Annotated in this window: 56 protein-coding genes (1 of these 56 running past the window's edge); 21 read left to right on the plus strand and 35 right to left on the minus strand. The window is 68.6% G+C overall.

What is annotated here, in order from left to right:
• The coding region (locus tag VFU06_14515; GenBank protein HEU5210603.1) for a hypothetical protein at positions 1-497 on the minus strand (497 nt) is incomplete at its 3' end.
• A 198-nt stretch (positions 498-695) separates the two neighbouring features.
• Here VFU06_14515 and VFU06_14520 point away from each other — a divergent pair.
• The 8 genes from VFU06_14520 (at position 696) to gyrA (ending at position 12336) form a co-directional block, all read left to right on the plus strand.
• The gene (locus VFU06_14520; GenBank protein ID HEU5210604.1) at positions 696-2930 is read left to right on the plus strand and encodes an aconitase family protein; all 2235 of its coding nucleotides are present in this window, start codon (positions 696-698) and stop codon (positions 2928-2930) included.
• 99 nt (positions 2931-3029) lie between these two features.
• Positions 3030-4163, plus strand: a complete 1134-nt coding sequence (locus VFU06_14525; protein HEU5210605.1) for a M20/M25/M40 family metallo-hydrolase — start codon at positions 3030-3032, stop codon at positions 4161-4163.
• A 138-nt stretch (positions 4164-4301) separates the two neighbouring features.
• Positions 4302-5333, plus strand: coding sequence for an extracellular solute-binding protein (locus VFU06_14530; GenBank protein ID HEU5210606.1), 1032 nt, complete (start codon positions 4302-4304; stop codon positions 5331-5333).
• Positions 5334-5336: 3 nt separating this feature from the next.
• Positions 5337-6464: an ABC transporter ATP-binding protein gene (locus VFU06_14535; protein HEU5210607.1), complete on the plus strand. Its 1128-nt coding sequence runs from the start codon at positions 5337-5339 to the stop codon at positions 6462-6464.
• The gene (locus tag VFU06_14540) at positions 6464-8221 is read left to right on the plus strand and encodes an iron ABC transporter permease (GenBank protein ID HEU5210608.1); all 1758 of its coding nucleotides are present in this window, start codon (positions 6464-6466) and stop codon (positions 8219-8221) included. Before VFU06_14535 ends, VFU06_14540 begins: the two co-directional genes overlap by 1 nt.
• A gap of 271 nt (positions 8222-8492) precedes the next feature.
• On the plus strand, positions 8493-9392 hold the full coding sequence (locus VFU06_14545; protein HEU5210609.1) for a DUF72 domain-containing protein: 900 nt from the start codon (positions 8493-8495) through the stop codon (positions 9390-9392).
• On the plus strand, positions 9389-9709 hold the full coding sequence (locus VFU06_14550) for a tetratricopeptide repeat protein (GenBank protein HEU5210610.1): 321 nt from the start codon (positions 9389-9391) through the stop codon (positions 9707-9709). Before VFU06_14545 ends, VFU06_14550 begins: the two co-directional genes overlap by 4 nt.
• 101 nt (positions 9710-9810) lie before the next feature.
• On the plus strand, positions 9811-12336 hold the full coding sequence (gene gyrA / locus VFU06_14555) for a DNA gyrase subunit A (protein HEU5210611.1): 2526 nt from the start codon (positions 9811-9813) through the stop codon (positions 12334-12336).
• Between the two features lie 3 nt (positions 12337-12339).
• On the opposite strand, the gene VFU06_14560 is transcribed toward gyrA, so the two are convergent.
• Positions 12340-13131, minus strand: coding sequence for an alpha/beta fold hydrolase (locus VFU06_14560; GenBank protein HEU5210612.1), 792 nt, complete (start codon positions 13129-13131; stop codon positions 12340-12342).
• A gap of 28 nt (positions 13132-13159) precedes the next feature.
• Entirely contained in the window at positions 13160-13468 is a 309-nt protein-coding gene (locus VFU06_14565) for a metal-sulfur cluster assembly factor (GenBank protein HEU5210613.1), read from the minus strand.
• A 190-nt stretch (positions 13469-13658) separates the two neighbouring features.
• Here VFU06_14565 and VFU06_14570 point away from each other — a divergent pair, with 190 nt between their 5' ends.
• Together VFU06_14570 and VFU06_14575 are read left to right on the plus strand one after the other, a co-directional pair.
• Positions 13659-14759, plus strand: a complete 1101-nt coding sequence (locus VFU06_14570; GenBank protein HEU5210614.1) for an ATP-dependent 6-phosphofructokinase — start codon at positions 13659-13661, stop codon at positions 14757-14759.
• A gap of 151 nt (positions 14760-14910) precedes the next feature.
• On the plus strand, positions 14911-17298 hold the full coding sequence (locus tag VFU06_14575; protein HEU5210615.1) for an alpha/beta fold hydrolase: 2388 nt from the start codon (positions 14911-14913) through the stop codon (positions 17296-17298).
• Positions 17299-17438: 140 nt separating this feature from the next.
• Here VFU06_14575 and VFU06_14580 read toward each other — a convergent pair whose 3' ends face one another.
• The 12 genes from VFU06_14580 to VFU06_14635 all read right to left on the minus strand — a co-directional run bounded on the left by VFU06_14580 (position 17439) and on the right by VFU06_14635 (position 27210).
• Positions 17439-18116 carry a transglycosylase SLT domain-containing protein gene (locus VFU06_14580; GenBank protein ID HEU5210616.1) on the minus strand — a complete coding sequence of 226 codons (678 nt, stop codon included), beginning with the start codon at positions 18114-18116 and terminating at the stop codon, positions 17439-17441.
• A 240-nt stretch (positions 18117-18356) separates the two neighbouring features.
• Positions 18357-18692, minus strand: a complete 336-nt coding sequence (locus tag VFU06_14585; protein HEU5210617.1) for a hypothetical protein — start codon at positions 18690-18692, stop codon at positions 18357-18359.
• A 68-nt stretch (positions 18693-18760) separates the two neighbouring features.
• The gene (locus VFU06_14590) at positions 18761-19210 is read right to left on the minus strand and encodes a hypothetical protein (protein HEU5210618.1); all 450 of its coding nucleotides are present in this window, start codon (positions 19208-19210) and stop codon (positions 18761-18763) included.
• 182 nt (positions 19211-19392) lie between these two features.
• On the minus strand, positions 19393-19767 hold the full coding sequence (locus VFU06_14595; GenBank protein HEU5210619.1) for a hypothetical protein: 375 nt from the start codon (positions 19765-19767) through the stop codon (positions 19393-19395).
• Complete coding sequence (locus tag VFU06_14600) at positions 19764-20258, minus strand: phage holin family protein (protein ID HEU5210620.1); 495 nt, start codon at positions 20256-20258, stop codon at positions 19764-19766. Before VFU06_14600 ends, VFU06_14595 begins: the two co-directional genes overlap by 4 nt.
• Before the next feature lie 57 nt (positions 20259-20315).
• The gene (locus VFU06_14605; GenBank protein ID HEU5210621.1) at positions 20316-21050 is read right to left on the minus strand and encodes a CPBP family intramembrane glutamic endopeptidase; all 735 of its coding nucleotides are present in this window, start codon (positions 21048-21050) and stop codon (positions 20316-20318) included.
• Complete coding sequence (locus VFU06_14610) at positions 21050-21970, minus strand: phosphatase PAP2 family protein (protein HEU5210622.1); 921 nt, start codon at positions 21968-21970, stop codon at positions 21050-21052. Before VFU06_14610 ends, VFU06_14605 begins: the two co-directional genes overlap by 1 nt.
• A 13-nt stretch (positions 21971-21983) precedes the next feature.
• The gene (locus VFU06_14615) at positions 21984-23054 is read right to left on the minus strand and encodes a hypothetical protein (GenBank protein HEU5210623.1); all 1071 of its coding nucleotides are present in this window, start codon (positions 23052-23054) and stop codon (positions 21984-21986) included.
• A 98-nt stretch (positions 23055-23152) separates the two neighbouring features.
• Positions 23153-24334, minus strand: a complete 1182-nt coding sequence (locus VFU06_14620) for an aminotransferase class I/II-fold pyridoxal phosphate-dependent enzyme (GenBank protein ID HEU5210624.1) — start codon at positions 24332-24334, stop codon at positions 23153-23155.
• A gap of 31 nt (positions 24335-24365) precedes the next feature.
• A complete protein-coding gene (locus VFU06_14625) occupies positions 24366-25346 on the minus strand; it encodes an NAD-dependent epimerase/dehydratase family protein (protein ID HEU5210625.1) in 981 nt (326 codons plus the stop codon).
• Positions 25347-25409: 63 nt separating this feature from the next.
• Entirely contained in the window at positions 25410-26798 is a 1389-nt protein-coding gene (locus tag VFU06_14630; protein HEU5210626.1) for an aminotransferase class III-fold pyridoxal phosphate-dependent enzyme, read from the minus strand.
• Between the two features lie 4 nt (positions 26799-26802).
• Entirely contained in the window at positions 26803-27210 is a 408-nt protein-coding gene (locus VFU06_14635) for a hypothetical protein (GenBank protein HEU5210627.1), read from the minus strand.
• Between the two features lie 85 nt (positions 27211-27295).
• Between VFU06_14635 and VFU06_14640 the strand changes: the two genes are divergently transcribed.
• From VFU06_14640 to VFU06_14665, 6 genes are all read left to right on the plus strand, one after another.
• Positions 27296-27763 (plus strand): hypothetical protein, encoded by a 468-nt coding sequence (locus VFU06_14640; GenBank protein HEU5210628.1) that lies wholly within the window; start codon positions 27296-27298, stop codon positions 27761-27763.
• Between the two features lie 15 nt (positions 27764-27778).
• Positions 27779-28705 (plus strand): LD-carboxypeptidase, encoded by a 927-nt coding sequence (locus tag VFU06_14645; protein ID HEU5210629.1) that lies wholly within the window; start codon positions 27779-27781, stop codon positions 28703-28705.
• Positions 28702-29259: a cob(I)yrinic acid a,c-diamide adenosyltransferase gene (locus tag VFU06_14650; protein HEU5210630.1), complete on the plus strand. Its 558-nt coding sequence runs from the start codon at positions 28702-28704 to the stop codon at positions 29257-29259. Before VFU06_14645 ends, VFU06_14650 begins: the two co-directional genes overlap by 4 nt.
• A 205-nt stretch (positions 29260-29464) precedes the next feature.
• Entirely contained in the window at positions 29465-30118 is a 654-nt protein-coding gene (locus VFU06_14655) for a hypothetical protein (protein HEU5210631.1), read from the plus strand.
• Between the two features lie 85 nt (positions 30119-30203).
• Complete coding sequence (locus VFU06_14660) at positions 30204-30437, plus strand: ferredoxin (GenBank protein HEU5210632.1); 234 nt, start codon at positions 30204-30206, stop codon at positions 30435-30437.
• The gene (locus tag VFU06_14665; GenBank protein ID HEU5210633.1) at positions 30382-30897 is read left to right on the plus strand and encodes an SgcJ/EcaC family oxidoreductase; all 516 of its coding nucleotides are present in this window, start codon (positions 30382-30384) and stop codon (positions 30895-30897) included. The genes VFU06_14660 and VFU06_14665 overlap by 56 nt, the downstream gene beginning before the upstream one ends.
• A 130-nt stretch (positions 30898-31027) precedes the next feature.
• Here the strand turns inward: VFU06_14665 and VFU06_14670 are convergent, their stop codons facing one another.
• A complete protein-coding gene (locus tag VFU06_14670; GenBank protein HEU5210634.1) occupies positions 31028-31369 on the minus strand; it encodes a hypothetical protein in 342 nt (113 codons plus the stop codon).
• 66 nt (positions 31370-31435) lie between these two features.
• Here VFU06_14670 and VFU06_14675 point away from each other — a divergent pair, with 66 nt between their 5' ends.
• Entirely contained in the window at positions 31436-33112 is a 1677-nt protein-coding gene (locus VFU06_14675) for an amidohydrolase (GenBank protein HEU5210635.1), read from the plus strand.
• 58 nt (positions 33113-33170) lie between these two features.
• Here the strand turns inward: VFU06_14675 and VFU06_14680 are convergent, their stop codons facing one another.
• Genes VFU06_14680 through fadI form a run of 3 tightly spaced genes read right to left on the minus strand, consistent with a single transcriptional unit; the run spans position 33171 to position 36330 of the window.
• The gene (locus VFU06_14680; protein ID HEU5210636.1) at positions 33171-34637 is read right to left on the minus strand and encodes an SLC13 family permease; all 1467 of its coding nucleotides are present in this window, start codon (positions 34635-34637) and stop codon (positions 33171-33173) included.
• Positions 34634-35005, minus strand: coding sequence for a hypothetical protein (locus VFU06_14685; protein HEU5210637.1), 372 nt, complete (start codon positions 35003-35005; stop codon positions 34634-34636). Before VFU06_14685 ends, VFU06_14680 begins: the two co-directional genes overlap by 4 nt.
• A gap of 35 nt (positions 35006-35040) precedes the next feature.
• Positions 35041-36330: an acetyl-CoA C-acyltransferase FadI gene (fadI, locus tag VFU06_14690; protein HEU5210638.1), complete on the minus strand. Its 1290-nt coding sequence runs from the start codon at positions 36328-36330 to the stop codon at positions 35041-35043.
• 313 nt (positions 36331-36643) lie between these two features.
• Here fadI and VFU06_14695 point away from each other — a divergent pair, with 313 nt between their 5' ends.
• Positions 36644-37018, plus strand: coding sequence for a four helix bundle protein (locus tag VFU06_14695; GenBank protein ID HEU5210639.1), 375 nt, complete (start codon positions 36644-36646; stop codon positions 37016-37018).
• Positions 37019-37156: 138 nt separating this feature from the next.
• Here VFU06_14695 and VFU06_14700 read toward each other — a convergent pair whose 3' ends face one another.
• From VFU06_14700 to sufC, 6 genes are all read right to left on the minus strand, one after another.
• The gene (locus tag VFU06_14700) at positions 37157-37615 is read right to left on the minus strand and encodes an SUF system NifU family Fe-S cluster assembly protein (protein ID HEU5210640.1); all 459 of its coding nucleotides are present in this window, start codon (positions 37613-37615) and stop codon (positions 37157-37159) included.
• A gap of 26 nt (positions 37616-37641) precedes the next feature.
• Complete coding sequence (locus tag VFU06_14705; protein HEU5210641.1) at positions 37642-38871, minus strand: cysteine desulfurase; 1230 nt, start codon at positions 38869-38871, stop codon at positions 37642-37644.
• 108 nt (positions 38872-38979) lie between these two features.
• On the minus strand, positions 38980-39294 hold the full coding sequence (locus VFU06_14710; protein HEU5210642.1) for a non-heme iron oxygenase ferredoxin subunit: 315 nt from the start codon (positions 39292-39294) through the stop codon (positions 38980-38982).
• Position 39295: 1 nt separating this feature from the next.
• A complete protein-coding gene (gene sufD, locus VFU06_14715) occupies positions 39296-40612 on the minus strand; it encodes a Fe-S cluster assembly protein SufD (GenBank protein ID HEU5210643.1) in 1317 nt (438 codons plus the stop codon).
• A complete protein-coding gene (gene sufB, locus VFU06_14720) occupies positions 40605-42020 on the minus strand; it encodes a Fe-S cluster assembly protein SufB (protein HEU5210644.1) in 1416 nt (471 codons plus the stop codon). The genes sufD and sufB overlap by 8 nt, the downstream gene beginning before the upstream one ends.
• Positions 42021-42096: 76 nt before the next feature.
• On the minus strand, positions 42097-42873 hold the full coding sequence (gene sufC, locus VFU06_14725) for a Fe-S cluster assembly ATPase SufC (GenBank protein ID HEU5210645.1): 777 nt from the start codon (positions 42871-42873) through the stop codon (positions 42097-42099).
• Positions 42874-43106: 233 nt separating this feature from the next.
• Between sufC and VFU06_14730 the strand changes: the two genes are divergently transcribed.
• Entirely contained in the window at positions 43107-43949 is an 843-nt protein-coding gene (locus tag VFU06_14730) for a patatin-like phospholipase family protein (protein HEU5210646.1), read from the plus strand.
• Between the two features lie 135 nt (positions 43950-44084).
• Here VFU06_14730 and VFU06_14735 read toward each other — a convergent pair whose 3' ends face one another.
• Positions 44085-44582, minus strand: a complete 498-nt coding sequence (locus VFU06_14735; GenBank protein ID HEU5210647.1) for a hypothetical protein — start codon at positions 44580-44582, stop codon at positions 44085-44087.
• The gene (dacB, locus tag VFU06_14740; protein HEU5210648.1) at positions 44579-46033 is read right to left on the minus strand and encodes a D-alanyl-D-alanine carboxypeptidase/D-alanyl-D-alanine-endopeptidase; all 1455 of its coding nucleotides are present in this window, start codon (positions 46031-46033) and stop codon (positions 44579-44581) included. The genes VFU06_14735 and dacB overlap by 4 nt, the downstream gene beginning before the upstream one ends.
• 123 nt (positions 46034-46156) lie before the next feature.
• Between dacB and VFU06_14745 the strand changes: the two genes are divergently transcribed.
• On the plus strand, positions 46157-47614 hold the full coding sequence (locus VFU06_14745; protein HEU5210649.1) for a pyridoxal-dependent decarboxylase: 1458 nt from the start codon (positions 46157-46159) through the stop codon (positions 47612-47614).
• Between the two features lie 204 nt (positions 47615-47818).
• Positions 47819-49711 carry a sensor domain-containing diguanylate cyclase gene (locus tag VFU06_14750; GenBank protein ID HEU5210650.1) on the plus strand — a complete coding sequence of 631 codons (1893 nt, stop codon included), beginning with the start codon at positions 47819-47821 and terminating at the stop codon, positions 49709-49711.
• A 46-nt stretch (positions 49712-49757) separates the two neighbouring features.
• On the opposite strand, the gene VFU06_14755 is transcribed toward VFU06_14750, so the two are convergent.
• From VFU06_14755 to VFU06_14790, 8 genes are all read right to left on the minus strand, one after another.
• On the minus strand, positions 49758-50594 hold the full coding sequence (locus tag VFU06_14755) for a GNAT family N-acetyltransferase (protein HEU5210651.1): 837 nt from the start codon (positions 50592-50594) through the stop codon (positions 49758-49760).
• Positions 50570-51745, minus strand: a complete 1176-nt coding sequence (locus VFU06_14760) for a M20 family metallopeptidase (GenBank protein ID HEU5210652.1) — start codon at positions 51743-51745, stop codon at positions 50570-50572. The genes VFU06_14755 and VFU06_14760 overlap by 25 nt, the downstream gene beginning before the upstream one ends.
• Positions 51746-51749: 4 nt before the next feature.
• Positions 51750-53273: a heterodisulfide reductase-related iron-sulfur binding cluster gene (locus VFU06_14765; protein ID HEU5210653.1), complete on the minus strand. Its 1524-nt coding sequence runs from the start codon at positions 53271-53273 to the stop codon at positions 51750-51752.
• On the minus strand, positions 53270-54583 hold the full coding sequence (locus VFU06_14770; protein ID HEU5210654.1) for an FAD-binding protein: 1314 nt from the start codon (positions 54581-54583) through the stop codon (positions 53270-53272). The genes VFU06_14765 and VFU06_14770 overlap by 4 nt, the downstream gene beginning before the upstream one ends.
• Positions 54580-56079: an FAD-linked oxidase C-terminal domain-containing protein gene (locus tag VFU06_14775; GenBank protein ID HEU5210655.1), complete on the minus strand. Its 1500-nt coding sequence runs from the start codon at positions 56077-56079 to the stop codon at positions 54580-54582. The genes VFU06_14770 and VFU06_14775 overlap by 4 nt, the downstream gene beginning before the upstream one ends.
• Positions 56080-56086: 7 nt before the next feature.
• Positions 56087-56809: an MBL fold metallo-hydrolase gene (locus VFU06_14780; protein HEU5210656.1), complete on the minus strand. Its 723-nt coding sequence runs from the start codon at positions 56807-56809 to the stop codon at positions 56087-56089.
• Between the two features lie 123 nt (positions 56810-56932).
• Positions 56933-57403 (minus strand): GAF domain-containing protein, encoded by a 471-nt coding sequence (locus tag VFU06_14785; protein HEU5210657.1) that lies wholly within the window; start codon positions 57401-57403, stop codon positions 56933-56935.
• Positions 57404-57613: 210 nt separating this feature from the next.
• A protein-coding gene (locus VFU06_14790) for a cyclase family protein (protein ID HEU5210658.1) crosses the window boundary here: on the minus strand, positions 57614-57671 show its end. 602 nt of this gene lie beyond the right edge of the window; the window shows 58 of its 660 coding nt (coding positions 603-660); the start codon falls outside the window, past its right edge; its stop codon occupies positions 57614-57616.

Consider the following 57671-nt stretch of genomic DNA (forward strand, 5'->3'; position numbering starts at 1 on the left):
GGCTTGTACGGCGAGAGCTTGCCCTCGATCGGCCAGTTGTTGTTGGCCGGCACCAGCATCCGGAACGCGATCCACTTCCCGTCCGGCGACCAGGCCAGGTCGTTGGGCGAATCGGTCAGCCGCGTGACCTGTGTCGCCGCACCCTCCGCGTCCATCCACCGCACCCAGATCTGCGTCCCGCCAGGCTCACCGCGTGCGGTGTACGCGATCCGCGTCCCGTCCGGCGACCAGACCGGGCTCCCCCCCTCCACCAGCGCGCGCGGCTTCGTGCCGTCCGCGTTCATGATGTACAGCGACGACTCCCACGAGTCGTTCACCTTGTCGACCCAGCGCCGTGCGTAGACGATCTCGTCCCCGTCCGGAGAAAGCTGCGGCGAGGAAACGGTCTCGTACTCGAGGTAATCGGCAAGGGTCAGGCGATCGCTCTGCTGGGCGGCCGCGGCGACGGGCACCGCCAGTGCAAGGAGCAGCAGACGCGCAGGTGCGCCGACTCGCATCGGGACCTCCGGAGAATGTGGGTGGAGAGCTGCCGTCAGGGTGATGCCGCGATAATAGCACGGCGGCCCCGCAGATAGCCAGCGAGGCCGGTCGCGTGAACGTGGCCGCGCCGGCTTGCCGCCCCGCCGAACTGCCGTCACATTCCGGAAGCGATTCCGAACGCTCGTTCGAACGATCCTCCGTACCGGTAGCTCGCCATGAACGACCTCCGACACCTGAACGTCGAGAAGCGCCCGCCGCGCCTGCGTTTCGAGGGGCGCGTCCTGTACCTGGTCGATGACGCCGACCTGGTCCGGCGCCAGCTCCAGGGCGAGGACATCGACCTGGAGACCGCCCGGGCGGCCGGGCTGCGCGACCAGATTTCGACGGACGAGATCACGCCGGCCTACATCTGCTACTACTTCGACGAGACGCTCGGCCAGTTCCCGTACCTGGGGCTGCGCGCGGGGGGCGAGTTCCCGGTGACGCGCGGGAGCGTGAAGAACGGCGGCTTCGCCTGCTCGGTCAGCGGCAAGCGGCGCGGCAAGGGCAGCTCGCGCGAGCAGTCGCCGTACGCCGAGCTGATGGCGGGCATCCGCGTGGTGATCGCGGAGAACATCGAGCGCATCTACAACGAGAACTGCCAGAACCTCGGCGTCCTCACCTCCACCGACTTCTCGCTGATCGATCGCATCCGCAACGGCGAGGAGATCGAGCTGGCGGCGTTCACGAATGACGTCGATCCGATCACGCGCGAGATCATCGAGTATGGCGGCCTGTTCGAGTACAACGTCGCGCGCCTGCAGGGCAAGGTGACGCTGCCGCCCGTGCATTCGCAGCTCGCACCGGGTGGTGTCGACCCGGATCTCGACGACGCGGAGACGGTGCGCGAGGCGCGCGGCTCCGGTGAGGACGACGCCGGCGCAGCCACGTACGGCGCCGAGAACGCCGCTGCACAGCTTCATGCGACGTCGCGCCCGTCGCTCGACGCGACCAGCGATGCCAGGCACACGGCCGCTGCGCACGACGGTCGCCGACGCCCGATGACGATCGCCGAGAAGATCTTCGCGCGGCACTGGGTCGTGGACGCGTCGAAGCAGCAGTTCGGCGTGCCCTGGGTGCAGTCCGGGGACAGCGGCTTCGTGCTCACGGACCTGCGCTTCTCGCACGAGTACGTCTCGCCCATGGCCGCGATCTTCTTCGAGCAGAAGCTCGGCGCAGACGCAAAGGTGACGGACCCGTCGTCGATCCTGATGTTCCGTGACCACCTGACGTACCTGCACGAGGTGATGCCGCAGGAGCGCGTGCAGCTCGGGCTGCTCGACGTCGCCCGGCAGCTCGAGGTGAAGCAGCGCGAGTTCGCCGCGAAGCAGAATATCAAGCTGTACGGCGAGCGCCTGGGCGCACGCCTCGGCTCCGAGGCGATCTGCCACAGCAAGGTGCTCGAGTCCTACGCCGAGCCGGGCATGATGATCGTCGGCACCGACTCGCACACGCCGCACTCGGGTGCGATCGGCTGCATCGCGTTCGGCGTCGGCACGACGGCGATCTTCAACTCCTGGATCACGAAGGACGTGCGCGTCAGCGTGCCGCCGTCGTTCAAGGTGGTGATCCGCGGGCAGAAGCCGGCGAACGTGACCGCCAAGGATTTCATGCTGGAGATCCTGCGCCACCCGTACATCAAGGACGGCCACGCGATCGGCCAGATCATCGAGTACGCCGGCGAGGCGGTCGAAGCGCTGTCGATCGACGAGCGCGCAACCATGACGAACATGGCTGCCGAGGTCGGTGCGTTCACCGGCATCGTCGCACCGGATGCGAAGGCGGTCGAGTACCTCGTCACGGAGCGTGGCGTGGACCGGGCGCAGGCGGAAAAGCTCTGCGAGGGGCTCCATTCCGATGGCGACGCCGAGTACGTAAAGATCATCGAGATCGACGCCTCGGCGATCCGCCCGATGGTCGCGCTGCCCGGCGATCCCGGCAACGGCCTGTACATCGATGAGCTGGGCGCGGAGCCGATTGCGCTCGACGTCGCCTATGCGGGCTCCTGCACGGCGGGCAAGAAAGAGGACATGGACATGTACGCAGCCGTGCTGCGCGAGGCGCGCGAGCAGGGGCTGCGCGTGCATCCCGACGTGAAGATGTTCATCCAGGTCGGCTCGCAGGAGGTGAAGCAGTACTGCATCGATCGCGGCTACATGCAGCTCTTCGAGGAAGTCGGCGCGGAGTTCATCGAGCCCGGCTGCGGCGCCTGCATTGCCGCCGGCCCCGGCACGTCGAAGACGAAGGACGAGGTGACGATCAGCTCGCAGAACCGCAATTTCCCCGGCCGCTCCGGCCCCGGCCAGCTCTACCTCGCCTCGCCCTACACGGTGGCAGCGTCGGCGATCGCGGGGCACGTGATCGACTGGGAGCCCGGCAAGCCGCTGCGGCAACTGGCAGCGGCGGAGTAGCCTCGAGGGTTCTGTCGTACGGCCCTGACGGCCCCGCGGGCCCACGGACCCTGATACACTGCTTGCGGGGCAACCCCGACACGGGAGGATCGAAAACGGATGGCGATCACGCTCGAGGACGTCACGGCAGTTCTTTCGGAGCTGGTATCGATCCCGTCCGTCAATCCCCACCTGTCCGATCACCCTGACGCGGGCGAGACCGCGATCGCGGACCACATTGTCGGCTGGTGCGCGTCGCGCGGCATCGAGGCGTGGACCGAGGAGGCCGCGCCCGGCCGGCCCAACGCCATGGCGCGCGTCGGCTCCGGCTCACCCGTTCTGATCTTCTGCGCGCACATCGATACTGTCGCCGTCGATGGCATGACCATCGAGCCGTTCACGCCGGACGTCTCGGACGGAAAGCTTTACGGCCGCGGCGCGTACGACATGAAGGCGGGGGCCGCAGCGATCCTGTGCGCGCTCCAGGCGCTCGCGCGTGATCCCGCGCCCGGCACCGTGATGGGCGCGTTCGTCTGCGACGAGGAGTGGGCGAGCGTTGGCGCGTACGACTTCGTCGAGCGCCACGGCGGCGACGCCTGCGTCGTCACCGAGCCGAGCGAGGGCCGGCTCGTCCTCGCCCACAAGGGCTTCGTATGGCTGGAGCTGACCGTGCACGGCGTTGCCGCGCACGGCAGCCGGTGGGACCTGGGCGACAGCGCGATCGCGCGCATGGCGCGCGTCGTCAGTGCGCTCGACGCATTCGATGGCGACGAGCTCCGAGAGCGGACTCACCCGCTGCTCGGCCCCGCTTCCATGCACGTGTCGCAGATCCAGGGCGGCAGTGGCATCTCGACATACGCGGCGGAGTGCAGGGCCCGGGTGGAACGGCGCACGCTGCCCGGCGAGACGCCGGAGCAGGTGCTGCGCGAGGTGCAGGACATCATCGCGTCCACCGGTGAGCTTGCTGACGTGCGCATCCTGATGGACCGGCCGCCTCTGGTCTGCGACCGCGACGCACCGATCGCGACGGCCGTGCGGGACGCGGCGCGCGAGATGACGGGGAGCGAACCGGAGGAGTGTGGCGTCGGCTACTGGATGGACGCGGCGGTCTTTGCCAGCGCCGGGATCCAGACGGTCAACATCGGGGCGGGCGGTGCCGGCGCGCACGGGGCAGAGGAGTGGGTCGACCTGGAGTCGGTCGTCGTCAACGCGCGAACCCTGGAGCGCACCGCACGCCGCTTCACACTGGAGTGATCCGGCCGTCCGTCCGGACGGGATGCAGCCGATGCTTTTGCACCCGAAGGATGCGCCGCAGCGCGAGAACCCGCAGGCTGCCCGGCCGCTTGCGCCCCTTCCCCCTCCGGCTACCTTCCGCCCATGCTCCGTGAACGGGTGATCAGGCAGGCCGGCCGTATTTCCGCCGCGCTCCTGCTCGTGCTGGCAGGCTGCGCCAACGACGACGGCAGAACACCCGTTGTCGTCTATTCTCCGCATGGCCGCGAGCTGCTCGAGACCTTCGAGCAGCAGTTCGAGGAAACCAATCCCGACATCGACGTCCAGTGGCTCGACATGGGATCGCAGGAGGTGCTCGACCGCCTGCGCTCCGAGCGAGCCAACCCGCAGGCGGACGTCTGGTGGGGTGCGCCGTCGCCCATGTTCGTGACCGCGACGGAGCAGGAGCTGCTGGCGCCGTTCTCGCCCTCGTGGGCAGGCGCCCTGCCTGCAGATGCAAAGGACGCCCAGGGCCGCTGGCACGGCACCTTCCTGACGCCGATGGTGATTGCGTACAACACGTCGCGCGTCGACTCGGCGAGCGTGCCGCGCGACTGGGACGACGTGCTCGCGCCGGAGTGGACGGATCGCGTGCTGATCCGCGACCCGGTCGCGAGCGGCACGATGCGCACGATCTTCGGGATGATCATCCAGCGCGGCATTCGCGCGACCGGCGACACGGCCGCAGGCTTCGACTGGCTGCGGCGGCTCGATGCCCAGACCAAGGAGTACGTGCTGAATCCGACGCTGCTCTACCAGAAGCTCGCGCGCGGCGAGGGCGACGTAACGCTCTGGGACATGCCGGACATCGAGGAGTTGAAGGCGCGCACGACGTTCCCGATCGACTACGTGCTGCCGACCAGCGGCACGCCGGTGCCGGTGGACGCCGTCGCGCTCGTCGCGGGCGCGCCGCACCCCGAAGCTGCGCAGCGCTTCATCGAGTTCGTAGGCAGCACCCAGGGCGTGGTGTTCGCCGCACGCAACTTCTTCCGCCTGCCCGCGCGCACGGACATCCCGGCCGACAGCTTCCCGGCGGGCCTCGCCGCAGCGCGCGAGCGGATGGTCACCGAGCCGATGGACTGGGACGCGTTCCAGGAGCGCTCGGCGGAGTGGATGCGCTACTGGGATGAGCACGTGCGCGGTCGCAACTGAGCCATGGTCGAGCTCGAGGGACTGCGCAAGGAGTACGTCGCCACGGCGCCGTCGGCTCCGCCGACGCTCGCCGTCGATGACCTGACCCTCACCGTCGAGCGCGGCGAGCTGCTCACCCTGCTCGGTCCGAGCGGCTGCGGCAAGACGACGACGCTGCGCATGATCGCGGGCTTCGAGCAGCCGACCGCCGGCACGATCCGCGTCGATGGCCGTGACGTGACGCGCCTGCCGCCCCAGAGGCGCGGCATCGGCATGGTCTTCCAGAACTACGCCCTGTTTCCCCACCTCGACGTCAACGAGAACGTCGCGTTCGGCCTGCGCACGCGCGGCGTGCGAAAGGGCGAGGCAACGGAGCGGGTCGAGGCCGTGCTTCGTCGCGTGGAGCTGGCCGGCTACGGCGAGCGACGCGTGCAGGAGCTGTCCGGCGGGCAGCAGCAGCGCGTCGCGCTCGCACGCGCACTCGCGCCTGAGCCGCCGCTGCTCCTGCTCGACGAGCCGCTCTCCAACCTCGACGCAGCGCTGCGCGAGAAGACGCGCACGGAACTGCGCTCGCTGCTCAAGCGGCTCGGAATGACTGCGGTGTTCGTCACGCACGACCAGGAGGAGGCGTTCGCGCTGGCCGACCGCATCGCGCTGCTCGACGCGGGACGGCTGCAGCAGGTCGGCACGGCCGAGGATCTGTACAACCAGCCAGCCAACGCCTTCGTCGCGTCGTTTCTCGGACGAGCGAACTTCCTGCCCGCGCACATCCGCGGCATAGCCGCCGACTCGCTCGCGTGCGAGGTGGCGAACCGCGCGCACTGGCAGGTGCTGCGCACCCCCGAGCTCGGCGGCGCTGCGGTGCGGGAACGCGTGCTGGTGATGGCGCGGCCGGAGTCGCTCGGCATGCACCCGCTCGAGGACAACGGCGACGGGACCGGCCTCGACGGCATCGTGGCTGAGCGGCGCTTCGCAGGAGCCGTCACCTACTACGTCGTGCAGACGTTCGGTGGTGAGCTGATGATCGCCGGCGGTCCCCACGAGTTCGAGCCGGGCGCACGCATCAGCATCCGCCCGCGCGGCCCCGTGTTCGCGTTCCCGGAACGAAGGGAACGAGAGCGACCGGACGAGCAGGCAGAGCCGGAGCCCTGATGGCGATCACACCGCAGGAGCAGCCGATCGCGACTGCGACGTTCGCAGGGCCCTCTCCCGGCGCCAGGCAGCGGCCACGCCGTCCCCGCTCGTCGCGCGGCATCATGTGGCTGGTCGCCGGTGTCTCCGTCTTCCTGCTGTGGACGGTTCTCTACCCCAACCTGTTCGTCGTTCTCGACAGCTTCCGCGGCGAGGCGGGCGGGACACTCGAGCACTACCGCCGCTTCTTCGACAGCCGCTCCGAGATGGAAGCGGTCTGGAACAGCGTGTGGCTTTCGCTCGCCAGCGTGGTGTGCGCAGGCCTGATCGGCGTACCGCTCGCTTTTCTGTTCGCGCGTGGCGATTTCCCCGGCCGGCGCGTGCTCAGCGGGCTGGTTTCTCTCCCTGTGCTGCTGCCGCCGCTCGTCGGCGTGATCGCGTTCCTGTTCCTGTATGGCGAGACCGGCTTCTTCACGCGCTCGGTGCAACTGCTGCTCGGCCTCGACGAGGCGCCCTGGCGGCTGAACGGCGCGGGGGCTGTGCTGCTCGTGCATGCGTACACGATGTACGTGTACTTCTACCTGTTCACGACCGCGGCACTCAGCCGGCTCGACGTGAGTCACACCGAAGCAGCCGCCGCGCTCGGCGCTTCCCGCGGTACCGTGCTCCGGCGAGTGACCCTGCCGTTGCTGATGCCCGCGATCGGTGGCGCCGCATTGCTGGTGTTCATGACATCGATGGGCAGCTTCAGCGCGCCCTACGTGTTCGGCGGCGGCTTTCGCGTGCTCTCGACACAGATCTTCTCCAGCAAGCTGAACGGCGACATCGGTATTGCAGCCGTGGAAACCATCGTGCTGGCCGCCGTCTCCATCCTGTTCCTCGCGATGCTGCAGCGTTACGAGGCGCGCCGTGAGTACACCGGCGCCGGCAAGGGACTCGGCAGGCTGCAGTACGGAGAGCGGCCGTCGAAGCGGCGTCGCGTGGCGTTCAGCGTACTCGCCTGGCTGATCGTGATCGTGCTGCTGCTGCCGCATGCGACGGTGCTGCTCGTCTCCTTCGTGCCGGCCGGCACCTGGACGACAGAGCTGTTCCCGCCCGTGTACTCGGTGGACAGCTACCGCAAGATCTTCTCGGAGGCCCAGCAGCTCACGCCCATCCTGAACTCGCTGCGCATGGCGACCATCGCGACGGTAATGAACGTCGTGCTCGCCTTCGCCGCGGCATACATCCTCGCGCGCAAGCGCGCACCCGGCCGCGGCCTGATCAACGTGCTGGTGATCCTGCCCTGGGCGCTGCCCGGCACCGTGCTCGCCATGGCGCTGGCATCTACGTTCAGCGTGAACCAGCCGTACATCGGCCGCTTCGTGCTGATCGGCACCGGCGCGATTCTGCCGCTGGCATACTTCATCCGCAACATTCCGCTGGTGACGCGCGCCGCGCTGACCAGCTTCCGCCAGCTCGACCCGGCCCTGGAGGAGGCAGCAGCTTCGCTCGGGGCGAGGTGGCTGACCACCGCCCGTCGCATCACGCTCCCGCTCGTCCTCCCCGGCATCGCCGCCGGTGCGCTGCTCGCGTTCGTGACCGCACTGGGCGAGTTCGTCGCTTCGATCCTCCTCTACACCCACCGCACCCGCCCCATCTCCATCGAGATCCTCGCGCAGCTTCGCGCCTTCGACTTCGGCGCCGCCGCCGCGTACGCGGTCCTGCTCATCATCCTGATGGCGGTCGCGTTCGTGTTCGGCCAGCGCGCGGTGGGAGAGGGACGCGGCGGTATCTGAGGGGCTTGCCGCTCGTTCGATCGCCAACGTGCGCTCGATAATTCACCACAGAGAGCACAGAGGACGCAGAGTTTTCCTGATTGGTTCCTGCGGATGCCTCAGCACCTCGGCATGCAATACAGAATCTGTTGTTTCTCCGCGCCCTCCGCGTCCTCGGCGGTGAATGAATTTCTCTCCGTGTACTCAGTGCTCGCTGTGGTAGACGGAATGGATGGTAGATCGAAGGAATGGTAGACCGAAAGGAACGTTCGTTGCGAATGAAGGCAGAGCGATGGCCAGCGGCAACCTCTACATCGGCATATCCGGCTGGACCTATGCCGGCTGGCGCGGCGGCGCGTTCTACCCGCGCGGCCTGGCGCATCGCCGCGAGCTCGAGTACACGAGCCATCACCTGAACGCCGTCGAGATCAACGGCACGTTCTACTCCCTGCAGCGCCCCTCCAGCTTTGCGTCCTGGTACGAGCAGACACCGCCGGGCTTTCAGTTTGCCCTGAAGGGCAGCCGCTTCATTACGCACATGAAGCAGCTGAATGATGTGCGCACTGCGCTCGCGAACTACTTCGCGTCCGGCGTGCTGCGGCTGGGGGAGAAGCTGGGCCCGATCCTCTGGCAGTTCTCCTCCCGTCGCCGCTTCGATCCGGAACGCTTCGCCGGATTCATGCGCCAGCTTCCGCGCACCATGCGCGCGGCGGCGCGCCTCGCCGGGGAGCACGATCATCGCGTGAAGGAGAACGGCTGGACCCGCGCCGTGACTGACGGTCCGATCCGGCACGCGTTCGAGGTGCGCCACCGGAGCTTCTTCAACGACGAGTTCATCGAGCTGTTGCGGACGCACGACGTCGCGCTCGTATTCTCGGACGCGGGTGCGGAGTGGCCATACTCCGAGGACATCACCAGCGACTTCGCGTACGCGCGACTGCATGGCGCCGAGGAGATCTACGCCAGCGGCTACGATGAGAGGGCCCTCGAGCAGTGGGCGCGGCGCATCCGCAGCTGGAGCGCCGGTCGCGAGCCGCGGGACGCCCGCCGCTGTGCACCACGGAGCACGCCGGGCAGCGGGCCGCGCGACGTGTATGTATTCTTCGACAATGACAGGAAGGTGCGCGCGCCGCACGATGCGATGCGGCTCGCGGAACTGCTCGGACTCGACTGGAAGGAACGGCACGCATGAACGAGCGCATCGAGGCACTGCGGAAAATGCTCGAGAAGAATCCGCGCGACGGGCGCGCGCGCTTCGGACTCGCGGCGGAGTACGAAAAGGCCGGCCGCTGGCACGACGTCGTCGATCAGCTCAGCGCGTACCTCGCCACGACGGACGACGAGGGCAACGCCTGGGGTCGGCTCGGCCGCGCGCTGCGCGAGATCGGGCGCGAGAACGAGGCGCGCGACGCGTACCGGAAAGGCGTCGAGGCCGCGGCCCGACACGGCCATCCCTCGATGGCCGCGGATTTCCAGGAAGCGATCGACGAGCTGAACGAGCTCGCCTGATATCCTGCCCCGCACCCTTGCGCGGACCGAAGCCCGCCCGAACGTTACCCGCGAGCGCGCAGCAGTGCGCGTGCAGGTGACGAATCAGAACGGAGCAGCACATGGCCATGGCAACACGGCGGGAGCGTGTCGTTCCCCGCCTGATCGAGGAAGAGATGCGGGAATCCTTCCTCGACTACTCGATGAGCGTGATCGTACAGCGCGCGCTTCCGGACGTGCGCGACGGTCTCAAGCCCGTCCATCGACGCATCCTGTACGCGATGATGCAGGCGGGCCTCGCGCCGAACCGGCCGTACAAGAAGAGCGCGACGGTGGTCGGCGACGTGCTCGGCAAGTACCACCCGCACGGCGACATGGCCGTTTACGACGCGCTCGTGCGGATGGTGCAGGACTTCTCGCTGCGGTACCCGCTCGTCGACGGGCAGGGCAACTTCGGCTCGATCGATGGCGACAACGCTGCCGCCTACCGCTACACGGAAGCGCGTCTTACGCGGATCGCGATGGAGGTCCTCGCCGACATCGACGAGGACACTGTCGACTTCACGCGCAACTTCGACGACCGGCTCGAGGAGCCGAGCGTTCTGCCCGCGCGTTTTCCGAACCTGCTCGTCAACGGCAGCAGTGGCATCGCGGTGGGGATGGCCACGAACATCCCGCCGCACAACCTGCACGAGATCGCCGATGCCGTCCGTCACCTGGTGAAGCACCCGAAGTGCACGGTCGACGAGCTGCTACCCTTCGTGCCCGGCCCGGACTTCCCGACCGGTGCGTACATCCTGGGGCGGAGCGGGATCGAGGACGCGTACCGCACGGGACGCGGCCGGATCGTGATGCGCGCCATAATCCAGCGCGAGTCGCGGCGCGGCGGTCGCGAGCAGCTGATCGTCAGTGCGCTCCCCTACGGCGTTTCCAAGGCAAAGGTCATCGAGCAGATCGCCAACCTGGCGCGCACCAAGCTCGAGGAGATCGCCGATCTGCGCGATGAGTCGGACCGGGAAGGGATGCGGCTGATCATCGAGCTGAAGCGGGACGCCTCGATCCAGAAGGTGCTGACGGCGCTGTACCGCAACACGCAACTGCAGGCGACGTTCGGCGCGATCATGCTGGCACTCGACAATGGTGTGCCGCGCGAGCTCAACCTCAAGGAGATGCTCGAGCGGTTCCGCGATCACCGGCTGGACGTGATCCGCCGCCGCTCGCAGTGGCGCCTCGACCGCGCGCGTGCCGAGGCACACATCCTGGAAGGGCTGCTTATCGCGCTCGACAACATCGACGCGGTGATCCGCATCATCCGGAAGTCGAAGGACCAGAAGGAAGCTGCCGCAGCACTGCGGAAGAAGTTCGAGCTGAGCGAGGAGCAGGCCGACGCGATCCTCAACATGCGGCTCGGCCGGCTCACGTCGCTGGAGACACAGGACCTCAGGAAGCAGCTCGCCGCGCTCCGCAAGCAGATCAAGGAGCTGGAAACGCTGCTCGCCAGCGAGAAGAAGCAGCTCGGCGTGATGATCGAGGAGCTGGACGCCGTCGTGGAGGAGTTCGGCGACGAGCGGCGCACCGAGATCCTGGACGAGGAGAGCGGCGCGGTCGTCGAGGTGGAGGAGGTCGTCTCGGAGGAGCAGGTCGTCATCACCTTCAGCCACCGCGGCTACATCAAGCGCGTGCCGCTTGCGCTGCACCAGCGGCGGCTCGCAAGCGGGCGCGCGATCGCGGGCATGGACCGCTACGAAGACGACTTCCTCGAGCACGTCTTCGTTGCGAGCACCACGGACGTGCTCGTCTTCTTCACGGACGGCGGGCACGCGCACGCACTGGAGGTGCAGAACGTGCCCGAGGGTGGCCCGCAGAGCCGGGGGCGCGCGATCGCCCAGCTCGTCTCGCTCGAGCGCGGCGCAAAGGTGGCCGCGCTGATCCCGGTCGCCGAGTTCGAGGCCGATCGTACGCTCGTGTTCCTGACCGCCGCCGGCATCATCAAGCGCACGGGTCTGGACCAGTTCGCCAACATCCGGACCGGCGGTATCGCCGCCATCCGCCTGCAGGACGGCGACGTACTGCTCGACGTCCAGCCCTCGGATGGCAAGGCGGACGTCGTCATCGTGACGGAGCAGGGCCGCGCGATCCGCTTTGCGGAGTCACAGGTTCCCGCCACGGGACGGGTGACGCAGGGCGTGAAGGGGATCGGGCTGCGCAAAGGCGACGGGGTAGTCGGCATGGTCGTCGTGCGACGCGATGCCAGCGTCTGCACGGTCACCGCGAACGGCTACGCCAAGCGCACGCCGATCGGCGACTACCCCGCGCAGAACCGTGGTGGTCTCGGCACGATCACGCTGGATGTGACGGACCGGACCGGCCCGCTGGTCGCCGTCAAGGAGCTGATCGAGGGCGACGAGCTCATGCTGGTCGCCCAGGACGGGACCGCCGTGCGCCTCGGTGCGGAAGACGTGCCGGTACAGGGCCGCGCCACGCAGGGCAAGCGGCTCGCGAAGCTGGAATCCAGGATCGTGGAGGTGGCCCGCGTCGCGCGGGAAGCAGACGATGGTGGGCCGGCCTCACGCGGCAGGACGTCCTCACGCAACAACGGCTCGGCCGAACGCGCCCGCAGCGGGAAGCAGCTGGACCTGATCGAGTGACGGCTAGAACGAGGCGAGCAGCCGGCGCACCGCCTCATTGAAGATCTCGGGTGCCTCGAGGTTGGACACGTGTCCGGCCTCGGGGATCACCTCGATCTGCGAGCCGCGGATCGCGCGCGCCATGAGCTGCGCCTGGCCGCGGTCCGTGATCTGGTCCTCCGCACCGACGATGACCAGTGTGGGCACGCTGATGTTGCGCAGGTCCGGCTCCGAGTTCGGACGCACCGCCATGCCCAGCAGGGCCCGCGCGATCGACTCCGGCCGCGCGGCCGACATCATGCCCCGCACGAACTCCGCGACCTTCGGCTTCGTGTACGGCGTGACGGGCGCGAACAGCTTCTGCATCATCGAATCGACGACGACGCCGTTGCCCTCCGCCTGCACGCGCTGCGCGAGCTGCAGCCGGTTCTGCTTCTCCTGATCGCCGTCGGCCGTCGCGCGCGTGTCGGCAAGGATCAACCCGCCCACCATCGACGGATAGCGGCGCTGCATCGCGAGCGCGATGTAGCCGCCCATGGAGAGCCCGCAGATCACCGCGCGCCGGACCCGCAGGTGCGTCAGGAGCGCGGCCGCGTCATCGGCGAACATGTCCATGGTGTACTGCGGGTCGTCGCTGCCGGCGCTCTCACCGAATCCGCGCAGGTCCATTGCGACGCCGCGCCATCCCTTCGGCACCGCCTGCAGCTGGTTGTACCAGAGCTGCCGGTTGAAGGGAAACCCGTGCAGGAAGAGAATCGTGCGCCCCGACCCCGTCTCGTCCCAGGCCAGCTCACGACCGTTGATCGTCGCCTTCATCGCATGCCCCCGGCCACCCGACCGCAGCTCAAAGGCCCAGTGAGGCCCGGATCAACGGATCGATCCGCTCCGGCGTCCACGGCGGATCGAACGTCAGCTCGACGTCCGCGCTCTCCACGCCGTCCATCGCCTCGATCGCCGCCTTCGTCTCGTCCAGGATCTGCGGTGCGACCGGACAGAAGGGGGAGGTCAGCGAGATGCGCGCACGGACGTGTGAGTCCTGCACCTCGACATCGTAGACCAGGCCGAGCACCACCAGGTCCAGGTTCAGCTCGGGGTCCTTCACCTTTCGCAGCGCGCGACGCACGTCCTTTTCCGTAACCATATCCCTGCTCATCACGAGGAACCCGGTCGCCGCTGCCCGGCTGGCGAGCTGGCGGCGCCGAACCTGCAAAATCGCCCTTGTGAGGCGAGACGTCCACCCGTACGACGCCGCCCGGCCTTGTTGACACCCTGCGGAGGGCGCGCGTAGCCTCACGGGCGGCTGCAGCCGCACCCCTCCGCGCTATTTCCACGGAGACGCGATTTTGGCTGGTACCGGAACGATCCGACGAGTTGCGCTGAACACCGGCGGCGGCGATGCGCCGGGGCTGAACGCGGTGATCCGCTCCTGCGTGCTGAGCGCGCTCAGCCGCGGCTGGGAGATCTACGGCATACGCCGGGGCTACGGCGCGCTGCTGGGCGAGGACGCCATCGTGCGACTGGACAGCGACGCGGTCAGGGGCATCACCCACCTCGGGGGGACCATCCTCGGCACCACGAACCGGGGCAACCCGTTCGAATGGCCGACGATCGGACCGGACGGCGACATCCAGACGATCGACCGTTCCGACGAGGTGCTCGACGCGTTCCGCACCCACGGCTTCGACGCGATGATCTCGATCGGCGGCGACGGCACACTCAGCATCGCCCATCGACTGGCGGAAAAGGGCATGCCCGTGGTCGGCGTGCCCAAGACGATCGACAACGACCTGGCGGTGACACAGGTTACCTTCGGCTTCCACACGGCCGTCGAGACCGCCACGGACGCGATCGACAAGCTGCACTCGACCGCCGAGAGCCACGAGCGCATCATGGTCGTCGAGGTCATGGGCCGGCACACGGGGTGGATCGCGCTGCACTCCGGCATCAGCGGCAGCGCCGACGTCATCCTGATCCCGGAAATTCCTTACGACATCGAGCGCGTCGCAGCGAAGATCCGGCGCAGGTACCAGCGAGGGCGGCGCTTCGCGATCGTCGTGGTCGCGGAGGGGGCCGTACCGCGGGACGGCACCGCCACCTTTGTCGAGGAGGCGCATCCGGGCAGTGCCGCCCGCTACGGCGGCATCGCCGAGCGCCTCGCGAGCCAGCTCACGGAGCTGACCGGCTTCGAGTCCCGCTCCATCGTGCTGGGCCACCTGCAGCGCGGCGGCAGCCCCACGTCGTACGACCGCCTGATCGCGCTGCGCTTCGGTGCAGCGGCCGTCCGCCTCGTCGCCGAGGAGCGGTTCGGCACCATGGTCGCCCTGGACCCGCCGGAGATTCGCGCCGTACCGATCGCGGACGCGATCCGCCAGCTCAAGCGGGTGCCGACACACTCGGATATCGTCCAGACGGGCCGCGACATCGGCGTCTCGTTCGGCGACTGACGTGCGACGCCCCATGCGGCGTCCATCGTTGGAGCAGGCCGTGCCGTGTATCACGTACACGGCGCACGCGTGCCCGCCAGGGCACGTCACGATACACGACGGTCGCGCGACCCGTGTCGCGCGCAGCTACACCTGTTAAGGAGGCAGTGCGATGAAGCGCATGTGCGCCACCGGCGCCATGCTCCTGCTGTTCGCGGCCACGGCGGACGCGAGCGCGCAGCAGCAGCCGGGCACCTTCGAGCTTTCGGTCGCGAACATCATGCGTGGACCGGAGCACGTCGGAGAACCGCCCTCACGTGTGCGCTGGAGCGACAGCGGCGAGTGGGTCTACTTCTACTGGAAGCCCGGCGGCCGACCCTGGCACGAGGAGTCCGCGCTTTACCGCGTACCCGCACGCGGCGGCGAGCCCGAACGGCTGCCCGACGTGGTCGCGGACTCACTGGCCCCGCTGCTCGCCAACGGCGACATCTCCCGGGACCGCCGCTGGCGCGTCGTCTCCAGCAACGGCGACCTGTACCTCGTCGATCGCCGTAACGACCGCGTGCGCAGGCTGACCGAGACCACCACGCACGAATCGAGTCCGGTCTTCAGTGCGGACGCGGCGACGGTCTACTACCTCAGCGAGGGGCCCGCCGGGTACAACATCCTCGCCATCGACCTCGGGCGTGGCGGCATCCGCCAGCTCACGGACATCAGGACAGGACCCGCGCCGCGAGAGCCTGAGCCGGCAACGGGGCAGCGCGGATTCCTCGAGCAGCAGCAGGAGGAGCTGTTCGAGCACATCCGCACGGCGCGCGAGCGACGGGAAGCGCAGGAGGCGCGGCGCGAGGCGCGTGAAGCACGCCAGCTGCAGCCGATCTACCTGGAAAAGGACGAGACGGTTCAGGCGCTGGCCGTCGAGCCGCGCGGAAGCTTCGCGATCATCGAGGTCGAAAAGCCGTCGGATCAGCCGCGCCGCACGCTGATCCCGGACTGGATCACCGCGTCCGGTTACACCGAGACCCGGGAGATGCGCGCCAAGGTCGGAGACAACACCCCCGCGAACAGCCGTCTCGGTGTCGTCTCGCTCGCTGACGGCAGCGTCCGGTGGCTGGACCTCGGCCGCGCGTCCGGGGACAGCACTCGCCCCTTCTCCTCCACCGGGTTCCTCGGCTGGAACGAGCAGGGCAGCCACGGCCTGGTCGCCGCGCTCGACTACGACTTCGAGAACGCGTGGCTCTGGTCCATCGACGCCGCAACCGGCGCACTCACACTGCTGCGCCACGACTCCGACGACGCATGGCTCGGCGGCCCCTGTGCCTTCTGGTTCGGCTGCGCCGGCTTCCTGCCCGATGGCCGCAGCGCCTGGTTCGTGAGCGAGGCCGACGGCTTCAGCCACCTGTACACCGTGCCCGTGGGCGGCGGCAGCGCCCGCCAGCTCACGTCAGGCGACTGGGAGGTGCAGGAGGTCCAGGTCGCACCGACGGAGGATCGCTTCTACCTCACGACCAGCGAGGGCACGCCACACGAGGTGCACTTCTACCACATGCCTCTCTCGGGCGGGGAGCGCACACGGATCACCACCGAGCCCGGACGCCAGGACGCCACACCATCGCCGGACGGACGACGCGTCGCCGTCGTGCACTCCTTCGCGAACGTGCCGCCGGAGCTCTACGTGGGCGAGAACCGGCAGCGCACAGCTCTCGCGCGCGTCACGACGTCGCCAACGGCCGAGTGGCAGACAGGGCCGTGGATCGCGCCGGAGATCATCCGCATCACCGCGCGCGACGGGGTTGCAGTACCGGCGCGCATCTACCGGCCCGAAGATCTGGGCGCCACGCCCAACGGCTCGGCAGTGATCTTCGTGCACGGCGCCGGCTACCTGCAGAACGTGCACGACTGGTGGTCGACGTATTACCGCGAATACATGTTCCATCACCTGCTGGCGCAGCGCGGATTCGTGGTGCTCGACCTCGACTACCGCGCGTCCGCCGGCTACGGCCGCGACTGGCGCACCGCGATCTACCGGCACATGGGCGGCACCGACCTCACCGACCAGGTCGATGCCTCCCGCTGGCTGCAGCAGCAGGGCATCGACCCCGAGCGCATCGGCATCTACGGCGGATCCTACGGCGGGTTCATCACACTCATGGCGCTCTTCACCGCAGCCGACGAGTTCGGCGCCGGCGCAGCGCTCCGCTCGGTGACCGACTGGGCCCACTACAACCACGGCTACACGGGCCGGATCCTCAACCTGCCCCAGGAGGACTCCGTCGCCTACCGGCAGTCCTCGCCCATCTACTTTGCCGAAGGCCTGGAGGATCCGCTGCTCATGGCGCACGGCATGGTCGACGTCAACGTGCATTTCTCCGACATCGTCCGCCTCACCCAGCGCCTCATCGAGCTCGGCAAGACCGACTGGGAGCTCGCCGTCTATCCCGTCGAGGACCACGGCTTCGTCGAGCCGTCGTCATGGACCGACGAGTACCGGCGCATCCTCGAGCTCTTCGAGGAGAACCTGACACAGGCGCGCAGCGCCGCCGCGGGACGCGGCAACTAGCCGCGAAAGCCGCCACGCAAAGTCATGGCAATGAAACGAGGGAGCGCCGGCACGCCCGGGACGCTCCCTCGTTTTTCTTGATTTCTCTACGCTGCGCCGCCTGCCGCACGACGGGACTTGCAAACCCTTCGCCCTGCGGCTTACCGCCTGCCGAACTTCCGGTTCATCAACGCGACATGCCGCTCGCTCTCGCCCGTCAGCACCTTGTCGGCATAGCCGTTGTCCGGATCGCCACCCGACTTCAGTACCCGGTCCACCGTTCCCGGCCCGCGGTTGTACGCGGTCAGCGCAAGCTCCGTGTCACCCTGGTACTTGTCGAGCAGCCTGCGCAGATACGAGAAACCGATGCGCAGGTTCGTCTCCGTATCGAACAGCTCGGTCCGGCTCGTGCCCGGCTCGACGTCCCGCGCGGTGGACGGCATCACCTGCGTAAGCCCGATCGCGCCGACCGGCGAAACCGCCGCCGGACGAAAGCTCGACTCGGCCGCAACCAGACCGAATGCCAGGTCGGGCTCGATTTCCGCCTCCAGCGCCACGTCGTGAATCTGCTCGGCAAGATTCACCGGCACGTCGAACGCCGACGCCAGCTCGACGATCAGACTCTGCCGCTTCTGCTCCATCACCCGCGCACCCCACTGCTCCGCCATCGGATCCACCGCCGATGCCTCGACCAGCTCGGTCGGTCGGACACCCTCGAAACCGCTCGTGCTCAACAGAGCAACCGATGGGACCAGCAGTGCGGCGCCTGCGGCGATGCGCGCTACAAAGCCGCGACGCATCATCGCACGCGGGCCTTTCAGCTCCGGAACCTTGATCACGGCTCCCTCCGCTCGCTGTTTGCCTTCTTCAGCTTTCCGCATTGAAAGGGGAAAGCGCGCTCCGCGGCGCGGCGCCGCCCGGGCGCCCGCCTCGCCATAAAGGTAAAAGCACCAAGGAGTTAGCGTAACCCGCATGTGGCGGATGAAAAGACCAGGCGGCACAGTGCCTTTCGAACCGGGCACCAACAGCTCCGGTAGCAGCGTGGTGACTGTCCCCTGATAGAGACACCTCGGCCGGAGCTATGGCAACCGGATCTGCGTGGTCTGGCCCATGGTCAACCCCACCGTGATCGGACCCGAGGTCGCGCCGCTGCTGCTGCGAGCGCTGAGCTGGATGCTCGGCTGGGGCGGTGCGGCGATGACGAAGCGTTCGCGGGTGCCGGCGCGCACCGTCCCGAGGGTGCGGCTGCCGCGCCCGTCATCGTAGGAGACGACCATGTCGGTCGAGCGCGGGTTGTAGACTTCGATTGCGTAGACGGTGCCTGGCTCGCTGTTCACTTCCACGGCGCGGGCGCAGCCGGCGACGAGTGGAATGGCGAACCAGACGCCGGCACGGCGCAGGAGTCGGATGCTCATCGATTGCTCCGGTTGTCGGATCAGTTTTCCGGCCGCGTGCTTTGCACGAACCGGACCCGCTGATGCCGTCAGTCCGGGAAGGAGAAGGAGCGTGCGGTCTCGTCGTCGACGGGGCGGCCGGTCATGACCTCGATCAGCAGTGTCATCTCGGCGCCGATGCGCGTGACGCGCTCGAGTACGGCGAGGATGTGCGCGTACTCGAAGTAGGCGGCAACTGCGTCCTCGGCGGCCGGGTGATGGTCGAGGATCATGCCGTCCATGCGGGCGCGGGTCTCCTCGAGCGCCAGCTCGAGCGCGCGCTGGACGGAACGCTGTGCGTGCAGGGTCGGGACGGAGATCTCGCCCGCGAGACGCGGTGCGAGGGCTTCGAGATCTGCGAGGGCACGTGGCGGCGCTGCAACGGAGAGCTCGCCGCTTCCGTGTGCAACGAGCACACGCTCCGCGGTGGAGGCCAGCGCCGTCAGCTCTTCGAAATTGCAGTGCAGGTACATCGCGTCCTCGCTCTGTTCCTGTTTCACTACGCTGCAGGCGCAAGCGTTGTTCCGCACGCAGCCATGCCCCTGTCCCAACAGGTGGAACGCGCGGCCAAGCTGTTATGTGACTTTACGTTGCGATGCGCGGCGCCGACCGCTGTCCTGGCGGGTCGGCGGGCCGTCATGTGAAGCGAGTGCGCAACATCGGAACGGAGTAGCGAAACGACTCAGCGCACGATGCGCGCGAACACGAATCCTGCGACCGCGGCCGCGACGAGAGCGGGGATCGGCTTTTCGCGGACCCGGGTCTCGAGCTCCAGCCTCATCTCTTCGACGTCGTGAGCGCGCAGGTAGTCTGCGCCGGTCTCGAGCATGCGCCCGGCGGATTCTGCGGCGCGGCCTGCCTGCGCGCGTGCGCCGCCGCGTCGGCGCATGCGACGCCCGCGGTGCTCGATCCGGTCGGCCATGCTGTCGAAGGCGTCCGCAATGCGCTCGCGTCCGCCGTCGGCCTGGCGGCGGCGCCCGGCCGGTGCCGCGCGCTCGTCGTATTCCGTCTCATCGCGGTAGCGGTGCTCCGGCGACATCCTCTCGTGCTCGGTCATGACCGCAGCGTCCTTTCCGGTGCATGGCGGATGGCGGGCTCGATCGTCTCGTGCTCGCCGGCGGTAAGCTCCTGCTTCATCTCACGCAGCTCCTGCCTGGCCCAGGTTCCCGTCCGGTCCAGCGAGGCGAGCGTGGCCTCCGGCCTGAGCTCGCCGCTGCTGAAGACACGCATGCCGCTCCTGGCCAGCAGCCCCCCGACCAGGAGGAACACAACGCCGACGATGAGGGCGCCGAACCCGAACCGACCGCCGAGCAGGTGGCCGACGCCGATCGCGGCTGCCGCGGTGAGCGCGATGCCGCCGAACCAGGCGAGCGCGAACGCGATGGCGAGCTTGCTGGAGTCGCGCATCAGCCCGCGCGCTGCCTCACGCATCTCCAGCTTCGCCAGTGCGACCTCGCCGCGCACGAGCGCGGAGGCGTGGTCGGCCAGGCGCCGGAAGAGATCGGTCAGGCCGGGCTCAGCGCCGTTGCCTGCGTGCGGCTGTTGCATCGCATACCCTCTGATGGTGACGCGCATGATGCGTGGACCGCCCGTGTGCCGCAACGGTCATGCCCCGTCCTGCCGGACGAGGCGTGGTCCCAGCCAGAAGCCGCCGACCACGTCGATCAGCGCGTGAGCGAGAATCGCAGGTACGATGCTGCCGGTCGCGAGCAGCACGACCGACAGCAGGGCGCCGAGGAGTGCAGCCCGCAGCGCGCCGCTGAAGCCCTGGTAGGCGTGCAGCAGGCCGAACACGGCGGCGGCGATGAGTGCGGCAACGATTGGCGAGCCAACGGCAACGGCGATCGCCGGTACCAGGAATCCGCGGAAGACGAATTCCTCGCACACGCCGGCGGTAATGGAGACCCCGAGGAAGGCGAGGCGCTCGGCCGCGGTGCGCGGCAGCAGCCCTGCGAGCGTGGGTGACTCGCGCACGCCCAGGCGGTGTGCGAGCAGCATGAGGCCGACGCCGCCGAGCGTGAGTGTGCCGGTCCAGGCGAGCGTAGATGCGAGTGGCAGCGCAAGGAGCCCCAGCTCGCGCGCACCCATGTCGCTCACGAACGCCACGGCCGCGGTAGCCGCCGCGAGCAGCCACAGGCTCAACGAAGTCTGGGCGTACAGCGACATGCGCGACGGCAGCTCGACCTGGGCGAGCGCACGCGCCTGTGCAACGGAAATCGGCGGCAGTGTCGCGACGAGCATGGTGGTCCAGACGCGCGCGGCGCCTGGAAGGCCGCGTGTGGTGACGTACACCAGGAGTGCAGTGATGACGGTGAGTGCGATCAGCGGCGCTCGCCGCATCACGCCGGCTCCCCTTCCAGTGCGCGCTGCAGACGGGGCGCGATCAGCACCATCAGCGCGCCCAGTGCGGCGCCGACGATGGCGTCGATCGCGTAGTGGAAGCCGCCGTAGACAGCCCCTGCCGCCAGGCCGACGGTGAGCAGGGCAACGGGCAGTGTCAGCCGGGGCATGAAGCGGGCGACACACAGTGTCTGCGCGACCGATACCCCCACGTGCGACGAGGGGAACGCGGATCCCTGGGCCGAACCCGCCTCGAGCACACGGTGCGCGACCTGGTAGAAGAAGCCGTCCTCGATCCCGCCGAGCGGTGCAGGGAACAGGTAGCGCGGCCCCTGGACCGGGAAGTAGACGAAGAAGAGGTAATGCGCGAAGAACGTCAGCATCAGTGTGAACGTGGTCGCGCGGAACTCCGCGGTGCGCGAACGCAGGTACAGCAGCAGCGGCGGTCCGAAGATGATCAGGTAATAGCTGAGATACGCGAAGTGCAGCGGCTCCGACAGCCAGAGTTCGGGAACGGCGGCGGCCAGCGACTGACTGGGCTGACCGCCGAAGAAGAGCGTTTCCAGCCGGATGATGAGCTCATCGAAGTAGCGGCCGTTCCACACACTGCGGTTGAGCACTGCGAGCTCTGTGTAGAGCGCAGGAATCAGCAGCAGCACGTACCAGTCGTGCAGCAGCGACGTGAGCCGCGGGGCCATCGAGTGCAGCCGGGCACGCAGCGCGCCGAAAGGCGGCGTCCTCAGCAGGAACATCGCCGCCACGATGTGTACCGCGCCGAGCAGTAGCCACCCGTCGGGTCGATGTGGAAACAGGAGCGCGACGCCGGACAACGCCAGGTAAGCGGCGAAGAGTCGGTCCAGCGCCCGGTTCGAATTCGTGCGCGTGACTGTCTGCTCACGCGCGAGAGACGTTGTGTTCACTGCTGGGCTTCCACTACTGGAGCTGCTTCTCGTAAACGCGGTACCGCTTGTATTCGTGTCCACCGGCGCGTTCGATGGCGTTCCGCATCTCGAGGTTGTCCTCCAGGATCCAGGAGCACTCACCGCGCGCCTGATCGCGCTTGCCTGACTCGATCATGATGTGCGCGATCATCGCCGCATCGAAGCCGCGGTTCCTGTAGCCGGGCTTGATGCCCAGCGTCAGCACGCGGATGCGATCGATGTTACGGCGGTGCCAGAGCAGCTTGAAGATACCGAACGGCAGCAGGCGTCCGCTGTCGAGATGGTGCAACGCCTGGTTGAAGTCCGGCAGGGCGAGGGCAAACGCGACCGGCTCGTCATCCACGAAGACGAGCGGGCAGTATTCCGGTGCGACGACCGGCTTCAGCTCTTTCGCGAGATGCCGGATCTCGTCCTCCGTGAACGGAACGAACCCCCAGTTCCGCTCCCATGCGCTGTTGTAGATCTGCAGGATCAGGTCGATCTCCGCATCGAGTCGCTTCATGTTCAGCGACCGGATGCGAACTCCTTCCGTGCGCCTCAGTCGATCGTACATGCGCCGCAGCCGCGGCGGCGGCTCCGGCGCATCCATCCAGTACGCGATCAGGTCGCGCGCCTTTTCGAGTCCGGAGCCTTCGACGAGGGACTGATAGTATCGGGGCGCATGCGCCATCATCACCGTCGGCGGCGTATCGAACCCATTGATGAGGACGCCCGGGCCGTACAGCTCGTCGTTGGTGGACAGGTTCATCGGCCCGCGCATGAGCCGCATGCCCCTGCCGCGCAGCCAATCTGCGGCCGCGTCCAGCAGTGCGCGCGCCACGTCCGCGTCGTCGATCGTCTCGAACAACCCGAACGTGCCGACCTTCTCGTCGTGAAACTCGTTCGAGCGATGGTTCACGACCGCACAGACGCGGCCGACGGCCTCACCGTCGCGCAGCGCGAGAAAGCACTGCATCTCCGCGTGCTGGTGGAACGGGTGCCTCGCGGGATCGAGCAGGTCGCGCACGGCCATGCGCAGCGGCGGGACCCAGTTCGGGTCGTTCGCGTAGATCCGCCACTGCATGTCGATGAAACGCGCGCGGTCCGCCCGGCTGGTGACCGGACGGACCTCGACAGCGCCGCCTGCAGCGGTTCTGGATGGGGCGGACGGTGCCGCGCCGCTCACAGTACGGCGACGCGCTTGCCGATGCTGGCGAACACGTCGAGTGCGAAGTCGATCTGCTCGTCCGTGTGCGTCGCCATGACGGAGATGCGCAGCCGGCACGAGTTCTCCGGCACCGCAGGCGGTGTTACCGGGTTGGAGAAGACACCCGCGTCGAACAGCTCCTTCCAGAAGACGAGCATGCGCTCCATCTCGCCCACCTGGATGGGAATGATCGGCGTCTCGCTCTCTCCGATGTCGTAGCCGAGCGAGCGCAGGCCGTCCTGCATGCGCGCCGTGTTCTCCCACAGGCGCGCGCGTCGCTCCGGCTCGCTCTCGATCACGTCCAGTGCAGCAATCGCCGACGCGACCGACGCCGCTGGACAGCTCGCACTGAAGATGAGCGGCCGCGCATGGTGCTTCAGGTAGTGGATCACGTCCTCCGGCCCGGCGATCATGCCGCCGATCGACGCGAGCGACTTCGAGAACGTCGCCATGATCAGCGAGACGCGGTCCTCGAGATGGAAGTGCTGCGCGGTGCCGCCGCCCAGCTCGCCGAGCACGCCGAAGCTGTGCGCGTCATCGACCATGACTTCCGCGCCGTAGAACTCGGCGAGCGCGACGATCGCGGGCAGATCCACGATCGAGCCCTCCATCGAGAACACGCCGTCCGTCACGATCAGCTTGCCGGCCTCCGACGGGGTGCGCGCGAGCTCGCGCTCCAGCGAGCGCAGGTCGCCGTGCGGGTAACGGTGCACGGTGCCCATCGCGAGGCGCGAGCCGTCGATGATGCTGGCGTGGTTCAGCTTGTCGCTGAACACGTGATCGTCGCGCCCGACCAGCGTCGAGATCACGCCGAGGTTGGTCTGGAAACCGGTGCTGAACACCAGCGCGGATTCCTGGTTGACGAAGCGGGCAAGCCGCTCCTCGAGCTCCTCGTGCAGGGCCAGCGTGCCGTTCAGGAACCTGCTCCCCGTGCACCCGCTCCCGAACCGGCGCAGCGCCGTCTCCGCCGCATCCAGCACCTTCGGATGGTGCGTCAGCCCGAGGTAGTTGTTCGAGCCGAACATCACCTTGCGCTCACCGCGGATCACGACCTCGGTGTCGTACGACTCCTCGATCGCGGCGAAGTACGGGTAATAGCCCGACGCTATGACCTCGCGTGCCTTCGTGAAGCGGTAGGCTTTCTCGAATAGACTCATGAATTCTCCAGAAACGGCTGCAGCCCGAGGCTCACAACCATCCGTGTTCCCGATACCAGCGGGCCGTATCAGCCAGCCCCTCGGCGAGCGGGCGCGGTGCGATGGCGAGATCGCGCAGAGCCGGCTCCGTGTCACACAACCATCCGGGCGCCAGCAGCTCCTCTGCCTTGTCCCGGTTGAAAATGGTGGCCCGGCCCAGCAGGCCGGCACCCCATTCACTCAACGCTGCCGCGACTCGCAGTGCGGACGCCGGCAGCGGCACCGTCCGACCCGGCCGCCCCACGGCGCCGGCCATCAGCTCGAGTATCTCCGCCCACGTGTACGCGCGCGGCTCGGCGACATGGTATACGCCACTGACACCCGAAAGTGTTGCAGCATTCGCGACCGCGCGGGCCAGATCCTGCACGTGGACGAGCTGGAGCCGCCGATCCGGGCTGCCGGGGAGCGGCAGCACGCCACGCTGCGCCAGCTGAAAGAAGGGGAGCAGGTCACGATCACGCGGCCCGTACACAGCCGGAGCGCGGATGATGACGGTCTCGAATGAGCCGGCCTCCTCTGCGCATGCCACCTCCCCGCCCAGTTTGCTGCGACCGTAGGCCGTAATGGGACGTGGCGCGGTATCCGCGGCCACCTCGCTCCGGGCGCTGGGTCCGGCGGCCGCGAGAGAGCTGAGGTACACGAAACGGCGCGGTGGCCGATTCATCTGTCCCAGCGCGCGAATCAGCGTCCGTGTCGCACGCTCATTTACTGCATCGTACTCGGCCGAAGACCGTGCCCGTGTGAGCGCCGCCATGTGGACGACGCTGACGACTCCGTCCGCCGCACCCGCCACGAGCTCCGCGTCCGTCAACTCACCCGGAATGACGGTAGCCCCAAGCTCCTGCAGTCGCCTGGTGTCGCTGGTATGACGGACGAGCGCGCGGACCGTGACATCCTGCGCGGCGAAGGCCTCCGCGGCGTGCGTGCCGACGAAGCCGGTCGCACCCGTCAACAGTACGGTATTCGAAGGCATTCGACGGGTTCAAAATTCGTTTCGGTACGCCCAAAAGGCAATGGTCGGAGCAGTTTGCGGCCTTCAGGCCTGCGAGCGGATCGCGTGCTCCAGGACCTCGAGCGCGGCGTCGAGCTGAGCGCGGGTGATCACGGCTGGCGGCGTGATTGCGAGCGTCCGGCCGTCCGGTCCTTCGGGAAGGACGAGCACGCCGCGCCGCAGCGCTTCCTCCATCACCGCAGGGGCGCTCGGGCGGCGGAACGTGACTGCCTGGAGCAACCCGATGCCGTGGGCGCGCTCCACGCCGGGGATGGTCTGCGCCCAGTGCTCCGTCCGCTCGCGTATCGCCGCGCCGGTCTCCCCCGCGCGCTCCACCAGGCCCTCGTTCTCGATGGCCCCCAGCTGCGCGAGGGCGGCCGCGCAGGCGACCGGGTTGCCGAGAAACGTGCTGGTGTGGATCGCCTCACCGGTGGAGGTCGGCCAGGCCTCCATGGCGTCATGGGTCCCGATCGCGGCGCTGAGGGGCACGCTGCCCGTGAGCGCCTTGCCGGCCACCAGGATGTCAGGCACGGTGCTGACGTGCTCGCATGCGAACCAGCGTCCGGTGCGTCCGACGCCGGTGTAGATCTCGTCCAGGATCAGGAGAATGCGCTGGCCGTCGCAGCGCTCGCGCAGTTCCGGCAGGAACGACGCTGGCGGCACGACGATGCCGCCGCGGCCGAGCACCGGCTCGACGAGGATCGCGCCGATCGGGTGCGACGTGCGTTCCGCGGCCTCGATCGCCCGGTCGACGGCATCCAGGGAATCCTGCAGGCTGGCGTCGTTCACGGTCCCGCCGTTGGTCGGGTGCGACGCTGGATCGTCTGCATGCTCGGCCCGGTCAGCGTCGGTGGCGGGGTAGGGCACGTGGCGCACGCCGGCGAACAGCTGGCTGGCGAACGGCTGGCGGAAATCGCTGCGGTGCGTGACCGCGAGGGCAGCGCCGGTCAGCCCGTGGTAGGCACCTTCGAAGGCGATGATGCCGCTCCGCCCGGTTCGCAGCCGTGCGGTCTTGAGTGCGGCCTCGACCGCCTCGGCGCCCGCACTGCCGAGGATGGTGACACCGAGATCGCCCGGCGTGATCGCGGCGAGTTGCTCGAGCAGCGCGACCTTGATCGCGGGCGGGTGCACGTCGCCGAGGCCGTGCGCCAGCTGCGCGGCCTGGCGTGCGATCGCCGCGGCAACGGCCGGATGCGAGTGACCGGCATGCGCGACGCCGAAGCCCGCGGTCACGTCGACGAAGACATTGCCGTCCGCGTCGCGCACCGCCGCACCGCGCGCTTCGGTCCAGAAGACGGGGAACGTCTCGCTGAGCTGGGTGATGTTGCGCGACTCGACGCGGCGCAGTCGGGTGGCGAGTGCGTGCGATGCGGGGCCGGGGATGGCACCCGCCGGCGCGGGTAGTTCGTCGCCGCGCAGGGGCTGCCGGCTCACACGCTCATTGCCTGCGAACCAGCAGGAAGGTGACCGCCGAGCCCACGGCGGCGCCGATCAGGCCTGCAGCACCCGCCGCAATGATGCGCTCTCGACGATCGCGCGCCTCCGCTGCGTACGCCCGCACCATCTCCACGTCCTCCTCCGCCTCACCGGCCGGCTCCGCCTCCTCGTCCGCGCGCGCCGCACAGGAGACGCAGGTGGTGGTGGCAGAGCTGCGGGCGGAGCGGTTGAGGAAGACGAGGGGAGCGCCGCACTGGTCGCAGCTGGCGTCGGTGGGCAGCGGCTCGATCGCATCGTACAGCGCACGGCGCGACCAGCCGAGCCGGTCCGCGATGTCCGCGACGGAGACGTCGCTGTCCCAGTACAGCCGGTTCGCTTCGTCGATGGCCTGGCGATCCGGTACGTTCATCGCTCCCCCGGGCTGGAGTCAGCGCAAAAGATAGCTGGCGGCCCGGTGCCTGGGGAGGCATGCCGCCTGCACACTGCAACACGTCATGAAACCGATCGCCGTCACTCTGCTTGCCCTCGCCCTCGCGGCGGGTACCTTGCCGCTGGCATGCAGCAGCGGCGATGAGCCGCTGCGCGAGGAACGGACCGTTCCGGCCACCGAAATGGCGACGCCGCTCACCGCAGATTCGTTTTCGGGGCCATCGACGGCGCCCGCCGACGCGGATGCGATGCCGGACCGCGTCTACTATGTACTCACTGATTTCGACTGGTATGCACGTGGCGAGCCCGTCGTGCTCGAGGGCACATCCTATACGGTCGCAGGCGATCCGATACGCATCGACGCCCGCACGCTGGAGCGCGTCGCGGAGTACGGCGGCGTTGAGCTGTACCGGCGCAACGGCGACGCGAACCTGTACGTTCCCGTGTTCAGCGGTTACTGGCTCGGCTTTGCGCCCGACCCGTCCGCGCCGGCGCCCGCCGTTGCTCCACCGGACAGCACGGCGGCAGGCTGAGCCGGCAGAGCTCGCATGACGCCAGTGCGACCGCCGAGGCTCCGGCCGGGCGCGCGTGTCGCGCTGGTCGCGCCAGCCGGCCCCGTGGACGACGAGCGGGTCCAGCGGGCTCTCGAGAACTGCGGGCGCCTCGACGTCGAGCCGGTTCTCGGCGAGGCCGCACGGCGACGGATGGACTACCTCGCGGGACGTGACGAAGAGCGCGCGCGCGATCTGCGCGACGCTCTCATGGATCCGTCGATCGACGCGGTCTGGGCGCTGCGCGGCGGATACGGCACCATGCGCACGCTCGCCGAGCTCCGGCAGCTGCCGCCTCATTCGCCGAAGGCATACATCGGCTTCAGCGACAATACCGCAGTGCACCTCGCCCTGCTGCGCAGCGGTGTGGTGTCGTTCCACGGCCCCCATGCGGGCGGCGAGTTCCCGGAATTCTCGGAGACGGCGCTGCGGCGCGTGCTGTTCCACGCGGAGCCGGCCGGCATGCTTCCGCTCGATCCGGACCGCGACCGACCGGTCACGGTCCGGGGCGGCAGCGCGGAGGGCGAGCTGAGCGGTGGCAACCTGTCGCTGCTGGCCTCGCTGATCGGAACGCCATGGCAGCCGGAGCTGCGCGGCCGACTGCTGTTCGTCGAGGAAGTCGCCGAGTCGTTCTACCGCATCGATCGCATGTTCACGCAGCTCCGCCTGGCCGGCGTGCTGGAAGGGGTCAGCGGCATCGTGCTCGGCCAGTTCACGGAATGCTGCGGCGACGAGCCCGGTCGCACGATTGAGGATCTGTTCGCGGAGCTGCTGGAACCGCCGCGCGTTCCGGTCGCCAGCGGCTTCCCTTTCGGGCACGTGCACAACAACTGGACGCTGCCGCTCGGCGTCCGCGCGCGACTGGACGCGGACGAGGGCACCCTCGCGCTGCTCGAGGCCGCCGTCACCCAGGAGGCACAGTGACCAACCGGATCTACACGCGCACGGGTGATGACGGCAGCACCGGCCTGTTCGGCGGCGGACGCGTTGCCAAGGACGACATCCGGGTCGAGGCGTACGGCGCAGTGGATGAGCTGAATGCAGTGCTCGGCGTTGCGATCGCGTTCATGGAAGACGACGGCATCCGGGCGCGCCTGCAGCGGCTGCAGCCCGACCTGTTCGCGATCGGTGCACACCTCGCCACGCCGGACGCCGCATCGCCGGCTGCCAGGCACCTGCCATCGCTGCCGCAGACACGCGCGGCGGAGATGGAGCGATGGATCGACGAGGCCGACGCGGAGCTGCCGCCGCTGCGCGTCTTCATCATGCCGGGGGGACGCCCCGATGCCGCCGCGCTGCACCACGCACGCACGGTCTGCCGGCGCGCGGAGCGCCGCGTCGTCGCGCTTGCGGCGGAGCAGAACGTGCCGACCGCAGCGATCATCTACCTGAACCGGCTTTCCGACCTGCTCTTTGCGCTCGCCCGGCTGGCAAACCACCGCGGGGGGGCAGGCGACGTGGAGTGGGAGCACGACTAGGGGGCGGGGCCGTCGGGGCCGTCGGGGCCGTCGGGGCGAACAGCGAAAAAACGGGTGATCGGGGCCGGCAGGGCGGTCGGGGCGAACAGCGAAACAACGGGTGATCGGGGCCGGCAGGGCGGTCGGGGCGGACGGCGAACCCCGGATGATCGGAACCGTCGGGGCGAGCTGCGGCACGGGGTCACGATCAACAGGGAGCGGTGAGGTGGAGGGAACGGGGGCGCTGGTACCGCACGAGCGGGGCCTGTCCATGGCGGAGCGGGTGCGCGTGAGCGTCGATCGGCTGATGGGGCCGGACGCGGCCCTGCGCGTTCAGCAGGCCGTGATCACCGCGCTGGTGCCGCGTCACGCGCTGCAGCCGAAGGACGTGCGGTACCTGCACCCGGGGCGCACCGTCCTGATCCTGCTCGATGACGCGGAGATCCGTGACGACGCTGTCCTGATGGCGGGGGCGCTTCTGGAGACCTGGCACCCCGCACTGGCGGCGGCGCCCGGCGCGATCGTCAGCGCGCAGGGTGATGCCACGCTGGTGCTGGACGCGGGACGTCGCATGCAGGAGCTGCTCGCACGCGTCCCGGTGCCTTCCGGCTCGGAGGACGACGACGCACTGCGCGAGGCGCTCGTGACGGCCGGTGACGACGCCCGCATGGTGGCGCTCGTCGAGCGCCTCGACCATGCCCGTCACCTGCACCTCTATCCGCGCGAGGAATGGGAGCCGCTGTACGGGAGCATCCTGTCGGCCTACCTGCCGGTCGCCGAGTGGACCGGAGGACGCATCGGAGCGCGCTACCGCCGGTGGGCCGAGGCGTTTGCGCGGCGGCTGGAGCGGGAGCGCGGCGCCGACCCGTCCGCGTCGTAGCCCGCTGCTTGCGTCGCAGGGAGCTGGCCTGCACTATCAGCCTGTGCAGCCTTATGCACGAGTCGCTTTTTTTCGAGATAATGTCATGCCTTACGTCATAGCTGAACCCTGCATCGGGACCAAGGACGCGAGCTGCGTCGAGGTCTGCCCGGTGGATTGCATATACGAGGGCGAGGATCAGTACTACATCCATCCGGACGAGTGCATCGATTGCGGTGCATGCGAGCCGGAGTGCCCGGTCACCGCGATATTCCCGGACAGCGATGTTCCACCCGAGTGGACCAACTACATCGAGAAGAACCGCGCGCATTTCGACTGAGCGCGTTCTCCTTTCGCTGCTGCTGCTGAGTGCCGGCTGCGCGACGGGCGCGCCGGCGCCGGCAGAGTCCGACGCCGCGACTGCCGTTCCCGCCATGCTGCGCGCGTCCGCCGAGGACTGGAATCGTGGCGACCTGAACGGCTTCCTCGACGACTACCTCGACTCACCGGAAACCGCCTTCGTCGGCAGTGACGTCTCGTTCGGCGTCGACGAGATCCGGGCGCGCTATCTGCGCAGCTACTGGAGCATGGGCCGGCCGGAGGGGCTGCTTTCGTTCGAGGACATTCACGTGCGTCCGCTCGGCAGTGATCACGCTCTCGCGCGCGGCCGGTACGTGCTGAAGGATCGGAGCACGAATCGACAGACGTCGACGGGGATGTTCACGCTGGTGCTGGTGCGCACGGCGGATGCCTGGCGCATCATCCACGATCACTCGTCGGAATCTCCGCCACAGAACTGACAGAGCGTGCTGCCCCATCAGGGACGAGCACGCTCGAGCCGCGCGCTGGTGATGTTGCGCGCAGCGCCGTCGTCGGCGCATACCGATTCCGCGGCTGCGATGATGGCGCAGCCGCGGTTGCCGCGGAGTGCTAGAGCCCGGCTGCGCGGATCGCAGCGAGCGACTGCTCGGCCGGCTGGGTCTCACCCGCCGGTACGAGCGCTGTCGCGTCCTGCTCATCACGACCACGCGTGATGATCAGGCTCGCTGCGACTGCTGCAACTGCCAGGATGCTGACGCTGAGAGTACGAATCGGAAATCTCCCGTTGTTGATGCGCGGCGCGAAATGCCACGGCATCGCTTCGCACGAGGTGTGCCGGACGCGGGCAGCAGGCTCCCCGATGTCCACTGCAAGAACGCGCAGGGATGCCACGGCGTGACGGCTGGAGCGGTGGAATGCGATGACGATTTCGTAACGAATCGCGCGCTCCACGCTGGCGACGTCGCATCGGCGCCGAGAAGACAGAAGCCGCAACTCACCCGGTCACAGGAAGAACGCATGAAGATCCGCGCCTTCAGCTCCGCACCTGCCATCTGCCTGGCGGCCATCGTCGCGTGCGCGCCTGCGACAGATTCGGCTCCAGCGCAACAGGCCGACCTGGTCCTGGTCGGGGGCACGGTATGGACGGGCGAGCCTGACGGTGGGCGTGCAACGGCGGTCGCGATCGGCGACAGTCGCATCCTCCACGTCGGTACGGACGAGGAAGTACGCGCCCACGCCGGGGCCGACGCACGCATCATCGACCTGGACGGCCGTTTCGTGATGCCGGGCTTCGCCGACGGGCACACGCATTTCATTGGCGGCGGCTTCCAGCTCGGTAGTGTGGACCTGCGTGACGCCGCCACGCCGGAAGAGTTCGCACGTCGGATCGGCGAGTTCGCGGCCACGCAGCCCGCAGGTCGCTGGATCACCGGCGGCGACTGGGACCACGAGCTGTGGGGTGGTGCCCTGCCGGAGCGCGCCTGGATCGATTCGCTCACACCGGAGCACCCCGTCGCCGTGCAGCGGCTGGACGGTCACATGATGCTCGCCAACACCGCGGCGCTGGAGCTCGCCGGCATCACGCGCGCGACACAGGACCCGCCGGGTGGCACGATCGTGCGCGACGCTGGCGGCGAGCCGACCGGCGTGCTCAAGGATGCGGCGATGGACCTGGTGTTCGCGGTGCAGCCGGAGCCGTCGGAGGCGGAGCTGGACGAGGCGTTCGAGCGCGCACAGCAGCATGCGCTGGAGCGCGGCGTCACGATGATCCACGACATGGGCAGCTTCAGCGCACTGGAGACGTACCGGCGCGCAGCGGAGCGCGACGCACTGCGCATGCGCATCTATTCGCTGGTGCCGATTGCACAGTGGCAGCAGCTCGCCGCTTTCGTGGCGCGGGAGGGGCGCGGGGACGATCTGCTCCGCTGGGGCGGGCTCAAGGGCTTTGTAGACGGCTCGCTCGGCTCGACGACGGCATGGTTCTACGAGCCGTACCAGGACGAGCCGGGCACGTCCGGGTTGATGGTCACGGACACGGCGGAGCTGCGCACACAGATCGTCAGCGCCGACTCCGCGGGGCTGCACGTGGTAGTGCATGCGATCGGCGACCGCGCGAACGACTGGCTGCTCGACACCTTCGAGCAGGCGGCGTCGCGTAATGGCGCACGCGACCGCCGCTTCCGCATCGAGCATGCTCAGCACCTGAGCCGCGAAGCCATTGGCCGGTTCCAATCGCTCGGTGTGCTGCCGTCGATGCAGCCGTACCACGCGATCGACGATGGCCGCTGGGCAGAGAAGCGCATCGGGCCGGACCGCATTCAGCGCACATACGCGTTTCGCTCGCTGCTCGATGCCGGTGCGGGCCTGCACTTCGGCTCGGACTGGACCGTGGCTCCCATCGATCCGCTGCTCGGCGTGTACGCCGCAGTAACACGGCGCACGACGGATGGCGCCAACCCGGGGGGCTGGGTACCCGCGCAGAAGATCGGCGTCGAAGAAGCACTGCGCGCCTACACGGCGGCGAATGCGTACGCCGCGTTCATGGAGAACAGGCTGGGGACCCTGCAGGCGGGAAAGCTCGCGGACATCGTCGTGCTCTCGCACGATCTGCTCGAGGTCGATGCCGCTTCGATCCCGGAGGTCGACGTGCTCTACACGATCGTCGGTGGCAGGGTCGTGTTCGAGCGGAACTGACGGGTTGAACAGCGGCCGCCATCGAGTGGTCCGGCTCGCGCGTGCCGGCTCGCGCGACTCAGATCCGCGAGCCGAGCAGCAGCGCGGCGAGGGTGCAGACGATGACGGACAGCACGTTGAGCAGTGCGCCCGCGCGGATCATGTCACGCATGGAGATGTAGCCGGTCCCGAACGCGATTGCATTCGGCGGTGTTCCGACAGGGAGCATGAAGGCGGCCGACGACGCGAGCGCGCCGACGACCATGAAGATCATCGGGTCGTAACCCAGCCCCTGGCCTGCGGCCGCGAGCACCGGCATCCCCATGGCGGCCACGGCGGTGTTGGAGGCGAGCTCGCTCAGCAGGATGAACAGTGCAGCGGTTGCGCCGATCAGCAGCCAGAGCGGCAGCGTGTGGAATGCGACGACCATCTCGCCGAATGCGGTCGTCAGACCGGAATCGTCGAACGCCCGCGCCAGTGAGAGTCCGCCGCCAAAGAGGATGAGCACCCCCCACGGCAGCTCGCGCGTGTCCTCCCACACCAGGATCGGCCGCCGCTCGCCGGACGGCAGCAGGAACAGCAGCACCGCCCCTGCCATGGCGATGGTCGCATCATCGATCCAGGGCGCAAGCGACGTCAGCCCCGGCAGCGTCACGTCACCGATCTGCTTCGGCTGGCGCAGCAGCCACGCAACGGCCATCGACGTGAACACGACGGCAACGATCGTTTCCGCACGGCTGCGCGGTCCCAGGCGACGTCGCTCGATCTGCAGCATCTCGTGCGCGCCGGCGGGCAGCGCGGGCGAGCGGAACAGCACGAAAACCAGGAGCGCCCAGGCAGCCGGCAGCAGCACCAGCGTCACTGGCAGGCCGACCGTGAGCCAGCTCGTGAAGCTGATGGTGCGACCGGCAAGCTCCACGGCCGATGCGGCGAGGACAGCGTTCGGCGGCGTGCCGATCAGCGTGGCAATGCCACCGATCGTCGCGGCGTACGCGATCCCGAGCATGAGAGCGGTGCCGAAGGGGAAGGCTGCGTTGTCCGTCTCCGGCGGCCGCAGCAGCTCGGCGAGCGCGAGGCCGATCGGGATCATCATCGCGGCCGTCGCGGTGTTGGAGACCCACATGCTGAGGAACGCGGTTGCGAGCATGAAGCCCAGCACCAGCGTGTGCGGCCGCGCGCCCGCCCGGGCGACGATCGCGAGCGCCATGCGGCGGTGCAGCCCCCACCGCTGCATGGCCATGGCGACTACGAACCCGCCCAGGAACAGGAAGACGACAGGATTGGCGTAGGGCGCCGCTGCGTCGGTGGCGGAGAGCACGCCGAGCGCGGGGAAGAGCACGAGCGGCACCAGCGACGTCACCGCCAGCGGCACTGCCTCCGTCAGCCACCAGGCCGACATGAGCGCAGCGACCGCGGCGGTCCGCTGTGCCGCCGGCGGCAGAGGAAGCGGCAGCAGCAGTACGACAGCGAACACCGCGACGCCGGCCCACAGGCCGCGTCGCACGGACCCCGTCGTTCCCGGCTGCTGCGTCTGTGCGGTGCTCACTCGGTCGGCGGCGTGTCGTCCTCGAACATCGGGCTGATCTCGCGCCACAGGTCCTCGACCATGCGCCGGAGCTCGCGGACGCGATCCTCCTCCGCGGGATGGTCCTGCAGGTGGTAGCGCGCGGCGGACAGTGCGCTGAACGCGCGCCACAGCGCCTTGGACGCCGGCGTGCGATCGCGCGGCTGGCGCTTCTCGTCACGGAGCTGTGCGAGCACCCACTCCTGCAGCTCCTCGTCGAGCTGCACGACGCCTCCCTCGCCCCTGGACTCGTCCTCGATGATCTTCGACAGCTTGCGTTTGAACGACTTCGGCACGCCCGCCAGGACGTAGACCGTCAGATCCTCGCGTTCGAGCAATTCCGCGGACATTCTCTCCCTCCGTCAGGGGTAGTGCTTCGGCGCGTTCAGCGCTCGACCACCATCGAAAAGCCCAGCCCGCCCGCAGCGCAGACGGTGATCAGGCCGAGACCAAGACCGCGACGCCGCATTTCGCGCAGCAGCGTGATCGTCAGGCGTCCTCCCGTGGCGCCGAACGGGTGCCCGATCGCGATACTGCCGCCCATCACGTTGATGCGGCTCTCGTCCAGGATGCCGACCTTCCGGTCGCGTCCCAGCTCGCGGCGGGCAAACTCGTCGGAATCCAGCGCCTGCAGGTTGGAAAGCACCTGCGACGCGAACGCCTCGTGCATCTCCCACAGCTCGATGTCCTGCATCGTCACGCCGGCGCGCTCCAGTGCGACCGGCGCGGCATATGCCGGACCCTGCAGCAGCTGTGCACCGGGGTTCAGCGCGCTGTACGCATAGCTGCGGATGTAGCCGAGCGGCTCGTACCCCAGCGCCTTCGCCTTTTCCTCGTCCATCAGCAGCACCGCCGATGCGCCATCCGTGAGCGGCGATGCGTTGCCTGCAGTGACGGTGCCGTACTTCCTGTCGAAGACCGGCTTGAGCGACGCGAGCTTGTCCAGCGACGTGTCGCCGCGGATGCCGTTGTCGGTGTCCGCCACTTCCTCGTAGTCGGGCGGGATGAAGACGGGAACGATCTCCTCCTTGAGCCGCCCGTCCGCATGACCCTGCTGCGCAAGCTGATGCGAGCGCAGTGCCCACCGGTCCTGCGCCTCGCGCGAGATGCCGTTCTCCTTCGCCATGCGCTCGGCGCTCTCGCCCATCGACTCGCCCGTCGACGGCTCCGCGATCGCCGGCGTGCGCGGCGCCAGGTCCTTCGGCCTCACGCCCGCGAGCGCACTGACCCGCTGCGCGACCGTCTTCGCCTTCGATGCCGTGAGGAGTGCACCACGCAGCTTCTTCGAGAGCAGCATTGGTACATCGCTGAGCACCTCCACGCCACCGGCGATCATGATGTCGGCATGCCCCCGGTGGATCTGGTCCGCGGCCGAGGTGATCGCCTGGTTCGCAGACGCGCACGCCCTGCTCACGCTGAACGCTGGCTTGGTCGGCGGGATCCCCGCAGCAAGTCCCACCTCACGCGCCACGTTGGGGGCGTCGATGTTCGGGACCACGACGCCGTAAACCAGCTCATCGATCTGATCCGGCACCAGGTCGGCTCTGGACAGAAGCTCACGGACGGCGACGGTGCCGAGCTGGGTGGGAGACATATCGCGGAAATAGGAGCCCGCCTTGCTGAAGGGGGTCCGGCAGCCATCGACGATCGCGACTCTACGCCCGTTTTCCGCCATGCGGCCTCCTTACAGCGGGTTGCGGAAGCTTGGGGCGTGGAAGGGCGGGTTGCAAGGCGGGGAGCGGTCGCGGCGAGCCGGTTGTGTGCTGTCTCGCTCTGCAATTCCGGACACCCGTCTGTACTCGACCGTGGCGCGCGCCGCGCCCACGCCGACGGACTGCGAGCTGCCTTCGGGCAGAGTTGGCGCGCAGGCGCCCGCGCCCGGGCAGGTGCGAGTATGGCGAGTGCTTCTGCGGATGGCTGATTGCTGATGGCGGGTTTCGCTATGCTCGAGCCCCTCTCGACGATCAACGTTCACTGGGAGGGGGATCATGGACTACTACTTCGATCACGAAAAGCTGCAGGTGTACCAACTGGCGAGGGAGCTGAACCGCGAGGTGGTTCGCCTGCTCGGTCGGTTACCGCGGGGGCACGCGGATTCACGTGACAACCTGAGACGCGCGTCCATGTCCGTGAGCCGCAACATCGCCGAAGGTGCCGGCAAGTGGAGAGTTCCGGACAAAATTCATTTCTATCAGATCGCCCGCGCCTCGGCCACCGAATGTGCGGCCTCGCTCGATGAGCTTGTGGATTGCGCAGGGCTCAAGAGCGGGGATGTCGAGGAGCTGAAGCGAACGGCCGCACGCATCGTAGCGATGCTGATCTCGATGATCCGCTCGCTGGAAACCCGCACGGCGGCGAACTGAAGGAAACATCGGGGCGCGAACACTGTTCAGTCTACCCGCCTACGATGCTCGCACCTGCCCGGGCGCGGGCGCGTGCGCGCCAACTCTGCCCGAGCAGTTCCGCTCTCCCACAACTCTGCCCGAGCAGTTCCGCCGTTCCTACCTGGCTTTCACCTTCTTCAACGCCTCTGCGACTGCATCCCACCCCAGCAGCGCGCATTTCACCCTCACCGGAAACTTCGCCACGCCCGCGAGCGCGCGCGTGTCTCCCAGCGCGCGGTCGCTGGCCGCAGCGTCATCGCCGTGCATCATCGCGGCGAACCGCGCTCCCAGCTCATGCGTCTCGGACGGAGTCTTCCCCACGAGCAGCGACGTCATCATCGATGCCGACGCCTGTGAGATCGAGCAGCCCTCCCCCAGGAACTTCACGTCCGAGATGCGACCGTCGGAATCCAGTTTCAGCCCGAGATGAATCTCGTCGCCGCAGGTCGGGTTCTTCATGTGCACGGTCGCGTCCGCGTCCGGGATGGCGCCGCGGTTGCGCGGCTTCTTGTAGTGCTCGAGGATCAGCTCCTGGAACAGCGCGCCGAGTGCGGGGGTGGAGCGGTCAATCGTCATGGCAGGTTTGCGGGTCGCGACGTGTGTCAGCCGATTGCGAACAGCTCGCGCGCCGTGATCAGTGCCGCGGCGAGCCGGTCGATCTCTTCGGTGGTGTTGTAGAGGTAGAACGACGCGCGCGCGGTGGCAGGCACGCCGAGCCGGGTCATGAGCGGGCCGGCGCAGTGGTGTCCCGCGCGAACGGCGATGCCCTCTGCATCCAGTACTGTCGCGATGTCGTGCGGGTGCACGCCCTCCAGGGCAAAGGAAAATACCGCGAGGCGCTCTTCGAGGTTCTCGGGGCCGAACAGCCGTATGCCTTCGACCTGCGACAGCCTGTCCATCGCGTGCCGTGCGAGCTCATGCTCCCACGCGAGGAGCGCGTCATGGCCGATGCCGTCGATGTAGTCGCATGCCGCAGCCATGCCGACGGCGCCGGCCGCGTTGGGAGTGCCGGCCTCGAACTTGTGCGGCACCCTGGCCCAGGTCGAGCACTCCATGGAGACCGACTCGATCATCTCGCCGCCGCCCTGGTAGGGCGGCATCGCGTCGAGCAGCTCGCGCCGCGCCCAGAGCACGCCGATGCCCATCGGGCCGCACATCTTGTGGCCGGACAGGGCGTAAAAGTCACAGTCGAGCGCCTGGACGTCGACGGGCAGGTGCGGTGCGGCCTGGGCGCCGTCCACCAGGACGAGCGCGCCTGCCGCATGTGCCTTCTCAATGATTGCGTGCACGGGGTTGATCGTGCCCAGTGCGTTGGATACATGCCCGACCGCTACCAGCTTCGTCCGCTCGTTCAGCAGGCGATCATACTCCTCGAGAACGAGCCGTCCCTGCTCATCGATGTCGACCCAGCGGATCACGGCGCCGGTCCGCTCCGCGACGAGCTGCCAGGGCACGATGTTGGAGTGATGCTCGAGCATGGTGACGATGATCTCGTCGCCGGGCTGCAGGTTCGCACCCCCCCATGACGATGCCACCAGGTTGATCGCCTCGGTCGTGCCGCGGACCCAGATCACCTCGTCCGGGGATGGCGCATTGATGAAGCGTCCGAGGCGGACTCGGGCGTTCTCGTACGCGTCGGTCGCACGGCGGGCCAGGTCGTACAGACCGCGGTGTACGTTGGCGTTGTCCTGCAGCAGGAACTCGTTGACGGCGTCGATGACCGGGCGCGGCTTCTGCGACGTTGCGGCGTTGTCGAGGTAGGCGAGCGGCTTGCCATTCGCCGTCTGGTCCAGCAGCGGGAAATCGGCGCGCAGCCGATGGATGTCCGGCATTACGGTGGCCACGGTGGCCCTCCTGAACGCTGCGGCCGCCATGACAGCGGCGGCCGCGCTGGCGGCGACGCGGATCGCATCGCCGTGATCGTGAACGTATCGGTCGCGCTAGACCGCCACCCAGATGCCGCCGTCCTCGACCTTCACGTCATATGTCCTGAGCGGCTTCACTGCCGGCAGCCGTGTCGCGCGGCCGCTCTCCATCTGGAACTTCGCACCATGCCACGCGCACTCGACCTCGCCGTCGTCGATGGTGCCGGCGTGCATCGGGAAATCGCGGTGCGTGCAGTTGTCGGCGAACGCGTAGATGCGGCCGTCCGCGTTCGCCAGGCAGATCTTCTTCCCTTCGATCTCCACGCCGTGCAGTGCGTTGGGCGGCACGTCATCGACGGCCGCCACACGCACGAAGTTGCCAGCCTCCACGTCAGACAAGCTTCTTCTCGATCGCGCTGCGAAGCTCCTCGACCACTGCCGGCATCGGCAGCCGCTCGAGCACTTCACCGAAGAAACCGAAGACGACGAGCCGCTCCGCGATGCTGCGCGGGATGCCGCGGCTCATGATGTAGAACAGCTCCTCCGCGTCGAGCTGACCGACGGTCGCCGCGTGTGAGCAGCGCACGTCGTCCGCCTCGATCTCCAGGTTCGGCAGCGACGTCGAATTCGCCTCCCGGGAGAGCAGCAGGTTGCGGTTCGTCTGGTACGCGTCGGTCCGCTGCGCCTTCGGGAACACCTTGATGATGCCCCGGAAGACGGCGTGCGCCGAGTCGTCGAGCGCACCCTTGTAGAGCAGGTCGCTCTGCGCGTGCGGCGTGCGGTGGTCCTGGCGCGTGTTGTGGTCGAAGTGCTGGTCGCCCTTGCCGAAGTACAGGCCCAGCATGTCGCTGCGCGAGCCCGGCCCCTCGAGCGAGGCCGCGAGGTCGACACGTGCCACGTCGGCACCGAGGTTCACGATCAGCGAGTCCAGGTTGGCATCGCGCGCGGCGACCGTGCGCTGCGTGGACAGGTGCTTCACGCCCCGGCCCCACTGCTGCATCGCCACGTACTGCACGTTCGCGGACGTCGCCGCGATCACCTCGACCACGCCGTTCACGAAGGTGGTGCCCTCCATGTCCGGCGACGACATTTCCTCGACGAAACCGAAGCTGCTCGCGTCCTCCGCGACGATCAACGTGCGCGGCATGTACGCCAGCCCGGGCTGGTCGATGTAGCGGGCAACACGGATCGGTGCGTCGATGCGCACACCGCGCGGGACGTACAGGAAGATGCCCGCCGTCCAGAGCGCGCCGTTCAGTGCGGAGAACTTGCCGTGCTTCGCCGGGACCGCCTGCGTGCCCAGGTACTTCTCGATCAGCTCGCCGTACTCGTCGGCGGCCTTTGCCATATCGAGCAGCAGCACACCCTTCTTCGCGAGCGCTTCGTCCAGCTCGATCGAGACGATCGAAGCGCCAGCCTGGACCACCCTGGCCGACGCTTCGCGCCCCTGCAGCAGCGCGTGCGCCGCGTCAGCAGACGTCGTGTTTGCCGCGGGGTCCGCGAGCGTGACCTGGTCCCAGCTCAGCCGCGACACCTCGGTGTAGCGCCACTCCTCGAGCTCGGTCGTCGGCAGCGGCAGCTCTTCCCAGGCCCGCCACGCCTCCGCCCGGCGCGACTTCAGCCAGTGCGGCTCGTTCGCCGAGCGCTTCTCCACCGCTTCCCTGCTGTATGCGGCCGCACCCTCGACCGCCGTAAGAACCTCAGCCAACGGAACCCTCCATCTCCAGCTCGATGAGGCGGTTCAGCTCGACCGCATACTCGAGCGGAAGCTGCTTCGCGATCGGCTCGATGAAGCCACGCACGATCATCGCGCTGGCCTCCTCCTCCGACAGCCCCCGGCTCATCAGATAGAACAACTGCTCCTCGCCGATCTTCGAGACCGTCGCCTCGTGACCGACGCTCGCGCTCTGCTCCTCGATCTCGATGTACGGGAACGTGTCCGTACGCGAGGTGTCGTTCAGCAGCAGCGCGTCACACTCGACGTTCGACTTCGCGTCGTCGGCTCCCTCGTAGATCTTGCACAGGCCACGGTACGTCGAGCGGCCGGTCCCCTTGGAAATCGACTTGGAGATGATGCGTGACGTCGTGTGCGGCGCCGCGTGCACCACCTTGCCACCCGTGTCCTGGTGCTGGCCGTCGCCGGCGTAGGCGATGGACAGGATCTCGCCGTGCGCACCCTTGCCGACCAGGTAGCACGACGGGTACTTCATCGTCAGCTTCGAGCCCAGGTTGCCGTCCAGCCACTCCATGTGCGCACCTTCGTGCACCAGCGCCCGCTGGGTTACGAGGTTGTACATGTTGTGCGACCAGTTCTGGATGGTCACGTACCGGAAGCGCGCGTTCGGCTTCACGATGATCTCGATCACGCCCGAGTGGAACGACTCCGTCGAGTACGACGGCGCCGTGCACCCCTCGATGTACTGCGCGTTCGCACCCTCGTCGACGATGATCAGCGTGCGCTCGAACTGCCCCATCCGCTCCGCGTTCACGCGGAAGTACGCCTGCAGCGGGATGTCGACCGTCACACCCTTCGGGATGTAGACGAAGCTGCCACCCGACCACGCAGCGCTGTTCAGCGCGGCGAACTTGTTGTCCTGCGGCGGCACCACCGTGCCGAAGTACTCCCTGAAAAGATCCGGGTAGAGACGCAGCCCATCCTCGATCGACTCGAAGATGACGCCCTTCTCCTCCCACTCCTTCTTCAGCGAGTGGTAAACCATCTCGGACTCGTACTGCGCTCCGACACCCGCGAGCACCTTACGCTCCGCCTCGGGAATGCCGAGCTTCTCGAACGTGTCCTTGATCTCCTGCGGCACGTCGTCCCAGGAGCGCTCCATCTGCTCCTGCGGCCTGATGTAGTAGTAGATCTCGTCCAGCGTCGCATCGAGCGTCGACAGGTCGCCGCCCCACGTCGGCATCGGCTTCGCCGCGAAGATCTTCAGCGCCTTCAGCCGGAAGTTCAGCATCCACTCCGGCTCGTTCTTGTGCGCCGAGATCTCGCGGACGATCTCCTCGTCCAGACCCGGACGCGCCTTGAAGACCGGCTTGCCCTCGGTTACGAACCCGTACTTGTACTCTTCCAGGCCGAGACCGGCGATCGTTTCATTCTCTGGCATCTCTACTCCTGGCTGTGAGCCCGCCGGAACGGACCCGGGCCCGGGCACGGTGCCGGGGCCCGCATGTGCAGATCATTCACGGCTGCGCAACGACCGGCTCGCCCCGGTACTCCTCGTAACCGCGCGCCTCCAGCTCCTCCGCCAGCTCGAAACCGCCCGAGCGAGCAATCCGGCCGTCGACCATCACGTGCACGTGCGTCGGACGGATGTAGTTCAGGATCCGCTGATAGTGCGTGATCACCAGGAACGACATCTCCGGTCGCTCCTCATGCAGCTTGTTCACACCACTCGAGACCACCTTCAGCGCATCGATGTCCAGGCCCGAGTCCGTCTCGTCCAGCACCGCGAGCGCAGGCTCCAGCATGGCCAGCTGCAGAATCTCGTTGCGCTTCTTCTCACCACCGCTGAAGCCCTCGTTCACCGAGCGCTGTGCGAACGCCACATCCATCTCCAGCAGCGCCATGCGCTCCTGCAGCGTCTCCTGGAAATCGAAAATGTCGACTTCCTCGTCCGGGTTCGCCGCCTGCACGCTCGCACGCAGGAAGTTCGCGATCGATACGCCAGGAATTTCAACGGGATACTGGAACGCCAGGAAGATCCCCGAACGCGCACGCTCGTCGACCTCCTGCTCCAGCAGGTTCTCCCCCTTGAACCACACCGCGCCGTCCGTCACCTCGTACGCGGGGTGGCCGCTCAGCACCTTCGACAGCGTGCTCTTGCCCGATCCGTTCGGGCCCATGATCGCGTGGATCTCGCCCGTCCCGATCTCCAGGTCCACGCCACGCAGGATCTCCGTGCCGTCCTCGGCAATCACGGCGTGCAGATTCTCGATCTTCAGCAGCGGCTCGCTCATTGTATCCGGTCGTTTTCAAGAATGATTCTGGATATCAACACCGCAACGTACCCCAAGCGGCGGGGGGTGTCAACGGGCGCCGGATGGGATTCGACAACGGCCGCGCACTTCGGACACTGGCGGGTTAATTTGCTCAGGGCAGACGGGCACAGTTCGGTCGATTCCGCGGCGCGCGCAACACGTGGAGCGGCGTCGGTGTCCGTGCTCGCTGTCCGTTCCCGATTGGAGGCTGGATGTCCCGAGTCGTACTGGTGCTGGGCGGAGGCGGGATCAAGGGGCTGACGCACGTCGGCGCCTGGCGCGCGCTGCTGGAGGCCGGCATCGAGGTGGACGAGATCATCGGCACGAGCATCGGCGGGCTGATCGGGACGCTGATCGCGGCTGGTGAGGGGCCGGACACGCTGACGGCCCGTGCACTGGCCCTGGGGCGGACGGATATCGTGGCGCTGAACCGGTGGGCGGTGCTGCTGAACGGGATCCGCCAGCCGGCCGTATTCCACGACGTCCCGTTCCGTGAATACATCTCCCGGCTGCTGCCGGTGCGGACGTTTGGAGAATTGCGGCTGCCGCTGTCGATGAACGCAGTGGACCTGGAGAGTGGGGAGATGGTGTGGTTCGGGGCCGGCGGTCGCCAGGACGTCCCGCTCGACGATGCGATCTACGCGACCTGTGCGCTGCCGCTGTTCTTTCCCCCCGCGTCGATCGATGACCGGCTGTTCGTGGATGGGGGCGTGCTGGACACGCTGCCGCTCGCGCGAGCAAAGACGCGGGGTGCCACGCGGATCATCGCGATCGACGCCGGTGCGGAAGGCTCGGCGTCGGCGTCCTCGATCCTGGAGAACGGCCTGGTCGGCATCCACCAGCGCGTCTATCAGCTGATGGCGACGCAGTGGAAGCAGCGGCAGGTCGAAACGTGGGAAGGCCCGCCGGTGACGTTCGTGCGTCCGCGCCTGGAAGGATACGGCACCTTCGACTTCGACCGGACATCGTACTTCCTGGAGGAAGGCTACCGCGCCACGCGGGAAGTGCTGGAGTCGGAAGGCCACACGTTCCCGGTCCGCGAGCGCGAGGCCTGAGGGCCCGCCGCGACGCACCCGCACCAACCACCTCCGCTCCGGCCGTTCCGGGGTGCTCCGGCCGGTCCGGGGTGGACTGCGCCGGCCACATGTCCTGACCGTGGCCGGCGCTCATCACACTGCAGAACGGCCCGTTCAGCCCCCGGCCGTATCCGCCACCAGCGTGTCCGCGGGTGCCGTGTCGGCGGGGGCCGGCGCCGGTGCCGGCGTGATCCGCTGGGTCGGTCCGATCTGCTCACCGAGTGCACTGCGGTAGCTGCGGAACATCTGGGCGAGCTGGGGTCCTGACTGCACGTCGTTGCGTGAAAGCGCCGTGATCAGCGCATCGCGCCGGGTGAGGAGCTGGCTGAGCTCCTGCGGCCTGCCGTCGGGAGGCACGCTGTCGAGCGTCGCCTGCAGCTCCGTGAAGAACTGGCTCGCCTGCTGTCGTGCGATCTCGTAGCTCCCGCTCATTGCTTCGATCGCGGCCGCGCCGAGCGTGGACTCCATGCGTGCGAGCAGGAGTGCGCGACGCGTCTCCTGGAGGCTGTCCTCGATGTTGTTGGCCCGGATGCGCTGCCACGCATACCCTGCGAGGAACGCGACCAGCACGGCCGCGACGACGATGAGCCAGAAGCGCGCGCCTTCTTTCATGATCCACCCTCCGCGGCGATCATCTCAGCGATACGGTCGATGCCGGCGCGGACTGCGCCGGACGGTCGGCCCGACCCGTTGGTCAGGATACTGAACAGCAGCTCACGGCCGTCGGCGGCGACCAGGTAGCCGCTCAGTGAGTTGACGTTCGCGATCGTACCGGTTTTTGCGAACATCCGGCCCTCGAGCGCGCGCAGCCGGTTGGCGAGTGTGCTCTGCCGGAGTCCCGGCTGTGCCATGCCCGCCCGGTAGTCGTCCGCCCACGGCTGGGTGCGGGCGTGCGCGAGCAGCCGCACGATGGCCTCGGGCGCCAGCAGGTTCTGCGCCGAAAGCCCGGAGGCGTCGCGCAGCGAGAAGGACAGGGAGTCGAGCCCTGCCGTGCCGACCAGGTACTCACGCTCCACCTCGAGTCCCGCGTCCCAGCTTCCGCTGCCGCGATACACGGCCCCCAGTGTCTTGAGCACCTGCTCGGCGATCCAGTTCTGACTCGGCTGCAGGATCGCGGCAACGATGTCGCGCATCGGTGGCGAGACGATCTCGTGGATGAGCGTGCCGCCCGCCCGGAGTCCGGCCGCGGCCACGGAGTCATGCACGATCTCCAGGCCGGCGACGGTGACACCCGCGCGTGCGAGCGCCTCCGCGAGCACGCCGGCCGCGTAGCGCTCCGGGCGGGTAACGGCGAGGGTCGACGTGTCGGCGCCGGCATCGACCGCGATGCGCCCGGTAATGAAGACGGTGTCCGTGCGCTGCAGGTAGTCGATCGTCAGGCGTGTGCGCGCGCCGGCGGTGTCGGTGACGATCGTCGCGGCCACGGGCTGTGCCCCCGTGTCGAGAACGCTGATGGTGCCCGCCGCGCCCGGCTGGTGACCCGGCTGCACGACCACTCGGAACGTGCCTTCCTCGATGCTGAAGGCACCCGTCGGCGGAGCATACGACCATGGCAGGTCGCCGACTTCCCAGCTGCCGTTGATGCGCTCGTCCTCGAAGGCGCTGGCGTCGATCACGAGGCGCTGCGCGTACCGGACTCCGCTGGCTGCGAGGGTGCGCGCAATCGAGTCAACGGCCGCGAGCCGCTCCCCGTGGAAACGGGCCGACAGCGTGGGATCGCCGCTGCCGTGCACGACCAGCGATTCGACGCTGTCGCCGCGCATGCCGAGCGCACGCACTTCCGTCCGATACTGGTAGTCCGGCCCGAGCGTGCCGAGTGCGACCGCCGTCACGACCAGCTTGGTATTCGATGCCGGGATGTAGTGGGCGTGCGCGTCGTGCCGGTACAGTTCCCGGCCGGTCGTCGCATCGACCACGAGAACGCCCCAGTGTGTGCGGTCGAGCGGAGGCGTACGGATCACCGAGTCGGCAACGCCCGCGAGCGTGCGCGGCGCTGCCGGTGCACGCGTTGCGGCGGGGGCACAGGCGGTCGCGATCAGGGCAAGCAGCAGCAGTCGCTTCATGGGCTCCTGGTGTCGATTACGTGGCATCCGCGGGACGATCGCGCCGCGGCCCGTCGCATGCGGCTGCCGTCCGGGATATCATGGCGCGACGGTGATGACGCACAGTATCCAAGAGGCAGGATCATGACAGCAGATGGCGCGCGTGCGCAAACGGTGAGTGGCGTCGGCGACATGGATCCCGAGGACTTCCGGCGCTTCGGTCACCGGCTGATCGACTGGGTGGCGGAGTATCTGAAGGATCCCGAGCAGTACCCGGTGCTCGCACGCGTCCAGCCGGGTGACCTGGTCCGCGCGCTGCCTGCGGCACCACCGGTCGATGCGGAGCCCTTCGACAGGGTGCTGGACGACTTCGAGCGCCTGATCCCGCCCGCGACCACGCACTGGAATCACCCCGGTTTTTTCGCCTATTTCGGGATCACCGGCTCCGGACCCGGTATCCTGGGTGAGCTGCTGGCCGCGGCGCTCAACGTGAATGCAATGGTCTGGCGGAGCGGCCCCTCGGCGACCGAGCTGGAGCAGGTCACCCTGGACTGGCTGCGGCAGATGGCGGGCCTGCCGCCGGCATTCATGGGGACCATCAACGACACCGCGTCGACCAGCACGATGTACGCGCTCGCCGCCGCGCGCGAGGCGGACCCTTCGCTGCGGGTTCGCGACGAGGGCCTCGCCGGCCGGCCCGAGCTCCCGCGCATGCGCGTCTACTGCTCCGAGGAAGCGCATTCCAGCGTCGACAAGGCAGCCATCGCGCTGGGCTTCGGCCTGAGCGGCGTGCGCCGCCTCCCTGCCGACGACCGCTTCGCGATGCGTATCGATGCCCTGCGCGACGCGGTCCAGGCCGACATTGCCGCGGGCGTGCATCCCCTCGCCGTGGTAGCGACCGTCGGCACGACCGTCGCCACGGGCATCGATCCCGTCCGTGAGATCGCCGGGGTGTGTCGCGAGCACGGCATGTGGCTGCACATCGACGCGGCCTACGGCGGCGCGGCCGCGCTGCTGCCGGAGATGCGCCACATCCTGGAAGGCAGCGAGGAGGCCGATTCGATCGTGATCAATCCGCACAAGTGGCTGTTCGTGCCGGCCGACTGCTCCGCGCTCTACACGCGCCACGACGACATCATGCGGCGTGCGTTCTCGCTCACGCCCGTGTACCTGACCACTGCCGAAGGAGACGCGGCTCGCAACCTGATGGACTACGGCATCGCCCTCGGCCGCCGGTTTCGCGCACTGAAGCTCTGGTTCGTCATCCGCGCGTTCGGTGTGCACGGCATGCAGGAGCGACTGCGTGAGCACATGCGCCTGGCCAGGCTGTTCGCCGAGGAGGTCGACCGCGATCCGCACCTGGAGCGGCTCGCACCCGTGGACTTTTCCGTGGTCGTGTTCCGGAGGATCGCTGCCGGGGCGGACGAGGAGGAGCTCGACCGCATCAACGAGCGTCTTCTCGAGCGCCTGAACGCGAGCGGCGAGGTGTTCCTGTCGCACAGCAGAGTGAAGGGCAAGTATGCGCTCCGCCTGGCCATCGGAAACCTGCGGACACGCGAGCGCCACGTGCGACGGGTGCTCGAGCTGGTCCGCAAGGAGTGACGACCATTACGATCTCGTCACTTTATTTCTCTTGTGGCGGGGCCAGCAGCGTTTTAGCCTAGAACCTCTCCCCGACAGCATGGCAACGGCCCACCCGGGCCGGGACTTCTCTTTTGTGAGGGCATTCTGGGTCCGACGAGGGACACCATACCCGCACCCGCAGGTGCAGCCGGAGCCGCGCGCGCGCAGGTCGCTGACGTTCCCGTGCGCCCGGTCGTGCTCACGGCATGCATGTTTGCACTGCTGCTGGCCGTCGCGCTGGCGGTGCGCCTGACTGCGAACGGCACTGTGCTTCAGGGTGGACTGCTCGTTGCCGCGCCACTGCTCACGGTGCTGTTCGCCGTACGCGCAGCGCGGCCCCTGTCCGCTGCGGCCGGTCGCGGCTGGAAGCTCTTTGCAGCGGCCGGCACGGTCGCGGCGCTCTCGGCCGCGGTGCGTCTCGTGGACGCGGAGGGTGGCTGGAGCGACGTCGCCGGCGGCGCCCACCTGTTCGGCTATGCCCTGCTGCTCGCAGCCCTCGCGATCCAGCTCCGGCCGTCTGCCGACGCGCGCCCGGCCGAAAGCATGCTCGACGGCTCGCTGCTCGCCACCGCCGCGTGCGTGCTGGTGCTGCACTGGGCGCCCGGCGCAACGCTGGTTGTCGGCCGCGAAGTGCGCTTCACGATCATCGAGCAGCTGGTTCTGTCCGTGCTCCCGGCCGTCGCGCTGTGCGTGCTCACGCTCGGTGCGCTCATCATGATGCGACGGCCGCTCTTCCTGCCCCGTCTCGCACTCGGTGCCGGCGCCGCCATCCTCTCGTTCGGCGTGCTGCCGGCCGTGCTCGGCCGGGCGCTGTGCTGCGATGGCTCCTCACCCGCCGCATTCGCGGTGATCGGTGGCTGGGGCCTGATCGCGGTCGCTGCGGCCGCGCAGACCGGACGCGACTACCCGGCGGACGAGACGCTGGGGCCTCCGCTGCGCAATGCGACGCCGGTCCTGGTTGCGGGCGTCATGGGTGCGCTCGCGCTGCAGGCGCTGCTGCGGCCCGTGTCTCCCCTCGTCGGTGTCGCAATCGGCCTGCTCGGCGCAATGCTCGCGCTCCGGTCCGCCCAGCTGCTGCGCATGATGCGCAACCTGCCCGCCGAACGGCGCGCACTCGCGCAGAGCCGGGCACTGGTCGACCTCAGCCGTGCCCTGGCGCAGACGCGCGATGTCGATGAGACGCTGGCACTGGTCAGCCGCTGGGCGTGCCAGCTCCTCGGTGCGGACGCCGCCGGGATCGAGCTGCTGGAAGGCGGCGGCAACACGCTGGTCTGCCGCGCAACCTATGGCCTGCCCGACGAACTGATCGGGATGCGCTTCTCGGTCGATGGCAGCTTCTCGGGGTGGGTGACCACGCACGCGCGACCGCGCGCGACCGACAACGTGGATGCGGATCCGTTCGTCAGCCAGGCGAGCCTGCCGTACATCCAGGGCGCCTGCATGGCCGCCGCGCCCATGCGCTACCGCTCGCTGATGCTCGGCGCCCTCACCTGCATCGGCAGACATCCGTTCTCCGCCGAGGACCTCGAGCTCCTCGGCGCGCTCGGTGACCAGGCGGCAATTGCGATCGAGAACGCACGCCTGTTCCAGCAGGTGCACGTGCTGTCCTACACGGACCCGCTCACCGGACTCGCCAACCGCCGTCAGCTCGAGCGGGATATCGGCCGGGAGTTCGCTGCTGCGCGCCGCGGCCGCATGCTGGTCGGCGTGATGTTCGACCTCGACAATTTCAAGGACTACAACGACACCTTCGGCCACGTGGCGGGCGACGCCGCGCTGCGTGCGTTCGGTACCGTGCTCGCGCGCGAGACGCGTGCAATGAACCTGGCCGCACGCTACGGCGGCGACGAGTTCTTCGTCCTGCTGGCGGATGCGACGGAAGCGGAAGCCGCCGTCTTCGTGCAGCGCGTGCTGAGCCGGTACCGCGAAGAGGTGCGGATGCTCGGGCACGATGTGATCGAGGCCGCGGCGGGGTTTGCTGCCTACCAGCCGGAGATGCGCGCGCCGGAGTCGCTGATCGAGGCGGCCGACCGCGCGCTGTACGCGTCCAAGCGGGAGCGCGCGCGCAGTTCCTGACCGCTGTCCGCCAGCACTGCCGGAGCGGTCCCGGTGACTCGAAACGTCAGCCCGTGAAGTCGCGCTCCAGCACGTATGCGCTCACGTGCTCATCCCTGCGCACCAGCTCGGTCACCACATAGCCACGGCCGAGGTATGCCTCGAACGCGGTGCGCGTGCATTCGCGCCACGTGCGCGCCGCGTACCTGTCGCTCGAGCGCACGCGGTCGAGGTCGGCGGGGACGAGCAATGCGATCGCCTCGTCGGTCCTGCCGGTGTCGAGCGCACCGCATGCAGGGATGCCTGCCCGCACCTCGACTGCATTGATCACGGGAAGTGATGCCGCATCGAAGCGGGGGGCGTGCTCGCGCGCGAGCCTGCGCTCGACACGTGCACTGTCCAGGTCCCAGTCCACGATCAGTCGATCCGTGCCGATCACGCCGTGCAGCGGCGAGTCGGACTCGCCGTAGACGTCGCGTTCATAGGTGCGCACGACCCCGCCGAGCCGCACGAGGTTGAGGTGGGCGTTGCGCGACTCGAGCGGCTCGAAGGTCCACTGCGCGAGTGTGACACCTGCGCTGAGCAGCGCCTCGCGCTGCGCGCGCTTGAGCTGCATGCCGATCCCGCGATCACGCACATCCTTCCGCACGGCGAGCATGTCCGACCAGTGGACAGGCCGGCCATCACGCCACCCCGTGACGCCGAAGACGTAACCGACGAGTTCGTCGTCCGAGAATGCGCCGATCAGCACACCCCCGATGCGTCTCGTGAACCACAGCACCGCGTAGGGCACCTTCTCGCTGAAGCCCGGCCCCCATGTCGCCTCCTGCAGCCTGACGCAGGCGCGCAGTTCCTCCGGCGTCTCGAGTGGCCGGATCGTCAGAGCGTCTTCAGCAGACCGCACAGGAGCGCGAGCCGAAAGGGGAGGTCCTCGATGAGTACATGCTCATCGAGCGTGTGCGCGCCCGCACCGCGTGGGCCGAGGCCATCGAGCACTGCGGCACCGACCGAGGCCGCGAGCGAGCCGTCACTGCCGCCGCCGGTCGCGCCTTCGCCCAGTTCCTGGCCGAGCGTGGCAGCGACATCGCGGGCCTTTTCGTAGAGCGCAACGACGCCCGGGGTGCGCACGAGCGGTCCGCGATGCTCCGTGCGACGCACATGGACCTGCGTGCGCGCGTCGTGCGGCTGCAGCGAGAGGAGCGACTTGTGCACGCGCTCTCCCTCTGCCGGCTCCGCGATGCGGACGTCGATCGTTGCCCACGCGTTCGCGGGGATCACGTTGCTCGCGGTGCCCGCTCCCAGCACGCCGACATTGATGGTCGTGCCACGCGCGTGGTCCGCGAGCGCGAACACGTCTACCAGTTGCCGGGCCAGCTCGTGCGATGCGCTGATCCCGAGGCCGGGATCGATGCCGGCATGTGCCGCCTGGCCTGTCGTCTCGAGCCGGTACGTGGCCACGCCCTTGCGGCGCGTCTTCACACCACCGTCCGGCATCGAGGGCTCGGGCACGAGCACCGCCGCAGCCGTGCGCGCATGCTCCTCGATCAGCGCGCGCGAGCTGTGCGAGCCGATCTCCTCGTCGCACGTGACGAGAAAGCGGACTGGCCGCCGCGGCCTTTCCCCGCGCTCGTGCAGCAGCGTCAGTGCTTCGACGAGCAGTGCGGCACCACCCTTCATGTCATACACGCCCGGCCCGATCGCACGCTCGCCCTCCACGCGCAACGCACCGGTACCGAATGCACCCACGGGATGAACCGTGTCGAGATGGGCGAGCAGCAGGACGGGCGCATCGTCGACTTCGCCCCGCACGTCGGCGACCAGGTTCGTGCCCAGGCCCGCCGCCTGGCGCGACGTCACTGTCGCACCGGCGGCGCGCAGGTCGGCCGCAACAGTGGACGCAAGTGAATCGAGCAATGCCGCGTGCGCGCTCGGGCTCTCCTGGGCGACATACGTCCCGAGCCGCGACAGCACGCGCTGGCGCGCCTCGTCCCAGGTCATTCCCAGCGCGGCGGTCACTGCCGCGCGATCGTGGTCCAGCGTTGATGCAGTGCTCATCGGTTCACTCGCCTGTCACTCCCGCACGACGGTAGCTCTCGTCCAGCAACTCGATCGGGTGCAGCACGGGCCGGTCGTCGCCCCGCAACACCAGGCCGGCACCGATCTGCATGATGCAGCCCGGGTTCGGCGTGACGACGACCTGCGCGCCCGTTCGCGCGATCGCGTCCAGCTTGTCGTTGACGATGCGGCCGCCGAGCTCGGGGTGCTGGATGCCGTACACTCCGGCACCGCCACAGCACTCCTCCGCATCCTCCAGTGGCACCAGCTCCAGTGACGGGATCGACGCGAGCACGTCCAGGGGCGCACGCGTGATGCGCTGCCCGTGATGCAGATGACAGGGTGCGTCGTACGTCACGCGCAGCGGCAGCGGTGCTCCCGCGCTCACGCCTCGCTCGACGAGGAACTCGAACAGGTCGCGCACCCTGGTCGAGAAGCGTGCCGCCCGCTCGCGCCATTCGGGGTCGCGCTCGAGCTGCGCCCCGTACTCCTTCATCATGGCGCCGCAGCCGGCAGCGTTCACGATGACGTAGTCGATGCCTGCGGCCTCGTATGCGGCGATGTTGCGGCGCGCGAGGTCGTGCGCGTCACCGAGCTTGCCCGAATGCGCGTGCAGCGCGCCGCAGCATGCCTGTTCCGGCACATCCACGATCTCACAGCCGTTCGCGCGCAGCACGCGCAGCGTCGCTTCATTGACGCGGCCGAACAGGCCGTCCTGGACACACCCGCGCAGAATTGCGACGCGTGGACGCGCGGCACCCGCCACATCCCCCGCCTCCGTCATCTCGCCCATGCCGGTACCCATCGGCACCTCACCGGCACGGGCGTGCGGGTCCGCAAACTCGTAGTTGTCACCGGCCGGGCTGTCGGGCCCCAGCGGTTCGCCCGGCTGCCCCAGCGCGGTACTCTGCACCGGCCCGGTGGACACCGGCTCGCGCTGCTGGTGCTGCAGCCCCGCATCCGACGAGCCGCGCCGCAGTGCAGGCCAGGGCCGCGTCGCTGCGAGCATCGCGAGGCCGGTGCGGACCGTTCCAAACCTGAGCGGCGTCAGCCGCGCGAGCGCGCCGGCCAGCCCACCGGCCCGCAGCAGCCGACCCAGGCCGGAACTGGCAAAGGACGCGCTGCGGTTCGCAAAGCCGGCCAGCAGCATCCTGGTGAGCCAGCCCGTGCCCTGCTCGGCGGCGATCACGGTACGCGCCCGCTCCAGCAGAAAGCCGTATTCGACCCCCGACGGACAGACGGTCTCACAGGCACGGCAGCCGAGACACTGATCGATGTGGCGGGCAAACGCCTCGGAGTCCGCTTCCAGGCGACCTTCCGCGACCGCCCGCATCAGGACAAGCCGGCCCCGCGGCGAGTCCGCCTCGTCACCGAGTCTGGTGTACGTCGGACATGCATTCAGGCAGAAACCGCAGTGCACGCATGCGAGCAGGCGCTCCTCCTCCGCACGCAACACGTCCAGGGCAGTGCCCGTCCGTTCGGCCATCGCGCCCGCGGGCAGCGAGGTCGCAGCGTCGCGGCTGCTCATGGCCACCGGCCCGGTGCGAGGACCCCGGCCGGGTCGAACACGCGCTTCAGGCCGCTTTCCAGCCGCTGCGTGACCTCGTCCCCCGGGGATCGTGCCTGCACCCGCTCCTGCAGCGATGCGGGCGCACATTCCAGCACCACGGTGCCCCCCGCCGCCTCCGTCTGCTCTCGCAGAGCCGTCAGCGGCCCGGCAACGTGATCGAGGTCGAACGCCGCCGACGGCCACAGGCGGACCATTCCGCTGCGTGCGTGCGCGGCCACGTGCCAGTCTTCCAATCTGGTGTCGGACGCGGAGATAAACGAAAGACACCGCTCCAGTACGGCGGGCAGGTCGGAGGACACCCCGGCCACGCGTATGAGCGGACGCGCCTGCAGCTCCAGGCGGGCCAGCCCGTCCCAGGCGGGGCTCGCCAGGTCGCGGTACTCGACCCCTGCCGCGCTCCCGGCGATGCGGACCGCCGCCGCGGTGAGCTCCGCGGGCCCGCCCCGCAGCCGCAGCGCCAGTGTCCAGTCGCGTGGCAGGCCAAGGCTTGCGGCCGTGGCCGGGGCCAGCAGCTCCGCCGCCGCCGCTCCCATATCCTGAAGTCCGACAAGCATTTGCAGAACCGCCGGCAGCTCTCCGGAGAGCGCGAACGAGCGCTCGGCGGCCGGCCGCGCGCGGACGCGCAGCCAGACGTGAGTGATGACACCCAGCGTGCCGCGGCTGCCGGTCAGCAGCCGGACGGCGTCGTAGCCTGCGACGTTCTTGACGACGCGTCCGCCGAAGCGAAGTGACCGGCCGTCGCCGGAAACGGCCTCGATGCCGAGCACGTGATCGCGCGGCGTGCCGGCCGAGGCGCGGAGAGGTCCCGCCGCGGCGAGCGCGATCGTGGCGCCGATCGTTGCGTCCGGGTGATGCGGCGGATCCAGGGTGAGCTCCTGGCCGTGGGCGGCGAGTCGCTGCTGCACGGCGTCCAGGGGAACGCCGGCCCCAGCACCGATCACGAGGTCCGCCGGTTCGCTCTCGAGCCGGCTGGTGAGCCGGCGCGCGGACAGGATGATGTCGGCGGGACGCGCGGGCGCGCGCCCGTGATCCAGCCAGGTGCCGGCACCCGCCGGCTCGACGGTCCATCCTTCCGCACTGCAGAGTGCGAGCACGGCCGCCACGGCGTCACTGTCGTGCGGCGAAACGAGCGCCCGGGGCACGCGACCGTGCACGCGCCACTGTGCGGGCGCCGGCTCGACCGCATCACCACCCGCGGCGCGGCGCAGTGCGTCGAGCATGGCCTCGGCGCCGTGCACGCCGTGCGTCCCGTGCGCTGCCTCGATCACGTGCCGACCTCGGCGTGCACGTGGGTGCCCGGCCCGGCCCATTCACGGCAGACCCGGACGGGCAGGATCTTCGCCGGATTCGCGAGCCCGGTGGGATCGAACACGCGGCGGATGGAGCACATGCACTCGAGGGTGTCGTCGTCGAAGATCAGCTCCATGTACGCGCGCTTGTCGAGCCCGACGCCGTGCTCACCGGTAATCGTACCGCCCATGTCGACGCACGCCTGCATCATCGCCTTGGATGCCTTCTCCACGCGCTCGACGAGCGCCGGGTCGCGCCGGTCGAAGGGGATCGTCGGGTGCAGGTTGCCGTCACCGGCGTGGAACGTGTTGCAAAGCACGAGATCGTACTGTGCGGCGATGCGGTAGCAGGCGGCGAGTGCTTCAGGCAGGCGGCTGCGGGGCACCACGGCATCCTGCACCAGGATGTCCGGCGCGAGGCGGCCCATCGCCCCGAAGGCTTTCTTCCGCGCGTGCCACAGCTTCTGCCGCTCCGCCTCGTCCTCCGCGATGCGCACCTCGCGCGCGCGATGCGCGTTGCAGATCGCCAGCGCGCGCTCCACGTCGGCTTCGACGGCCGCTGCGGTGCCGTCGAACTCGATCACGAGTGCACCCGCCACGTCGGTGGGCATGCCGGCAGCGTAGACGCTCGCCTCGACCGCGATGATCGCCTGTCGATCCACCATTTCCAGCGCGGCAGGCAGCAGACCATCCGCGATGATCGCGCTGACCGTCTGCGTCGCATCATCGATGTCATCGTAGAGCGCGAGCATCGTGCGGACGCGCTCCGGCAGCGGTTCCAGCCGCACCTCGATCTCGGTGGCGATGCCGAACGTGCCCTCGCTGCCGATGAACAGGCCGAGCAGATCGTAACCCTGCTCCCGCCCCGCTCCTCCCAGCCGGACCACCTCGCCCGTCGGCAGGACGACCGTGGCGCCGAGGATGTGGTTCAACGTTACGCCGTACTTGAGACAGTGCGGTCCGCCGGCGTTCTCGGCGACGTTTCCGCCGACGGTGCACGCCGTCTGCGAGCTCGGGTCCGGCGCGTAGTACAGGCCGTGCGGCGTCGCCTGGCGCGTCAGCTCCACGTTCACGACGCCCGGCTGAACGCGTGCGCGGTGATTCTGCGGATCCATCTCCAGGATGCTGTCCATCTTCGCGGTCGAGACGAGCACGGCTCCCCTGAGCGCCAGTGCGCCACCCGAGAGACCGGTGCCTGCACCGCGCGCGACCCACGGGATGCCGGCCTCGTGCAGCACGCGGATCACCGCAGCGGTTTCCGCAGTGTCGCGGGGCGCGACCACCGCACACGGCCGTTCGCGGTACGCCGTGAGGCCGTCCGATTCGTAGACGAGCAGCGCACCGGGATTCCGGATCACGCTGGAGTCGCCGACAATGCCGATCAGCCGGTCCGCGACGTCCGCCGGGAGCGTGACTCGCTCGATCGTGCTCATCGCATGGCTGGGCGCATGTGAGCTGCCATCCGGTTCGTCCATCCTCGACTCATCCGACCTCGACGCCCAGGTAGTCCAGGTACGCCTCGAGTGTCGAGCGTGTCCACGCGCGCAGGGCCGGAGGCACGGCGTCGCCGTACACGGCGTCGACCAGCGCTTCCCGGTCGCGGATCCCCGCGGCCAGGGCCGACCGTACCTGCTCCAGCCGCTCGATCCGGTGCGCCCGGTAGCGCTCGAACGCCCCGGCCGGATCCGTAAACTCAAGTCCGTGAGCAGGATACAGGATCCGAGCACCCAGCGTCCGCAACCGCTCGAGGGAGTCGAGGTACGCCCGGAGATCGCCCCCCTCGGCCGGCGCGACCAGTGCCGTGTCCAGCCCGCCCATCATGAGGTCACCGACGAAGATAGCCGCCGCGTCCGGCCAGTGCAGCGCCACGTGGTCGGGCGTGTGACCCGGGGTCGGCACTGCGCGCAGCTCACCGGCGTCGGTCGGGATCACGTCACCCGCCCCCAGTGTGCCCGCGGCATGGCTGCGGATCTCGGCGCCGAGCAGGCGCGCGAGCTCAGGGGCACCCGCCGCGTGGTCGGCATGCTGATGGGTGAGGAGTATGACGGCGTCGCCGTCACCCACCGCTGTCGCAAGGCTGGCCAGGTGCGATGGATCGGCGGGTCCCGGATCGATGATCGCCACACGGCTGCGGCCGACGACGTACGTCCGCGTGCCGTCGAGCGTCATCGGGGAGGGGTTGGGCGCGAGCAGCGTGCGCAGCATCAGCGGATCGGTGTGACGACCCGGGCGGCCGGGAGAGTCCGTGCGCTGTGAGGACGGGCGCAGCGCGCCCGGGGTGCGTGCTGCAATGGGCCGGCACCGGCAGGCGATGCCGGCCACACCGCCTTAGAGCCGCTCGGCGACGAAGACTTCCGCCAGCTTGTCGGAGATCAGCTCGAGGCTTTCCTGCGCGCTCTTCGTGAAGCAGTCCTTCTGCCGGCAGTCGATGTCGATCTGCCCGAAGATCTCATCCCCGGCACGGATCAGGACCACCAGCTCCGACTTGGTGCGCGGGCTGCACGCCAGGTAGTTGTCGATCGCCGTGACGTCGGGAACGTTCTGGTTCTTCTTCTCGGCGACCGCCGTGCCGCAAACACCCTGGCCCACCGGGATCTTCGCGTGCTCCGTCGACTCACCCATGTAATTGTGCAGCCACAGCTCGTTGTCGCCCTCGTTGAAGAGGTAGACGCCCACGAAGTTGTAGCTGGACTCCGACGCCTTGATCTGCTTCACCGTCTCGCGCAGGATCGCGTCCGAGAGGTACCCCTCGTCGCGCATCTCCTGGATCTTCTTCACCATCTGACCGGCATCAACCATCGTGTCCGAACCTCTGTTGCTGCCCGCGCTCGGCGCGGGCGGATTGTACGGCGCCTGGATGCCTGTTGCCCGGTACGCGCCGCAGCGCACCGGGCGGCAAAGTCCTGTTTCGGGTACTGCGGGCCGGGGCCCCGGGCCCGGGCCGGGGCCTGGAGCGGCGGGTGGCGCTGCGCGCGTCCGCTGTTCCTCGACCCCCGTCATCGCGTGCTTCTAGGCCTGCTCCAGCTCGAGGAGCACGGCGCGGACCGGGGCGCTGTCCGCCTCCGTC

Source organism: Longimicrobiales bacterium (assembly GCA_035764935.1).
Lineage (GTDB): Bacteria > Gemmatimonadota > Gemmatimonadetes > Longimicrobiales > RSA9 > DASTYK01.

Excerpts from the sequence above, each read along its gene's own strand:
- VFU06_14520 (HEU5210604.1), top strand. The coding sequence starts at position 696 with ATGAACGACCTCCGACACCTGAACGTCGAGAAGCGCCCGCCGCGCCTG.
- VFU06_14525 (HEU5210605.1), top strand. The coding sequence starts at position 3,030 with ATGGCGATCACGCTCGAGGACGTCACGGCAGTTCTTTCGGAGCTGGTA.
- VFU06_14535 (HEU5210607.1), top strand. The coding sequence starts at position 5,337 with ATGGTCGAGCTCGAGGGACTGCGCAAGGAGTACGTCGCCACGGCGCCG.
- VFU06_14540 (HEU5210608.1), top strand. The coding sequence starts at position 6,464 with ATGGCGATCACACCGCAGGAGCAGCCGATCGCGACTGCGACGTTCGCA.
- VFU06_14545 (HEU5210609.1), top strand. The coding sequence starts at position 8,493 with ATGGCCAGCGGCAACCTCTACATCGGCATATCCGGCTGGACCTATGCC.
- VFU06_14550 (HEU5210610.1), top strand. The coding sequence starts at position 9,389 with ATGAACGAGCGCATCGAGGCACTGCGGAAAATGCTCGAGAAGAATCCG.
- gyrA (HEU5210611.1), top strand. The coding sequence starts at position 9,811 with ATGGCCATGGCAACACGGCGGGAGCGTGTCGTTCCCCGCCTGATCGAG.
- VFU06_14560 (HEU5210612.1), bottom strand. The coding sequence starts at position 13,131 with ATGAAGGCGACGATCAACGGTCGTGAGCTGGCCTGGGACGAGACGGGG.
- VFU06_14565 (HEU5210613.1), bottom strand. The coding sequence starts at position 13,468 with ATGAGCAGGGATATGGTTACGGAAAAGGACGTGCGTCGCGCGCTGCGA.
- VFU06_14575 (HEU5210615.1), top strand. The coding sequence starts at position 14,911 with ATGAAGCGCATGTGCGCCACCGGCGCCATGCTCCTGCTGTTCGCGGCC.
- VFU06_14585 (HEU5210617.1), bottom strand. The coding sequence starts at position 18,692 with ATGAGCATCCGACTCCTGCGCCGTGCCGGCGTCTGGTTCGCCATTCCA.
- VFU06_14595 (HEU5210619.1), bottom strand. The coding sequence starts at position 19,767 with ATGACCGAGCACGAGAGGATGTCGCCGGAGCACCGCTACCGCGATGAG.
- VFU06_14600 (HEU5210620.1), bottom strand. The coding sequence starts at position 20,258 with ATGCAACAGCCGCACGCAGGCAACGGCGCTGAGCCCGGCCTGACCGAT.
- VFU06_14605 (HEU5210621.1), bottom strand. The coding sequence starts at position 21,050 with ATGCGGCGAGCGCCGCTGATCGCACTCACCGTCATCACTGCACTCCTG.
- VFU06_14615 (HEU5210623.1), bottom strand. The coding sequence starts at position 23,054 with ATGCAGTGGCGGATCTACGCGAACGACCCGAACTGGGTCCCGCCGCTG.
- VFU06_14620 (HEU5210624.1), bottom strand. The coding sequence starts at position 24,334 with ATGAGTCTATTCGAGAAAGCCTACCGCTTCACGAAGGCACGCGAGGTC.
- VFU06_14625 (HEU5210625.1), bottom strand. The coding sequence starts at position 25,346 with ATGCCTTCGAATACCGTACTGTTGACGGGTGCGACCGGCTTCGTCGGC.
- VFU06_14635 (HEU5210627.1), bottom strand. The coding sequence starts at position 27,210 with ATGAACGTACCGGATCGCCAGGCCATCGACGAAGCGAACCGGCTGTAC.
- VFU06_14640 (HEU5210628.1), top strand. The coding sequence starts at position 27,296 with ATGAAACCGATCGCCGTCACTCTGCTTGCCCTCGCCCTCGCGGCGGGT.
- VFU06_14645 (HEU5210629.1), top strand. The coding sequence starts at position 27,779 with ATGACGCCAGTGCGACCGCCGAGGCTCCGGCCGGGCGCGCGTGTCGCG.
- VFU06_14660 (HEU5210632.1), top strand. The coding sequence starts at position 30,204 with ATGCCTTACGTCATAGCTGAACCCTGCATCGGGACCAAGGACGCGAGC.
- VFU06_14665 (HEU5210633.1), top strand. The coding sequence starts at position 30,382 with ATGTTCCACCCGAGTGGACCAACTACATCGAGAAGAACCGCGCGCATT.
- VFU06_14675 (HEU5210635.1), top strand. The coding sequence starts at position 31,436 with ATGAAGATCCGCGCCTTCAGCTCCGCACCTGCCATCTGCCTGGCGGCC.
- VFU06_14685 (HEU5210637.1), bottom strand. The coding sequence starts at position 35,005 with ATGTCCGCGGAATTGCTCGAACGCGAGGATCTGACGGTCTACGTCCTG.
- fadI (HEU5210638.1), bottom strand. The coding sequence starts at position 36,330 with ATGGCGGAAAACGGGCGTAGAGTCGCGATCGTCGATGGCTGCCGGACC.
- VFU06_14695 (HEU5210639.1), top strand. The coding sequence starts at position 36,644 with ATGGACTACTACTTCGATCACGAAAAGCTGCAGGTGTACCAACTGGCG.
- VFU06_14700 (HEU5210640.1), bottom strand. The coding sequence starts at position 37,615 with ATGACGATTGACCGCTCCACCCCCGCACTCGGCGCGCTGTTCCAGGAG.
- VFU06_14705 (HEU5210641.1), bottom strand. The coding sequence starts at position 38,871 with ATGCCGGACATCCATCGGCTGCGCGCCGATTTCCCGCTGCTGGACCAG.
- sufB (HEU5210644.1), bottom strand. The coding sequence starts at position 42,020 with ATGCCAGAGAATGAAACGATCGCCGGTCTCGGCCTGGAAGAGTACAAG.
- sufC (HEU5210645.1), bottom strand. The coding sequence starts at position 42,873 with ATGAGCGAGCCGCTGCTGAAGATCGAGAATCTGCACGCCGTGATTGCC.
- VFU06_14730 (HEU5210646.1), top strand. The coding sequence starts at position 43,107 with ATGTCCCGAGTCGTACTGGTGCTGGGCGGAGGCGGGATCAAGGGGCTG.
- VFU06_14735 (HEU5210647.1), bottom strand. The coding sequence starts at position 44,582 with ATGAAAGAAGGCGCGCGCTTCTGGCTCATCGTCGTCGCGGCCGTGCTG.
- dacB (HEU5210648.1), bottom strand. The coding sequence starts at position 46,033 with ATGAAGCGACTGCTGCTGCTTGCCCTGATCGCGACCGCCTGTGCCCCC.
- VFU06_14745 (HEU5210649.1), top strand. The coding sequence starts at position 46,157 with ATGACAGCAGATGGCGCGCGTGCGCAAACGGTGAGTGGCGTCGGCGAC.
- VFU06_14760 (HEU5210652.1), bottom strand. The coding sequence starts at position 51,745 with ATGAGCACTGCATCAACGCTGGACCACGATCGCGCGGCAGTGACCGCC.
- VFU06_14765 (HEU5210653.1), bottom strand. The coding sequence starts at position 53,273 with ATGAGCAGCCGCGACGCTGCGACCTCGCTGCCCGCGGGCGCGATGGCC.
- VFU06_14775 (HEU5210655.1), bottom strand. The coding sequence starts at position 56,079 with ATGGACGAACCGGATGGCAGCTCACATGCGCCCAGCCATGCGATGAGC.
- VFU06_14780 (HEU5210656.1), bottom strand. The coding sequence starts at position 56,809 with ATGCTGCGCACGCTGCTCGCGCCCAACCCCTCCCCGATGACGCTCGAC.
- VFU06_14785 (HEU5210657.1), bottom strand. The coding sequence starts at position 57,403 with ATGGTTGATGCCGGTCAGATGGTGAAGAAGATCCAGGAGATGCGCGAC.